This window comes from Spirosoma liriopis (assembly GCF_023196085.1).
Taxonomy (GTDB): Bacteria; Bacteroidota; Bacteroidia; order Cytophagales; family Spirosomataceae; genus Spirosoma; species Spirosoma oryzicola.
This window is the reverse complement of sequence record NZ_JALPRF010000003.1, coordinates 230687-288357: the sequence shown is the minus strand read 5'-3', so window position 1 is coordinate 288357 and position 57671 is coordinate 230687. Positions and strand designations below refer to the sequence as shown.

Genomic DNA, 57671 nt, shown 5'->3' with positions numbered 1-57671 from the left:
CAATGAAACAGGTAAGTAATCGGTGTGTGATCATAATGGGTTGTGTTTAAAGAGGACAGTTAGCACTACGTATTCGTACGCATCATCACCACCTACGCATGTGATGAACAGAAAACAGCCGAATAAACCAGTCCTCGAACCGGCTTACTGTCAACTATTTATTAAAATAATTATAAACAGGAATACCTGTATGCTAATTTTTTATTTTTCGGCTAATCCGGAAGAAGTACCCGGCAAACAACCGGCTTGCCTACGGGTTTCGATCAGATACCAAATGGCTTACTGCTTCTTATTTTACCTTATGGTTTTTCAGCAGACGATTCATCTACCCGCCTACCCGCGCGGTTTTCACCTGATCACCCGACTTGTTGAGCGTGAGTTTACGGATATGCAACAGATTCGGTTGGGTTTGTTGCAGGTGTTTATTCAACACACGTCGGCCAGCCTGACCATCAATGAGAACGCGGACCCAACGGTTCGTGGTGATTTCGAGCGATTTTTCAATAAGACGGTACCGGAAAACGCCCCCTATTACCAGTATAATTACGAAGGTTCCGATGACATGCCCGCTCATTTGAAAGCGGCTATGCTGGGTCATTCCGTTACCATTCCAATTACGAATGGTCAGCTTAATCTGGGCACCTGGCAGGGAATATATTTGGGTGAACACCGTGATAACGGGGGCCGCCGAACGCTTGTACTGACAGCCTGGGGCGAGTAGGCTCCTTCCCGAAATTGGGCGAATGATGCTGTTGCAGCGTCAGTATATAAAGGGGGAGGTGTCAGGTTTGAGAACCTGACACCTCCCCCTTTATATACTGAATTTACTTCCTAAACCGTCTTTTCAAAAAAGGGTGGTGTCAGTTTTGAGAAACCGACACCACCCTTTTTTGAAAAGATAAGCCTACCGAAGCAGCTTCCACACCTCCGCGACGCTCGTAACGGGTAATTGACAGGCGCGGTTGTAACAAACGTACAGGGCGGTTTTTCCGTCAATCGGTCCGCGATGCTGCAACAGGGGCAAATCACCTTTTCCAGTGGTACCACATAGCACTTTGTTCGGGTAAAACTCGGCATCCAGTTCCTGACGGAATAATTCGGCTTCGGGTCCGACGATGGCAATCTCCGCCGTTGGCCGGACACGCAGGGCAAACAAGGCCGCCCAATTGGTCAGGTAATCGGCATTTTGCTGAATCAACGACTGCACCCGCCCTACCATCCGGTCGGCTCGCTCGGCGTATTCGGGACGGTCCAGCAGCAAACTCAACGTGTATAGATTTTCGGCCATGATCGAATTCGACGACGGAATCACATTGTCGATCAGTTCTTTCCGCCGGGCAATCAGTTCTTCGCCATTTTTGTCCGTAAAGAAAAGGAGGTCGTCGGATGCCGGGTCCGGGTCGGTGAAATTGGTCAGCACGTATTTCGTTAGCTGGTCAGCCTCCGACAGCCAGTTTTCGGTAAACGTAGCCTGATAAAGCGCCACTAGTCCGTCGATCACGGCGGCATAATCTTCCAGGAAACCCGCCTGCCGGGCACGACCGTTCTTGTAGGTGTGCCACAAACGACCGTTGCGACTATCGCGCATGTTTTTCAGCAGGAAATACGCCAGCCGCAGGGCCAGCGTCAGGAACTCCAGTTCGCCAAACACGCGGTAAGCCGTTGCCAGCCCTTTGAGCATCAACCCGTTCCAGGAGCACAGAATCTTGTCGTCCAGGCCCGGTCGAATGCGTTGATCGCGCACGCGCAACAGCCGCGTATGGGTCGCATCCAGCCGTACGTTCAGATCGGCCAGTGTCCAGCCCATGCGTTCGATAAACGACTCGTCGGATTCGGTGCGGTGCAGGATGTTCGTGCTCGGTTGACCGTGTCCCGGATCCCAGTTGCCTTCTTCGGTCAGGTTGTACAGTTCCGCAAACCAGCCGTAGTCATCACCCAGAATGCTGCGCAGTTCCGGGGTGGTAAACGTGTAAAACTTACCTTCTACGCCTTCACTGTCGGCATCGAGCGCGGAATAAAAGCCACCCTCCGGACTGAGCAGTTCGCGTTGCGCAAAGCCAATCGTCTGGTAGACAACGTGTCGGTACAGCGGACTTTTGGTAAGGCTGTAAGCTTCGGCGTATAAGGTCAGCAGTTGCCCGTTGTCGTAAAGCATTTTTTCGAAGTGGGGCGCAAGCCAGTCCGCATCGGTCGAGTAGCGGGCAAAACCACCGCCGAGCTGATCGTAGATGCCGCCGAGGGCCATCCGGTCGAGGGTGATTCGGACCTGGTGCAAAGCCGCGTCGTTACCCGCGCCCGTGGCGACCGTAGTATCGTAGTAGCGCAGCAGAAACCGCCAGACACTCGGCATCGGAAACTTCGGTGCGCGACGCATCCCGCCTTTTTCGTCGTCGGCTTTTACGGCTACTTTTCGGTAAAAGACATCCAGGGTTTCGGGCGAAAACAGCGGATCACCCTGCGTCAGTCCGTAGCGGTCCACGTCGGTCAGATTCAGCTCCCGCGCAAAACCTTCCGCCGATTGTTCGAGGTCGCCCCGGTGCTCGGCGTACGCATCCCGGATGCTGACCAGCAGATTGATCCAGTTGCGTTGGGGCAGGTACGTAAGCCCGTAGAACGGTTTGGCATCCGGCATTAAGAAAACGTTCAGCGGCCAGCCGCCCTGAACGCCCATCGCCTGCACGGCATCCATGTAGATCGCATCTACATCCGGGCGCTCTTCCCGGTCCACTTTGATGCAGATAAAGTTGTCGTTCATCACCCGAGCCACCTCTTCCTTTTCGAAGGATTCCCGCTCCATGACGTGACACCAGTGGCAGGCGGAGTACCCAATACTCACCAGAATCGGTTTGTCTTCGTCAATGGCCCGGCGGAGCGCTTCCTCATTCCACGGGTACCAGTTGACCGGATTGTGGGCGTGCTGAAGCAGGTAAGGACTCGTTTCGTTGATAAGCTGATTGGGCATGATGGCAAGGTAGAAGTAAGCCTACCGGGTCAACAAAACCCGCTGGGTATAGCTTCCACGTTCGTTTTTAATGTTGAGTACGTACAGGCCAGCGGGCAGGTGAGCGGTTGCAATCACTTCCCGACTGGTGGCGACCGTCTTTTTCGCCACCGTCTGACCTTGTATCGTTAGTAACTCTAGTTCGGTCGGGGTGTTTGGTAGCTGCGGGAAAGTTACCGTCAGCTCTGTGCTGGCGGGGTTCGGCGAGACACTGACCGACGCGAAAATAGGCTCGTTAGCCGTTACCGCGCTCATGTCGAACTGACACAGGTACACTTCCCGGCCCGTCAGCTCAATGGTCCGCTGCCACGATTTGTACCGCACAACTAGACTCGTTTTCTGGTCGTCGCTGGTTGCGTACGAGTTATGAGCCGCAATCAGGATCTTGTTGTCTTTCACCACGCCCCGCCAAACGGGTAGTTGCTTGTCCATCAGATCGCGGGCGGGCGTTTCGATCACTAGTTCATAGGCTCCCTGAAACATATCGGCGAAGCGCGACAGCCGGTACAAACCATGCGTGAAGTGTTCGTAAGCCGCGTAGGTATCCGTGCGTGTTTGCTCGAACGACGGATTTTCCCACAGCCAAAGCCCCGATGCGCCCGAGAAGAACGGAAAAATCGCCGTTGCTTCGGCCATGAACGGCTGAATGAAATTCGGATAACTGCTCGAACTGTCGTGATACCGCAGCCACACCCAGGGCACCACGGGTTTGTTGCTCCAGGCTCGGTTTACTTCCACCTGAAACAACAGGTACGGCAAATAATCCCGCGCCAGTGGATTCGGGTAGTCGTAGTAGTAATAGGCCGATGGCGACAGGGCATCCAGCTGGTTGTAGTACGGCCCGCCGACTCCGCTGTTTTCCGACTCTTTCACGAGGTAATTTACCCGACTCAAATTCGTTATCCAGTCAGTCCAGGTGTTGCCGATAACATTGAGATACGTGTTCAGAATGGGCGTATCGGCGTAGCTGGTCACCGACGTATTTGTCAGATCCGTGTGTTGCCGGACGTAGGTGATGCCTTCCGCGTAGAGATTCCGCATGGCCGTTTTATAAGCCGTTACAAAAGCCGCGTCCGACAATTGCCGATAGGTGTCGGGAATGGCCGCGTTTTGCTTGAGCGCCAGAATCCGCGTGTCGCTGGGCAGGATGCGTTCAATATCAAGCGCAAACCGGCTGAACGGAATGGTGTATTGCCCTGCCGCGTTCTTCTGCCCACTCGCCAGACTGGACAGATAGCGGTCCCACTTGGACCGGTACGCGTTTAGGTCGTTGTTCCACGGACTAAACAATGTTTCCCACGGCTGGTTAATATCGGTTGCGAAACCATAGTATACGTTGGCACGTTGTCGGGCCGTAACCAGTGCCCCCACTTCGTTGTCCTTGGCCGTAACCAGGTGGCTGAAGCCGTGCCGCAACGGACTCGCCTGCGAATCGGCAAAACGCGGACCGCCGTATATAACCGGAAATGGTAGGGTAAAGTCGGGGAAGCTGCTCCAATTGATCTGATTGGGTACGTTGACGGGAGTAAACGTTAACCGGTCAGCACACACTTGCTGGGCCAGCGCATCCGCCGTCATCAGACTCAGCAAACCGAGCAGACACCGGACAAGAACGACAGGTTGAAGGCGCATAGGTGAATTTTTCACCAAAACTATCTAAAAACGGTGAAACGATGGCATTGATCAGAATGCGAACCCGTTGACGAAGAGTATACGGCACGGGTTTGTCGTTATACATCCGATCCGGGGTATGCAATCATAGACCAACCATTATAACAGTTAACTTCGTATCTTTGTAGCAGATGCTTACTAAAGGTTTTTGGCAACGGTTTATTCCTACTCGTGACGCCCACGCTCCCACAGCAGACGCTTGTTACTGGCGCGTTGACATGCACTCACACATGTTGCCCGGCATCGACGATGGCGTTGCTGATCTTAATGAAACGCTGACCTGCCTGAAACAGTTGGCCGACTGGGGTATTCAGAAGGTGATCACCACACCCCACATTAGCCGCGACTGGTACCCCAACAGCACCGCCGACATTCGGCAGGGGCTGGTAGCCGTACAGGAACTCATTGCTGAACACCAGTTGCCGCTGACCATCGACGTAGCCGCCGAGTATCTACTGGACGATTTTTTCCTGTCGTTTCTCGAACAGGATGATTTGCTGAGCTTCGGCGAAAAACGGTATCTGCTGGTTGAAACCGGCTGGGCGTCGGCCCCCCTCCGACTGCCCGACATTCTGTTTCGGATACAGACGCACGGTTACATTCCCGTGCTGGCGCACCCCGAACGCTACAAGTACTACCATGCCGACCGCAACGCCCTGGCGAAAATACGGGAAACCGGCTGCCTGTTTCAACTGAACTGGATGTCGCTGTGTGGGCGCTACGGCTCCCAGGTCGAAAAGCAAGCCAGGTTTTTACTGCAACAACACTGGGTTGACTTTATCGGCAGCGACATGCACCGCCCCAACGACCTGCCCGCCATGGAGCAGCTCTTTAAACCATCAACCATGAAATTGCTGGAAGAACAGACGTTATTGAACAGCACGTTGTTGTCCTAAATAGTACCAATGGCCTTTATCGGGTTGCTACCAGATGAACGTGTTTACGGATCTTCTTGGAGAAAGTAATCCGTTCGCCGGTTGGTGAGGTGATACCTACGTTTTCGGTATCGGCGTACCGATCATACACAATACTATCGTTTTCCACAGTCCCCTGACTGTTATTATCCAAATAGCCGAAATAGGTTGCGCTACCAACTCGGGTATAATCCTGAACCGACTCGATGCTAAAACGGGTGTTGGTATGCGTCGTCAAAAAACCGATTCTTCCCTTATTGGTACGCTCTAAAAAGTAATAATATTGGGGTGAGCTACCCGCAAAAATGGACAACGTTCCTGAAACAGGTTCTGACGAAATGGCTCCTTCTATTGTATAGGAAGCTGTCCCGGTAAGCCTGTAATCGCCCGTCAACCCTTGCATTGGTTGCATCATGACGGTCTCTTTGCAACTAGCGCAAAAAGATGCTACAAGGAGCATGGTGATTAATTTGTAAGTTGGCAAATAGTGCATTACCTAAGGGTATCTTTACACGTAGATGTATTTCAGATTATCGCTATGCAATGTCAGCGTATTGATAATCTGAAATGCACCGTACAGCCGGACATGGATTCCCAACATGCTCTTAAATTGATCGTGGAACAGCCTGCTTTCCTTTGGAAAAAACCTTCTTCATCACTTCATTAGTATAGTAACCCAATAAATACGTTAATAGTATTACGATGAATGCATCATGATAATTGTAATTTGGCATTTCTGAAATTAATTTCCGGTAAAGGTCAATAACAAAATAATGAGTTAGATATAGAGTATACGAAAACGCGTCTATGCTATCGAAAAATTTGATCATAAACCTAGATCGGTAAGCAACTACACAGACGCTAAAATAAGCCATAAAAGAAAAGTAGTCATTGTATATTTTTCCAATACTACCGAACTTCAGCACAAGTATACCCATAATACTATATCCGACTGCAATAACCATAAAATACTGCCAAATGGGTCGCTCTATCAATTTCTGTAGCATTTCAGTTTTATAGAGTAGCATTCCCAAAACAAACTCCCACAAATACTGAAAAAAGAAGCTATTATAGTGACGTTCCTCTTCTTGACCCATATAAGCAACCCAGCCTCCATAAGACAATGAAAGTCCAATTGCTATAAATAATGCAAATTTTGGTTTACTCGAATTGACTAAAAACAGAATTAGTGGAAAGCAAAGATAAAATTGAATCAACGTTGACATGTACCAGAACTGCCCCCCAAAACTGTTAATAGAGGTAGAGAACATCTTGAACAAAAAGATATGTCCTAGATACTCATAAAAACCATCTTTGTATACGTTTAAAGAAATATTGAGCAAAAAGATGGTCGTTATTATTAAGTAATAGGGCAGCAGAATTTTTTGGAATCGACGTACAATAAACTCCTTCGCTCCTGCATATCTGCTTGCAACGAGCCCGTAACCTGAGAAAAAGAAAAACAAGTGAACTCCTGCTCCACCCAATGCAATTGCTTTTCCTAAGAACCCAGGCAAAGGGGTATGTCTTAATACATGGTAGAGTACAATCGTCGTAATAGCGAACCCCCGGCTATAGGCTATGAAAGGTTGGTATGTTTTCATTTTAATCAATTTTACTTAGCCAAATATAACTAAACGACTACCTTACGAGCATGTTAGGAAATCTTAGAAAGCTGGTAGTTAGGTCAACATTGTACCAGCCAAGCAGCAAGAATATGATCTCTCAAGGGGCAACTACCAACCGCATACCAGTGGGTAGCAATTTCCTTTTTCAAAGGCATTGTTCAATCGGCTCTAACCAAAACGCAAGCACGCCTTACGATAGCTTATGGACGCTATAATTTATCTGCTTCGTACTGGTTATCAATGGCGAAACCTGGCGCCTTACGAGCAGCACTATCAAGTGATATACTACTACTTTTACTTTAGCCAGTGGAAAAAACTATTATATTCAATGGTATCAATACCATATACAACAAAGGGATGCGTATGCCACGGCCATGCGCTGGGGCTTATAAAACAATATTTGTGTTAAACCATCAAAATCTTTCTACGTGTAGGAACGAGCATTTTAGGCTTCAATACAAGCTATCATTAACATCAATACTGACAGAACACCTTAATAGATGGCAAAAGCCAAAATCAACAACAATATAAGTATGCGATCATACATCAAACTAACTATTCGTTTAAGTAAGGATCCTTGTAAAACCCTAGTTTTTGTTTTACTAGATAATAAAAGAAAGGCATATCGTCAACTATATAACGTTTAAGTAACCTTCTGGGATTAAGAATCATTCGATGAAACCATTCCAAATTCAAGGACTGAAATATTTGTGGAGCGCGTTTAGTTGTACCAGCTTCAAAATCAATAGTCGCTCCAAGTGCCATAAAAAGTTTTATCCGCGTAAATTCGTCTCTGTACTTGCTAATCCACTTTTCTTGTTTTGGAGCACCTACACCAACAACTAAAACAGTTGCATCAGTTTGATTTATTAGTCCTATTATTTGTTCGCATTCTACAGAGTTACTCTCGAAGCCAAAAGAAGGAGAATGAGTACCTACAATAATTTCTCTACCTATACGCTCGTTGATACGCTTCATAGCCAATGAAGCAACTCCTGGCGCAGCCCCTAGCAAAAAAATCTTCACTTCATCATTAAATCTGTTATACTTACAAAACTCAGGAAAAAATGAAGAGCCAGGTATGACTTCTTTAACAGGAGATCCAAGAAAATTTAATCCTAAACCAACGATCTTACTATCACAAATTACCCAATCTGCCTCCTTATAAACATCATAAAATTCTTTATCCTTCTGCAATCTTACCAAATGATCTACATTAGGTGTGATCAGCATACCGCTTCTCAAATTATCTAATAAATACGTTTTTGTAACATTGTGAATGTGTACATTAACAATTGCGACCTTATCCATTACACTACAATTAAATCATTAAACAAATGCCTCTTTACGTTATCATCAAGAGCATTAAAAGGTATATCGACATTAAATTTGGATAAAGTGTCGAAGTTAAACTCATTTAATATCTTTACACTATTACTCACGTCATCAAGAGGCAAATAAGTAGCAGAATCTCCCAATGTTTCTCTAAAAACGGGAATATCTGAAACAAAGACTTTACTACTACAAGCTAAAGCTTCAAGAGGTGTACGACCAAATCCTTCGTATATTGACAAAAGCATGAAAGCTTTAGAATAGTAATATAAGCTTGTTAACTCTTCATTACTGACATAATCCGTAAAAACAACAGATTCTTTCATGTCCTCCAGCAACATCTTTAACTCTTGTGAATCACCCCAACCTTTTCGCCCAACCAATACTAATCTGACATTTGAATAAAGCTTTCTGTACTCCTTAAAAATACGCAATAGATAGATAAAGTTTTTTCTTGGTTCAATTGTGGAAACTGACAAGAAATAGCTGTATGGATCCAGCGCCCATTTCGAAAGAACTTTTAAGTTTATCTTGTTACTTATTTCTATAAAATCTTTTGAAATATTCTCACCCCAGTTTAATACCTTAACAAAGGTATTTTTCTCGATGTCTAACTTGGTGTTATTCGAAATAGTTAATATTGTATCCGAGTAACGTAAAGCCATATGATACTTGGGCTTCATGTAATATCGTGCACTCTTAGACAAAGTTGATGGGTAAAGCTTAAATGCTAAATCATGAATAGTGGGAACAACTAAAAACTTTTTATTAAAGTATATATCTACTGGAGGTGGAAATATAGGGAATAGAGCTACATCTATATCTAAACTTCTTAACTTTTTTGAAAGTAACAAGTTTTCTACTAACAACCTGTTCTCTACATCTATAAGTTGAGTGTTAGGATGTGAATCTAAACTATTTTCTTTTCTAAAAATTGGATATAATTCAACTGGTAAGTCCTTAAGTGCTGAATATAACTCTACACCATATCGTTCAACGCCCGTATACTTTCTGTTATACAAAGGAGTGAGATCAATTGCAACTCGCATATAACTAACAACCTTGTTGTTTCTTCAACTTTCCTTTCCACAAATCTACAATAAAACTATCTAATAACCTTCTTTTTTTCTTGTGTGCAACAGAATAGGTTATGGCTGCATAAGCCCCCTCAGAGAATCGATTCAAATCCCATTGTGATATAATATCGTGTCCGATCTTTTTCTTATTTGCTTTTTCCTCGTTTGATAACTTATCAATCTTAAACATAGTTGAAGCTATTTCATCACAATCATGAGGATTAAACAGATAACCATTGTCTTTAACGAGTGTTTCATGACAACCACATTCGTTACTTACAGCGACAATAACTCCTGCGGCCATTGCCTCATTTACAATAAGGCCCCAAGTTTCTGTTTTTAAGCTAGGTAAAAATAGAGACTGTGCTTTAACAAAAACTTCTCGAATTTTCTCATAAGTTTGAAAGGGTAAGAATATAATATTCTCTATTAGTTTACTTCTTTCTAGTAATTCATCGTGAGATGGCCCTTCTCCCACCATTACAAGTGGAGTTTTCCCACCTTTATCTCTATATTTACTATAAGCGTCTATAAGATTATTTAAATTTTTAAAAGGTACCTGCCTACCTACAGTTAAAAAATATTGATTGGGTAAATAACTAAAGCTATCTCCAGAAACCTTTTCACTCCAAAACTCATTGTCTGTTACATTAAGCCCATAAAATATTTGTTTATTAGTGAAGCCCCAGTATTTCATGGTTTCGTCGTAAGATGGGGACGGGCACAAAAAAGCATCAACATTCCTATAAATACTCTTTTTTACCCATGTCGTGATGCGTCCGCGAGGAAATGTGTCTTTATGAGCGTTATCGAATATTACTACTGATTTTTTGTTTTTTTTCGCCCAACGTATAGAAGTTGCAGATGGAGGAAAAGCGATAGGACCTGCAATAATAACATCAGGATTGATATGATTTAATCTTGTCGTTAGTTGTTTATCTATTAAGCTAGCTGATACACTATTGTAGCTTTCGTTGGGCAAGAGACACTCGATGTTTAATCCGTCTTTTTTTACATTTGAGAAAGAATATAATACAGCTTTACCAAGTGTTTCAATAATATAAAGCTCATGACCTCTTTGCTCAAGATAATTCTGAAAATGATTAAGCCTAATAGGAAAATAAGCATTAAAGTCAATATGAGTAACTAAGACTTTCATATAGTAAATAGTTAATTAAATTTGATATTCTGCCAATAATATATTGTTTATCTGAGGATAATAAAGAAGTACGTTCATTAACTGACTATCATTTCTACCACCTTGTACATTGATTTCATGAAGTGTTTTAGAAAGTCCACCTAACTCTCTACCTACATTGGTATATCTGTGACTTGAAATATTATCTTTAATTACTTTTACCTTAACTTTATTCAATACCGCCATTGACCAGAACCATACATCATCTGCGTATGGAGATAGGCTAAGAAATATATCACTTCTAGTAGCATCTATATGTAATGATCTGGGAGGATATAGTACTCCGCTTACACCTTTCAGAAAATTTTTATATGAAACTGACCCTGGTAGAGCATCTTCCCAATTTGTATATCGGTCAAAAGAACTATTTTTTAAATGCCTGACTTTAGAAGCCTTATGAGTGTGTATATAGTGTGGAAACTCCACGTAGGAGTCGAATAATTTCTTAAGCCAATCTTTGGCGTAAAAAACATCATCATCAGCGGTTACTATTGTATATTCTGGAAATTCTAGTAAGGCTGGTATAAGTTTATTATATGACTTATAGTCATTGCACCATTTAACTTCTAAACCTAAATTTTTTAGACTTAATAGTGAATCTGGCAAATCGAGTTCCCTATTAGGATATTCGTTGGCAGTCAACCATAATAATATTCTATTAGGCTTATACGTTTGTACTAGCAATGAAAATATAGTTAAATGTATATCATTTATCCTATCTCCATAAGATGTCAATGAGACGATAACTTTATGCTGTGACTCCTCTACTCCCCTTTCGGTTAAAGATGAAAGTTTCTTCTCAACCGCTAATCTATTAATTCCATACCTTTGCGTAAGATACTCTCTGTGTATAGATGGCAAAGTTCTTTTTATAAAGTTTTTCATTTTTTATTATTAATAAAATTAATTTTTGATAATGTACTTCAATCTCACGTAATAATGTAATATACTGTAAATAATATGTGACATCTTTAAATAGTTCTTTGCATAATATAATCCGCTATCGCTGTAACATTTTTCTATAAATTTACTATTAGTTTTTCGAGTTGTATTTCCTCCAAGATGTATACAAGAGACAGTAGTGATTAGGTATGAGCTTAATCCTGCATTCTCAAATTTTGAACCAACTATATCTTCTTCGTGGTACAAAAAAGTATTTTGATCAAACCCTCCGACATTTTCAAAAACTTCTTTTTTAGCAAACATACATGAGCCAGAGGGTAAATCTATTTCTATATACTCTTTGTTTATAATACTAGGATCGCAGTATATCATTTTCGTATTTTCCATACGTCTTCTAAAAAAAGACATACGCCCTAAAATTGTAAGCTTACCAAACATCACAATTGAATTTGTTTTTGTACGAGCACATTCTAAATCAACTTCACCTTTCCCGTCGTATAGCAAGGGGGAGACAACTGCAACATTCATATGCGTATTAACAAAGTTCAATAATGTGGGAATAATAGTTTCAGTAAATAATATATCATTATTTAAAACCATTATATATTTAACACTACTATCTTTATAAAAGAAACTAAGTCCTATGTTATTTCCTGTAGCATAGCCTCCATTGACATCCAAGTTAACTATATTCAACTTCTTTAGGTCACAAGATTGCGCATTTACTTGTGTGTTTATAAAGTTTATGTTTTCGTTTAAGACAGTTAAAAGGTCAAATAATTGTTTCTGTAATTCAACTTCAGATCCGTTATCGACTACCAATATCTTTACAAGCGAATTTTCAGAATGTTTTATAACTGACTTTACGCAGTTTATTGTATCTATTGGATTATTATAATTTAAAATAAGAACCCCTGTATATTCCTCGTTGAAGTTAGATATTCTATATTGTGACATAACTAAATAAGAAAAGTTATCTTTTTATTTGACAAGATACATTAAACACTAAATTACTTTTGTTAAGAACATACATCTTCATTTCCTTACCTAAAAAAGAGATGAAAGTAAATAAAAACAAATTTATAGGTACATACACATTTGTATCAAAAGAAAAGTTTAGAAGAAACCATATTACGTATAGCATTATCATCAGGCTAAATAGGTTTTTACTATTTGTGTCCTTTACATAATATCTAAAATGAATTAAAGGGCATATATATAAGATAATAATTAAAAAAGAGAATATTCCATAATGACCAAGAGCTGATAAATACATATTGTCTATTACCATTAATTCTTTACTGAACAATTCAGAAAATCTGTAGTTACCACTTTCAATTTCCATTTTCAAGCCAGTTAAACCCACCCCTAACGGATTTTTAATGAATATTTGCCATATTACGTCATAGGCACCTATTCGTTGGTCTGCTCCAGCATTATAAATACGCTGAAAAGTATTATCTATATAAGTACTAAAAAAACAAATAATTATTATTATAGCACCAATAAGTGTAAAACCTATACTAATAACTTTACTATGACGATTGTTCTTTATCTCAACAATTATGTACACAATAAAAACTACTATGAAGAGGATTATTGTGGTTCTCGATGCTGTCATTAAACCAATTATAATTAACAATAAAAATGTTAGATATGGCTTTTGCTTAAATAGAATCATTTTACCATACAGGCACACTTGATAATAGCATAAGAATACACTTAGTATTAATGGATGTCCTAGCAGCCCTTTAGCTCTAATTTTCTCGATATATATATATTTATTATATATTACTTCATAAGGTGAACTATGAAATATAAATTCTTGGACTACGTAAAAAGCAGTACAGTAAAAGATTATATCTATAAAAAAGAAGAATTGTTTCAAAGATATCTTTTCTTCATGTGCTACATAATATGCTAAGTACGTATAAGTAAACCATGACAACACATCTGCTACTTCTTTTGATTCTTTGTTGTATATAAAATAAAAAACGGACAAGCCTAAAAATGACCCAAACGTTTTTATACTATATTTGGGAAATGTGTTATTATTTTGTCTTATAAATTTGCATATAAAGACGAATAATATAGATGCTCGTACAACATTAAATGGGAGCCACATTGCCTCAGATAACAAATGAGTATCTTCTTCGCTTAAGTAGCCGGAATATGGAAATGTAAACGATAAAGCTAGAATTAGTATGCTCCAGCCAGACTTGTTATATAGGGCTAAGCACACTATCAGAAAAAAGAAGGGTATAAGTAAAGTTACTGCTCCAACTAAAAAAAACTTTGGAATGAACACGAAAATAAACAATATTACAACTGCTATTATATATTTATGTCTTACGGACATCTCATACTTATTATTTGTTATTTTCTCCATTGATATAGGTTTCATTTGCATTATCAGGCAAAGGTTTTACTGGAAATGCTAGTTATTTGACTGATTATTATCTTGTTTTTAATGATATAGACCTGAATTAAAAGAAAATATATTAACGATAGAACAATCGAAATTATTAGTACGTATAAGGCATCTATAAATGCACTTTTTACTAAATAAGCGATCAAAAAATATGGAATGCTCAATATAATATTATATATTATTTGAACAAAAGGTAATTTTATCTTAGTATATTGATAGCACAAGTAATATAACATTACTGTTACACATATTTCGGAGACTACTACGACCAACGCTGTACCAATTTCTTTATATACTCGCACTAAAAGTATATTCAAAGTGACTCCAATAAAAGCTCCTATAAAAGATATATACGCTAACTGTTTATCCTTATTTATTGGTATCAAAATTTGATTAGATAAAATTTGAGCAATACCGACAATAAATATTAATGGTAAAATTACTTTAAAACATACGATAGATCTTTCAAATCCTGGCCCAGCTATTATATTTATAATTTGTGGTGCTAATGCTATCCCACAAAATATTATCGGAAAACTCATCGTTATTATAAAGTTCATAGATTTATTTATCAAATCTTTGAACAGACTATCTTCACGTTCGGTGATAAGATATGAAAGTTTAGGAATAAGTACTGAATTTAGGGCTGAGAATAAGCCAAGAATAATTGAATATAATTTTAAAGCTGTCGTATAGCTTCCAACAGAAGCTTCTGTTGACACAAACCCCAGAAAAGTCACATTGAATGTTGTGTACATGCTAGTGAGCACTATGTAAAGCCCTATTGTTGTGTATGATCTAAAATGTCGCTTTATATTGATATTATTCAATTGAAACAAAATATATTTTTTAGCATAGACAATATTAACAACAGAGTTTACAACGTATGTTAAGCAGGTTATAATATAATATACAGTGTAATCATTTTCATTTTTAACAAAAATTAAAATAAGAATCACGTAAATAAGTTTTATTGCTATTGATCTATTTGTTATGTATTTGAAATCTTCAAGTCCTTTAAAAAACCACTCAATTAGAAATATATTAAAAACTATTTTGGTTATACCTATAAAAAATATGTTTTTATTTTCAATAAATTTATCATTGTTTAACAGAACAATCATATATATTATAACTATCATCAAAGTGATTACAGTATGTAATATTATTAGCTCGGAAAATACTTTACTCAGCTCAACTTTGTCGTTTTTTACTTTAGACACCTCCCTTACACCTGTCAGCGTCAAGCCTAACGTGCTAATAATTATAAAATAATTTATAGTATTGTCTATCCAATTTAAAATTCCTATTTTTTCTATGCCTAAAACTCTAGACACATACGGAAAGACTATTAATGGAACTATGTATTGAGTAATCAATAGAATATTGTTATAAAAATAGTTTTTCTTAATACTCATTACACACTTTTTTATAGACTAATACTATAGTTACAAAGTTTTATTTGTAATTAATTACAAATAAATATGCAATTGCTCACCATACGCCCTTATTACCTTTCATCATTGACTTAACAGTCAACCAACAAATCCATAAGTCTAGAAATGGAGATTTTCTTCGATTATAAAAGCGATCATATTTTACACGATGCACCATTTTAATGAGTTCGCTTGTTTCCCCACGGCAACCTCGAACTTGTGCTAAGCCTGTTATTCCTGGCTTAACGCGGTATCGTTTTCTGTATTCTGGCATGGTGTTCCAGAACTGAGCGCTATGTTGCAATGCGTGCGGTCTAGGGCCTACAATGCTCATGTCGCCTTTCAGTACGTTCAAAAATTGAGGCATCTCGTCCAGATTGGTTTTTCGTAAGAATCGACCGATTGGTGTTACTCGGTTGTCGTTCTTGATTGCCTGCTTAAAGGACGCTACCGGGTTATGGGTCATGGTCCGAAACTTCAGGCAATTAAAGGCAATTCCTCGATACCCCGTTCGCTTCTGAATGTACAGGACCGGTCCTATTGATGTTAGCCGTATGACGATTCCCACGAGGGGAATCATCCAGGACAAAATCATGATGGTGACGAGCAGGGCAAAGCACACATCGAATATGCGCTTTCCCATCTGCTGGTATGTAAGGTCGCTGCGCCTGGAACCTAGCTCAGCGTATACATACAAGGGTTTGTAGTGTGAGTCAAGACTAAGCATTTTCGTTAAAGTAGTTGGTGTTGCACGTAAAAAAGTGAATCAGCAATCTGCGTGTCACGAACTCGGTTAGCACCTAAGCACCGCTCTCCAATTGACCTTTTTTGGAAGAGCCGCCGTAGTAATCGCCGTAGCTATAGTTGTAGTAATACGATTCGCCCTCGCCTACACCGTTCAGGATGATGCTTAGTTTCTGGAAGCGGTTTTCCTTGTACATCGTATCGACCATTTTCAGGTGGTTCTTCGGTGTATGATCATGGCGCACCAGGAACATCGTAGCATCGGCAAAGGGAGCAATCAGTTGTGAATCGGTTACCAGGCCTACTGGTGGCGAGTCAACAAGCACGTAGTCAAACCGCTCTTTCAATTCGCTGAACAGTTGAGCCAGTCGGGGTGAACTCAACAACTCAGCCGGGTTCGGGGGCAGCGGACCCGCCGTAATGATGTAGTAGTTCTCGTACCCCATGATGGGTTGTAACAGCTCATCAATGGTTGCTTCGCCAATCAGGTAGTTGCTCAGTCCGGCCCGGTTTTCGATGTGTAGGCTCTTGTGCAGCTTGGGCTTCCGCAAATCCATTTCTAGAATCACCGTCGGGCGGTCTACCAGCGCTAGACTAGCCCCCAGGTTCAACGAAATAAACGATTTTCCTTCTCCGCTAATGCTGGACGTAAAGAGCAGCACCTGACTGTCGTGCGGGTCAGACCGTAAAAACTGGAGGTTCGTCCGAATGGCCCGGATCTGTTCGCCAACGACCGACTGCATCCGTGGTCTGAATACCAGGTTGTCCGCCGTTAGCTGACGACTTTTTACGACTTCGCCCAAAATTGGAATCTGGGTTACGTCTTCTACGTCCGAACGACGCAATACGCGGTTGTTCAGGGCATCCTTGGCCGTAATGAACCCGATAGGAACCAGCATACCGAAGGCGGCAAACAAGGCAAAGATCATCAGCTTAACCGGCTTGATGGGTTTACTACTGGTCCGAGCCGCATCCACCGTCCGGCTGTCCGATACCGTCGAAGCCGCCGACAGGGCCGTTTCTTCCCGCTTTTGCAACAGGTACGTATACAGCCCGTTTTTGATTGCCTGTTGCCGGGTAATGTTCAGGAGTGCCCGCTCTTTGCCGGGAACCGTACGGATCATGCTTTCGATGCGCTTGTTGTTGGCAACTAACTGGTTCTGGTTGCTGGTCAGCTGCTGGCGAATCGTCTGAACGTTTTCCCCAATGCTGGCCTTCATCGTTTTCAGCTGGCTATCCAGCGATTGCAGCAACGGGTTATTCGGCGACATGGTGCGCGATACTTCTTCCCGCTTCAATTCCAGTTCGGCTACTTTCGTCAGCAGGCCCGTCAAAATCGGATCACTGAATCCTAGCGTGGCCGGGGCTAATCCTTTCTCATTCGATTGATGTTGAATATACCGCTCAATATCATTCAGGGCGTTGAGCCGCATGTTCGTCTCCGTCAGTTGCGTATCGTTTTCTTTGACCGTCGTCAGAAACGTTTGCGCCTGTACGCTCAGGTCTGTAATGCCCTGCGTTGATTTATACAGTTCAACCTCTTTCTCAACGGTTGACAATTCACCCGAAATGAGAGCCAGCCGGTCTTCAATAAAGTTGAGCGTGTTGTTGGCTTCTTTGTTCTTATCAACGATGGCTTCCCGGTTGTACTCGCTGATCAACTGGTTCAAAATGGCTTCGCCCTTGTCTGGTACGGTTTCTTCGAGCGTCATCACCAAAACCGTCGATTGTTTCGCCGTTGGCTCTACTTTCAATCCGGCCAAGTAGCCTTCTACCGCACCCGCATGATCGGCTACTGCGACAATAACGGGTTCCAGAACGCTCGTCAAGGGCTTACGGGCAAATACGCGTAGCTGGCCGTAGGGCGTCTTGATGCTTTGATTCACGGGGTAAGCCGTTCCGTTCAGCTTTACCGTCTTCCCATCCACAAAGGAGATTTCCAGTTCTTCGTTGTACAGCTCCGAAACCGGCTTCTCGACCAGCAACCGAATGGGTGATTCGTTGTAGATTTCTTTGTTGACGGTTTTTGTTGGATGGTAATACCGAACATCCAGCCCCAGGTTGTTCACAACCCGGTCCATCAGCGTGAAGGACTTTAGGATCTCCATTTCATTCTCCACGACCTTACTGCTGCTGAACAGGTCAAGCTCTTTCATCAGGCTCTCCTGCGACATGCCTTTCTTTTCGTCTTTGATCAACAGACTGGCCTGTACTTTATAGACCGGCGACTGGTACAGCGAATACACGTAGGCAGCCGCCAGCGCCAGGATCAACGAAGCCACGAACCAGGGCCAGTTGCGCACATACCGCATGAGCATGGCACGGAGGTTAACCTGTGGCTCGATCTCGTAAGCCTGGTAAGGAGTATATGGGTTTGGATTCGTAACCATGTCGGTTGGTGTTAAAAACGGCTAGCAATAATGGCTATAAAGGATAGAGCACTCAGAATAATCGGCAATGTCTGGTACGTCCGGTCGGCGTTGGCAACGCGTGCTTTGCCGGGTTCAACGTACACCACGTCGTTAGGACGCAGGTAATAGTAAGGCGACTTAAACATATCCCGTTTAGTCAGGTCAACGCGGTTGAACGTCCGCTGTCCGTTTTCTTCACGAATGATCAGCACGTTGTCCCGACGACCGTAGATGGTGATATCGCCAGCCAGACCCAGGGCAGCGGGCAACGAAATTTGCTCGTTCGGAATCGAAAAAAGCGACGGACGCGCCACCTCACCCGATATGGCAATCTGAAAATTCAGGTTACGCACGTTCACGGTCGGTTCTTTAAGGTATTCAAGCAGTTTCTGCCGAATCTGCGCTGCGGCCTGGGTGTTAGTCAACCCCAGAACGGTTTGCGGACCAATCAACGGCAGTTCGATCTTTCCTTCTTCGTTCACCAGATAGCCCGGCGTATACGGCAAGGGGGTCGTTGGCGTTGTCGTCTGTGGTCCACCAGCCCGCTCCGCCATCGTGATCGTTGCGTAGGGGTTAAAGAAGGCCGTCGCTTCGGGACTCAGGCTGCTTACCTGCACCGACAGCACATCACCGGCTTTAATGGTCGGTATGTAGCGGGGAGCCAACGCAATGGTATCTTTCCCAGCCGCATCCGACTGATACAACGCTAGTTCTTTACTGGAAATGCAACTGGATAAGCACGCGCACACGCCAATAACCAGATAAACCGCCTGTGCCCGTATTTTGCGCAAATTCATACTCTCACGTCAATTAACTACTGATACTGATTCTGTAAATAACGCTGATGGTACTGCCGAAGCAGCGCATCCAGCTGATAACCGAGCCGATACCTCGTCCCGATGTTATAGCCCCGACTGTAGGCATACTCCCAGCGAAACTCTTCGGTGGTCCGCAGTCGTAGCCGTTGTGTCTGTGCAATCCGTCCGGGCGGAATAGGAATCGCAAAATTGAATCCGCCCGTCCCTCCGTTTACCGTTTTCTGGGCGTAAAACCCAATTTCGACGCTGCCCATCTGCCGAATGACATCCAGCCGCGCGCCCCGGTCCTGGTACATGTACTGCCCACCCGATAGCTTGATGGTTATATCATGCGTTGGCATGCGGTAAGTTACATCTGCCAGGAGCATCAGGTGCTCCGGCGATCCGTAGTAGAAGCCATTCTGCGGGAAGTAATAAAAGCCCGTATAGCTGGCTTCCGCCCCAAACGACCAGTTTTTTGTCGGGTCCGCGTGACGGTACTGCACATTGGCACCGTACTGGTCATTGTAAAATAGCCCCGCCGACAGACTCATAAAATTCGTTCCGTCCAACGCCAGAAACTGGTTCAGATAAGTCGGAGCCGGTCGCACGTTCAACGTCTGGTTGTCCAGCTTATTCACGATTGGAAACAAAACGCCCCAGTTCAGCACCAGCCCACGACTCAGGTACAACTGGCTTTGCAACAGCAGATTGGTTTTACTTTCTACCGTCTGCTCCCGAAAGCCGAATTGAGCCACAAACTCAGGCTGCAACCGAAAGTCAAGCTTATACCGGCGGCTATCAAACCGGTGCGTTTTTGCCCACGCCTTCCGTTCCTCCTTCGAAAGAACGGTCGTGCCAATCGTCGAAGCCAGTTTATACCGAGCTATCGGGACACCCTGATAGAGCGGCACAAACTCGTTAATGCCTGTTGACGCCAGGGGCTTTGCCAGTTCCAGCATACCGATTAGCGGGTTGCGGTACAACCGCTGCTCGTAATACACCCGATGCGCCGTACTGTCAACCGACAGGTTTTCGTAATTCAGCAGTACATTACGCTGTTGCGCAACACCTTCCCAAGCGAATCCCAGACCGAGTAGTGCCACCAGCAACGCGTTCCGCAGCCCCCCACTCGCCATGCTCCGTGCATTTTCTCCCACGCGACTACGCCCCTTCATGTTTCCTGAGTCCTTTAGGTAACCGAAGAACGTTGAACGCGCAGGACGTTCCCAGCGTAAGCTGATCGCCATTTAGCAAACCCGCCTGCACGGTCCAATGCTTGAACAGCAAGGCATAAGCACCCACGTTTAGGTGTTGCGAGTCCCATTCAACCATGACTCCCCCCTTTTTGGCGAAGTCGAATTTTACGCCACCAATGGGTCCAGCCAGGTAGTAGTAAGGTTTATCCCGTTTATCGGTCAGCGTAAAGCCAGACAGAATATCCGAGTTCTGACTATTCTTTACCTCGGCCCGATAAATCGAATAGGGACTACCCACACCGACTGTTACCGCAGCCGTGATCGACTTAGTCAGAGTCAGGTGCTTGGTAGCAACGACTGCGTTCGTGATCAGCGAGTTGTCAATTCCGAAAGGCGCCGAAAGAATAACCGCAACCGATGGACGCTTCGCTTTTTCGGTCAGCACCACGTATTTCAGATCAATCTGACGATCTCCGATGCCTTTACCCATGAATGGTATAGGCCCGTTCGGATTCAACAGATTGATATTGACTTCAAACCGGGGCAGGAAAGCCAGATTGACGAACGCGATACTTTCCGAATTCTTTTTGTAGAAGCGGAAAGCATAGTTTTTCGGGTTATACGCATAGCCCGCTGAAAACGTCCCGTCCTCCTGTACTTCAGCCGTTGGAATGTAAATCAATCCTAATTTACCGGAAACGTTTACCTGCGCCCAGAGCCGCGTGGAATACATACCGCAAAGCAGCACCAGCCCAACCATAAAAACCTTTTTACTGGTCCTACGGCGCTGCACTTTTCTGAACGGATATGTATATACGGCAGGTATCACTACAGGTAATCGTTTACGCGTCAATCAGAATTATCGTACGTTTCGCTTAGTTGAACTTAAACCGTGCCGAGAGTCCGGCTTCGATGCCGTTCAGACTAACTTTCTCGGTCGTGCTGGTAGTCTCCGTCCGAACGGCCTGATTGTAGTTGCCCAGATGGTAGCGTACATCAAGCGCGAGGTACAGTTTCTTCACCAGTTTCCGCTCGGCACCGACGAATACCTGCGCACCGTAGCTGTTGCCCGCCTGCTTTTCGTTCACCGACCCCGTATTGCTCGTTACCTGCCGGGAGAAATCGTTATTGACAAAATACCGCGCGACGCTCACGCCAATGTACGGCGTCAGGAAAGGCTCTTTCGTTGTTTCCGATGATCCGTCCGTCTGTGGCTTGGCGAAGGTGTATTTCAGATCCAGCGAAACGGGAATGATCGATAGTTTCAACTCCTCGGTCCGGTTGATACCGCCACTGCTCAGCGCGCTAGACACTGATTTCGACCAGTAGCCAACCCGTCCGCCAATCGAAAGTCCTTTGACAAGACCGATTTCAAGCGCGGCAGTCGGCATAATGGCTCCCGACAGTTTAGCGCCTTGACCACCATTGTATTCCACCAGAAACGAACGCTTATTCCAGTAGTCCAGCGACGGATTCCAATAGCTGGCCCCAACGCTGATGGATTTTAAATTAACCTGTGCCTGGCTAGTCAACGGCTGAATGAACAGGCCCAGCGCCAGGGTAGCGAATGATAAAGGGAAGTATCTTTTTTTCATGAGATCGTTTTATGACTACGTGATGGTGCGACTATGTTTATTCCTTACTCTTATTCGTCGGCACCTTTCCGACCTCCATTACCCTGGTTATGGCAACTGGCGATAGCCTGACTGCGAGCGGTTGCAAGCGAGGTAACGGCTGCATTATAATTGCTATTGATTTTGCTTAGATCGGCATCCCGGGCGGCCTGCGCATTGGCAAGCTTGGCACTGGCCACAACATCACAGGTGCTGGTATCAGCCGATTGTAAAGTATTGATGCCGGTTATAGCCTGGCTGTAAGCCACATAATACAGCACGGTCAGCAGGTTGAATGTCGCATCGCCCAGTATGGTTTTAACGCCATTCAGATTCGACAACCCCTGATTGAGTTGTTGCAGAGCAGCGGCTCTATACCCATCGTACGTAGCGGGTTTGCTGCCTTTACAAGCGGTAGCATCTGCCTGAATGGTTGTCTGAGCCGATGTATACTGCGCGTTAATAGGAGCCGATTGCGTTTGCTTGGCAGCATCGAGTCTGGCAACGGCTGATGCGTAAGCCGCGTTGGCTGCCGTTGCGCAGGCATCGTCCGTGGTAGCGTTCGCAACAGCGACGGGTGCATTAATGCCTTCCGCGCCCAAGCGCCCGCCAACCGTTTTACCATTGACCTGTGGCATCGTAAACGTAGGCAAGTACGCTTGAAGAGCGGGGTTGCTCGCGATGGCCGCTACTTCCGTTTTCAGGCTCGCGGGCATTGTTCCGGTTGATGCGAGGTTGCTAACTACGGCTGGCGTGAATTCAGCCGAGATGGCAGCCGCTTTTTCCGCCGAAACGGCTTTGCTAACATTGGTAGCCGCTTGTTGCACAGACGCGGGTACTTGTCCCGTCGCCGTCATACTAGACAGGCCGCTGGTAACAGCCGCAGCTACGGTTGACGAATTGACCGATGCCGCTGTCACCGAAACGGCAGCCGGGGCTGTTGGCGTAACATCGGGCAGTTTCACATTGTCGAGGCCCTTGAACGTGTAGGTAAACGGCGTGACCGATTCTACTTCTTTTGTCTTACAGTTATACAGGGCAGCCGCCAGACATAATCCGTAAGCAAATAACCTAGTGCGTGAATGTACAGTTCTCATGTAAAGGTTTGTGTGAGGTAGTCTTATTAAAGGTGATTGATTACAAAAATTTAAGGTAATTATGGAGCGGAACAGTTGACGTGCAACCGGCATACAGCATGCATCCGATGAGCGCAACATGACCCGTTATAGCAATAAGATGATGTATGAATTTGAATTAGACATAGTATTCCCTACCCCACGCCTGTGGGTCGTTTTTAAGAATTAGCCTTTTTGTGAAAAGCATCGCGCCCGCTATTGATTGATAAGGCGCTGATTATTTATTTTGGCTGGTCGTGTGACCAGTTACGTTACTGGTACCTGACAAATCGCAGGATCGGGTATGCGCGTTTCGTCTGCAACCGTATTTCCTTCGTTCTGTCTGCTACTGGCTTTTATCTATTCTGTTGGGTAAACGAAGTAAACCTTACGAGAAGAAGTAAAGAAGAGTTCATGAGCGTGGATAGTTTATCAGGATTGCACTTATTATAGTTTTTGACTAGAACAAACCTAGTAATAAATTGAGTAATTAATGTTTTTTTAACAGACCTAATCACTCGAGAATTTATTATTCGATATACATGAATATATTCATATAAATCCATGTAAAAAATTATACTAACTACTAATTTATTACTTACACAAAACGGTATATTATACTCATCTTAACGTACCGACATGATTAGTAAAACCTTATTTTGTGGTATTGCTTATGTCATGCGAAGTCCGTTCCACTTTCCGTTGATTATCTTGAGCAATTAAGTACACTACAAGCCATAACGTGTATATTTATTTTTATAGATTTTGGTGCTTACGTTATAGATAGCAGCACTGGATGACGAGTCCTTGCTTAGCTTCCTTCATTTCTACGTAGCAGGAAAACATACACTCAGAGCATTTATTTAGTGTTTGGTATAAATATCTACGAATCAACATATTGCATTATAAATTTTGGTGCGATCTTTATGGTGCGATTAAAAACGAAACTTTGTTCATCAAAATGATGTATTTACTTTGCGCTATCCTCACCAATATTATCCACTTATGAAAGCTCGTCCAGGAGCAGGTGTACGTCATAAATTCGACATTGACCAGGTAGTAGCCATTACCGCCGACGTCAACTATAGTTACGTTTATTTTTTGAATGGCGATTGTTTGCACCGTAGCCGTACCCTCAAATGGTACCTGGAACGATGGCCTGATCTGCTCCGCATTCACAAAAACGCACTTATCAACGTCGATAAAATTTCCGAATATAGTCTCATAAGTGGCAGACAACCATCCGGTTACGTAATTATGATAAACAATTTACGTTTAGAAGTTTCTCGTCGGAATATCAAACAAGTTGCCGATTATCTTGCGCAGCGCAAACAAGTGCAATAGCAAACAGATTACGGGTTCTGCTATGACATCAACGGCTAGCGAATTGTACAGAAAAATAAGTCTTAGCTTTTCTAAGTCATCAAAAAATTAATTTGGCTGCGTATCTTTGGTAGGCAGCCAAACTAATTTTATACCCGTACTAATTCTTACTTACTCGTAGTATCGGTTAGCGTACTAGGTAGAATTACAAACTAGTTTTCGTTTGCTGTATACTCTAGTGAGCCAGTTCGAATGCCAACCGTATCTATCTCCCGTAGCTCAATCGTTCTTCAAGCGCTTCTTCGTTTCCTGGTTAGTCGCTTTCTTTTTCAGTATCAGCACGATAAATCAGAAGTCGTTTTCTCTGCTCGACACACTAGATCAACAACCGCGTATCGTCAATTCTTCTTTTGTACTTATCTAATAATCACTATCACTGGACATGCTGGTTTGTCGCCTGTTGTTGCGCAGTCAACCACGGTTCGATTCAACCACCTCTCCAACAAAGATGGTCTCTCGCATAACTCCGTCAACTGCATCCTTCAGGACCGCGACGGCTTTATGTGGTTTGGTACCAACGAGGGCCTGAATAAGTACGATGGGTACGCGTTTACGGTCGTTCAACCGGATTCAGCTGCGCAGTTGACCAGCCTGCACAGCAGTCGGATAGCCGGGCTTTGCGAAGATCGGCACGGTCGGCTTTGGGCAGCTACCGAAGGCGGGGGACTGTACGAGGTTGACAAAAAAAGAGGACGGATGACCCAGCATCCGATCCGTACGCAGAACGCGCACCGGTGGAACAACCAGCTGTCGGTGTATGAAGACAGTCAGGGTTTTCTTTGGCTAAGTACCTATAACGGACTGGTTCGCTACGATCCGTCGGCCCAGCGCTTCCGCCTTTATCCGACGCCCCAGCGCGATATGCCCATCAAAAGCGTATTTGAAGATCCGCAACACCGATTGTGGGTCGGTACGTTAAAAGGACTGTATCAATTCGATCGGGCAACGGGTCGGTATACGCTACTGAGCTACATGACCAAAACAGGTAACGAGCCTGTTTTCAACTCGTTCCATCTGGACAAAAATCAAACGCTCTGGCTTGGCACGGCTGGCGACGGCATTTTTCAACTCGACCTTCGTCGTCCTTCGCTGCAATTAGTACCGTACAACCCAGGTGGCAATCTCAACCGGTATGTTTGTTTGAACACTGTACAAGCTGATGCGCAGGGTCTTATCTGGATCGGCACGACAAACGGTTTGCAGCGTATTCATCCCACTCTTCACCAGATCACCACACTCCGACCGCAGGGTGATCAGCCCAACGGACTAAGCAGCGCGAATGTTCAGGCGGTATACATCGACCGAAGCGGTACAATCTGGGTGGGTACGGACAATGGAATCGATGAACAGGCTTCGAACCGAAAAGCGTTTACTACTTATCAGGTAAAACCCAGTCTTGGCACGGCCAATCTGCTGGACAACAAAGTAAATACCCTGCTGATCGATCCCAAAAATCAATTATGGCTCAGCAATCAGTTTTCGGTATACCGTATCGACGCATCCCGCAAGCACGCATCTGTAGTTCCGCCCCAGACGTTGGGCAGCACGGCTCAGCATACGAATTATTATTTCTCGCTGCTGCCCGATGGCGCAACGGGTATGTGGCTCGGCACCTGGGATGGTCTTTATCACTACAGTCAGGCAACCGGACGATTTACAGCGTATCCATCCGAGGTTCCCGGTCAATTACTCAGTCGCGCTCCCGACGGTAAGATCTGGCTCGGCGGTGAAGGCGGCATCGCTTCCTTTGACCCCGGTACGCGTCAGTATACGTACTATAAGTATGACCCGGCCAATCCAACCGGGCTATCCGATAAGTTCGTCTATGCGCTGCTGGCCAGCCGAACCGGTGCTATCTGGGTTGGTATTAATGGAAAAGGCATAAGTCGGTTAGACCCAACGACGTCTCGCTTCACGCACTTCTCAGCCGGAACGAAACCGAACCAACTAAACAGCAACGAAATCCTTACGTTCTACGAAGATAGACAGGGTATTATCTGGTCGGGGACCAACCAGAGCGGGCTGAATCGCTTTGACCCGCAAACAGGCCACTTCTCCTCGATTACAACCGAGAATGGTTTACCTAGCAACCGGGTCGTTGCTATTACCGGCGACAAAGCGGGCTTTTTATGGCTGAGTACCAACAAAGGGCTGTGCCGCTATGAGCCCCGCACGAAAACCGTTCGAACGTACGATAGCAACGCGGGGCTTCCGAGCAATGAGTTTCTGGAAAACGCGGTTTTCAACGAAGGCAATCGTGTTTATTTCGGTAGTTTGAACGGCCTTGTTTCGTTCAACCCCGACAGTATTCAGGCTAATGATAAATCCTTTCCCGTAACGATCACCGACTTTAAAGTCAAAAATCAAAGCCGGCCTTTGCTGGATACGCTTATCCAATTAGACCACGACGAAAACTTTCTGTCGTTTGAGTTTGCCGCCTTGACCTACACCCTTCCCCAGCAAAGTCAGTATGCCTATCAGCTCGTTGGCATCGATAAAACGTGGATTCCAAGCGGCACCCGTCATTTTGCTAATTACACGAACCTGTCTCCCGGCGATTATACATTTCGCGTAAAGGCAGCCAGTAATGACGGACTCTGGAGTGCGAACAATGCCGTTGTGCATCTGAGAATTCAATCCCCCTGGTGGGCTACCTACTGGGCTTATGGTTTCTACCTGCTGGCATTCGGCGGAATGATCTGGGCCTACCTCCGTTTTCAGACCGACCGCATTCGTCAACGGCAGGAAATAGCGCTCAGACGATCCGAAGCCGAACAACTTCAAGCAGTTAATGAAATAAAGAATCGATTTTTTGCCAACATCACGCATGAGTTCCGGACGCCCCTGTCGCTTATCATTTCGCCCGTTGAAAAGCTTATACAGGAATCCGCTGTTAATCCATCCACTCGGCAAACCTTGTCGCTGGTGAATCGGAATGCCCAGCATTTGCTACGGCTCATCAATCAGCTGATGGATTTGGCGAAACTCGAAGCGGCAAGTATGCCCGTGACGCTGATGCACGGCGAACTCGACGACTTCGTTCAGCAACTTGTCGATTCATTCGGGCCAGCGGCTGAGCACAAAGCGATTGCCTTGACGTACACGAGCGAACTAAGTTCGTCGCGCCAACAATTTGATGCAGATAAGTGGGAGAAGATAATCGTGAATCTGCTATCAAACGCGGTAAAGTTCACCCCCTCGGGCGGACGCATCACCATCTCGCTAAAGCCCCTTGATGGGGTGATCACCGACGAAAAAACGACGCTACAGCTTGTCGTTTCCGATACGGGTTCGGGTATTCCCGCCGAATCGCTCCCTCACGTGTTCGACCGTTTTTACCAAGTCGATTCGTCGCATACCCGCGCTTACGAAGGCACTGGTATTGGGCTGGCGCTGGTTAAAGAACTCATCGAGTTGATGGGCGGTACCATTGCCGTTGACAGCCAGGTGGGCGTGGGAACAACCTTTACTATTCTCCTTCCTGTCGAGTTGGCAACCACGGAGGAGGGTATCGTTTCGCCAAGGCCATCGACACCGATCCATTCGGTCAGCGATCTTCTTCCTGACCTTATCCCAGGACCGTCCGGGGTCATGCCCGATACGACTCCTGTTGATGTTTCGTCCGCGCCCCTGCTGCTGCTGGTAGAAGACAACCACGACCTGCGCGAGTTTATGGCTGCGGAACTAGCTACTGCCTACCGGGTAATGAGCGCCCCCAACGGTCAGGAAGGCTGGCAGTTGGTGCAGGCTGAACTTCCCGATGTGGTCATTTCGGACGTAATGATGCCGCTTATGGACGGTTACGAACTTACTCGAAACATCAAAAGTCATCCCGAAACCGACCACATTGCGGTTTTGCTGCTCACCGCTAAATCGTCGCACCCGAGCCGTCTGGAAGGATTGCAGGAAGGAGCCGACGATTATTTAAACAAACCGTTCAATCTGGACGAACTTCGGCTTCGGTTACGAAATCTCATTAGTCGGCAGCAAAAATTAAGTGAACAATACCGGCAGCAGCTGGCGCAACCTGATGCACCGACATTACCCGAAGACACAAAAAACCCGTTTCTCGATCAGATTTACGCCTTACTGGAAGAACATCTTGGCCTTAGTGACAGCACACTGACCGTCGACTGGCTGGCCGAGAATATGGCGATGAGCCGCAAAACCTTGTACCGCAAGCTGGGTAGTCTGACTGACCTTGCCCCCAACGAACTCATTCGCAATTACCGGCTGCGGAAGGCCGTCGATTTATTACGAGCCGGTCATAGTGCCAGCGAAACGGCTTATCTGGTAGGCTTCAAAACACCCTCCCATTTCACGACAGTCTTCAAGGAATATTACAAAAAAACGCCCAGCGATTTCTTATCGAACTAGTTCGCTGGTTACTTACCTCGTCTGTGCCAGCTTAGCTTCATTTTGAGCAATCGCGTCCGAAAAGTGTCAAAAAAGTGCATGATTTAAGCATAATTAACTGGATATGTCCCAGATCTGTAAGAAACTGTCCCAAATCGGAAAGTGGCTTTATGGAGGTTTTGATACCTTTGGGTCATCAAAGAGAGGTAGTCCACAGTCTTTTAAAGACCTGTTCAGCTGATAAAGCCAGATTTTCACTGTCAAACTTTCTGTTTTTATCCACGCACCATAACGATAGGCTTTGTCATAGCTGAACAGGTTCTTTGTACTACTAACACATGCAGTTGAGTCACGATCTCCGGTAAGTGCAATTTGCACCTTCACGATTCCACTTACATCTCCGCCTGCTTTCCTTTCCGTTATCCTTGCAATCCATAGGGTCATCCGGTTCTGTTCCCCTGCTGGGAGTGGCTCTTACAAGGAGCTTGCCTTAGCCAACGCTCCCCGATACGATCGTATCCATTCGAGCAGTTTAGCCTTCTTTCTTTGGTGAGTAACTATGTTTTTTCACGGAAACTAGTGAATTTTAAGCCATCAGATCGACTGGTCAGGAAACGCATGTTGGGAAACCACGCGTTTCTTCCATCCATAAAACAAGCCTTTTGCTCTATTATGAAGCACGTTCGCATATTTGTTCTTTTACTGCCTTTGTTGGCCTTCCTTTTTAATTGCAAAAAAGATAACAGCAGCCCGGAGCCGACAGCTGCTTCGCAAACGGAATTGCTGGTAGCGAACAAATGGCTTCTCGACCGCGTGTCGAACACCAACGACCAAACGATTAGCGTGGGACAGATGGGTACCAATACACTTGTTCTGTTCGAGCTTGATATGCAGTTTCGATCGGACGGTACCGTTCGGGCAATCAATCGCTTGACTAGTCAGATTCCTAACGGGGGAACCTGGAAGCTGGCACCCGACTTCAAATCGATGGACGTAGATGTGAACGGGTTTAAAGGAAACTTCCCGATTGTCGAACTGACGCGTACAAAATTGACGCTTCGTCAACGGGCGCCGGTCAGCGGTGTGGAATCAGATATCAATCTGGAATTTAAACCATCGCTCTAACAGGCTGACAGAAGAAGCGGGCCACCTTCCGTACCGTTTATTCGACACTGTATGCCACTTCTCAGATTCGAAACCAAGTCCGGCTTGGAAGAGCCGGGCTTGAAGAAGCGCGGCTTTTTCGTAACAGCTGAAGCAGTCGGAAACCCTGCGAACCAGCCGGTGTTACTGTTACACGGTGGTGGGCAAACACGTCATTCATGGGGCGATTCTGCACACGTTTTGGCCGACGCGGGCTGGTACGCCATCGCCCTCGACGCTCGCGGGCATGGCGACAGCGATTGGTCTCCCAAAGCGCATTACACCCTTGATGATCTGGCTCATGATTTGCGAGCGGTGATTGCTCAGCTTGATCGGAAGCCCGCTCTTGTCGGCGCATCCATGGGCGGCATGACCGCACTGATTGCCGAAGGAGAGCGGCCCGCCGGAAGTGATTCCTTGTGCACGGCCATTGTGCTTGTCGATATCGCTCCCCGTGCCGAGCAAAAAGGAATTGAGCGCATTTTTTCGTTCATGAGCCGCAATCTGGATGGATTTGCCAGTCTGGACGAAGCCGCCGACGCTGTCGCTTCGTATCTACCCAACCGAGCCCGACCGTCGGATCACAGCCGATTGGAGAAAAATCTCCGTTTTCGGCAGGGACGCTATTACTGGCATTGGGACCCGAAGATGCTGGCGTTATGGCAACGCAATTCGGCTCCTGACCAACAGTTACAACACGAAGAACGGCTTTATCGGGCAGCCCGCTCGCTAACTGTACCGACGCTGATCGTGCGCGGAGGCATCAGCGATGTGGTGAGCGAAAACGTGATGGCCGAATTTCTGGACGCAGTTCCTCACGCACAGAGCATCAGCGTCGCTCAGGCAGGCCACATGGTTGCCGGTGACTCCAACCATGCCTTTACGCGAGCCGTAATCGACTTTTTAACGAATAACGTACCACCCGGCCAAGCGAAGTAGACAGTCCTTGAACCGATAATTTTCCCCAGTGCTGCGTTCCCTCCCATTCATTTGCTAATTTGCCCGATCACTCGTTGAGAAATGAAGAACGTTCCCCGTATTCTGACCGCCTGGACCCTTTACGACTGGGCGAACTCGGTGCATTCGCTGGTCATCGTGTCCAGCATATTTCCGGTGTATTTTTCAGCCACCGCCTTAAATGAAACCGGTGGGCCGGTTATTAATTTCCTCGGCTTATCCATCAAAAACTCGGTCCTGTTTTCCTACACCATCTCAGCGGCTTTCCTGTTCACGGCGCTGCTGTCGCCGGTCTGCTCCGCCATTGCGGATTACAGCGGTCGTAAGAAAACATTCATGAAGGTGTTTTGCTATACGGGAGCCATCAGTTGCAGTTTGTTGTATTTCTTTACCAAGGAAACGACCACCTTCGCCGTGATCTGTTTCTGGCTAAGTTTGATCGGTTGGAGCGGTAGCATTGTGTTTTACAATTCCTATCTGCCCGACATTGCCACCGAAGATCAGTTTGACCGGGTGAGCGCGCGGGGCTTTTCGATGGGTTACATCGGCAGCGTAATCCTGATGGTCATCAACCTGGTTGTCATTCTCAAACGTGACTGGTTCGGTAACATCTCCGAAGGACTGGCCTCCCGTATCGCTTTTCTGACGGTGGGTCTATGGTGGATTGGCTTTGCTCAGATCCCGTTCAGCCGCCTGCCCGACGGAACGAAGAAAGTGAAACAGGCTGGCAATTACCTGCTGAATGGCTTTAAAGAACTGCGACACGTCTGGACGGAATTACAGGAACAGCCGCTAGCCAAACGGTTTTTGGTCGCCTTTTTTATCTATAGCATGGGCGTCCAGACGGTGATGTACGTGGCGACGATCTTCGGCAGCGACGAACTCAAACTCCCCGGTCAGAGCCTGATTGTTACAATTCTTTTGATTCAGTTAGTCGCTATTCCCGGCGCTTACGGCTTTTCGTGGCTCTCCGGACGGCTGGGCAACACCTATGCGCTTATGATTGCCGTTACCATATGGATTGTTGTCTGCGCCTGCGCCTATTTTGTGCAGACCGAATCGCAGTTTTTTGGTTTAGCCGCCGTTGTGGGTCTGGTGATGGGTGGTATTCAGTCGCTGTCGCGTTCGACCTATTCCAAGCTGATTCCGGCGAGTACCGATACGGCTTCGTACTTTAGTTTTTACGACGTAACGGAAAAAGCATCGATCGTGCTTGGTACGCTTTTATACGGCCTGATCGAGCAATTAACGGGCAACATGCGTAACAGCATTTTAGCCTTGCTGGTCTTATTTATTATCGGTTTTATGCTGCTGTGGCGTATTCCTTCACAAAAAATTTACGGTCTGCGTGTGGAGAATGCAGAACTTTCGTAAGTTTGCACCACGATCAAGGAGGCAGCAACGCTTTCGTTCAGCAAAGGAGGTTAGCTCAGTTGGTTCAGAGCGCTGCTTTGACAGAGCAGAGGTCAGCGGTTCGAGCCCGCTACTTCCTACCAAAAGCCCTAAATCCACTGAATTTGGGGCTTTTTTATTTTCCTTTGTGTTCTTTCTAGAAAAAAGCTCGACTGGATAATTCTACGTATAGAGCAATCACCCGTGAGCGAATAGAAATTACGAAAGCCCATTGAATACGTGAATTGAGCGGGCGAAAGTGTTCATTCGCTCATTGATCAAGCGTCTTCTACGGAAGCGGTTAATACATCGATCGTCCTAAGATACAGGTTCGCTTATACTAGAATAGCTTACATTTGGCTAATGGGCTGCGGTTGGGGTGTTGTCCAGACCAGATAAGCCAGTAAACTCCAGCAGATGGAAGCATATGCCCCAGAAATTAATAGGATGTATAACGTACCGTTATCAGCAACAGCATCCATGTGAACCAAGGCCGATCCCATCAGTTTGCCTACCAATGCCGTCAGGGGAAGCCACATCCCCACAGCCAGCGGCACATAGCGTCGCCATCCGCGCAAGGTCCCTGCTCGAACTACTATAATTCCTACCAGGAGCATGACGACCATGCAAATAGGCCAGAACGCATCCAGAATCCTGTATAAAACGGTATTGGCATTAGGATCAAGAGCCTGGTAAATGTTCCAGATGTTGGCAATGGCCAGTGTTAGCAAGTTGAGCCGAATCATGAAGTAACCGAAGGAAGAGTTGCCCGTTGCATTCAAACGTATCAGGCCAACTAAGCTGCCCATCCAGGTAAGCATAAAAAATAAACCGACCAGGCCGTCAAAAGCAGATTGCGCTAGAGCAGGATAGCGCATCGGGAGCAGTGGAGCAATCAACATGTAGTGAGCCCCCAGAAGACCAATAGCACCAAGTGTACGATTGGTTAAGGTAAACTGGTTCATAAGCCGTGTATCTGTCGGGTTTTGAGCTGACTTGATCAGCAATCATTGACAGATCAAAATTGGCGCTGAACGGGGAGCGGTTCAACCGACTTTTGTGCCAACTAGCTTAAGAACGTTGTGAATTGACACCCTTCTACTACGAATTGTAAAAGCCCATAATAGGATGTCGTCAAAAAATAGCCTGACGTATTAATGAAGATTAGACGCTACTAATCAATTGATTACCGATTCACTTCGTTGACATAGTGACCAACACGAAGCAGACAGAATACAAAAAGCCTTGATGATGTGTCAATTGATCCGCTACTTATAGTACGTCAACCTCTTGTGCTTAATTCGTCCAGGTTATTTTTCTCGGATTACAACCCGCTCGGCTTTTCCAACCAAAAATATGTACGAGCAAGCGCCAACGAATCCTAACGTACCGATAAAAACGAGCGCCGGGTTAAAATTTCCCTCCTTCGCCAGGTAGCCGATTACGATAGGTACGACAATAGACGCCAGGTTACCCATAAAATTAAACACGCCACCGGTTAAGCCAATCAGGTGTTTCGGTGACAGAATCGATACAAACACCCATGAGATTAGGGCCATGCCCGAACCAAAAAAAGCCAGCGCCATAAAGAAAATGATCATGGTCGTATCGTTCGTATAATTAGCACCAATGATGCTGACAGATAGCAAAAGCCCGGCAATAATGGGTGTCTTACGCGCCACGCTCACCGACGTCCCGGTCTTCACCAGATAGTCGGACACAAAGCCCGACAGCAGCAAACCGGCGCAAGCCGCCAGAAACGGTACAGAAGCCAGATAACCCGATTTGATAAAATCAAGACCACGATATTGCACCAGATAGGTTGGAAACCAGGTCAGAAAAAACCAGAGCGTAGCATTGACGGCAAACTGCCCGATGTACACGCCCCACAAGGTTCGGCTCGAAAAGACCTGTTTGACATTGTGCCAGCTCCAGGCGGATGCTTGCGCTGGTCCTGCCTGTTTCCTACTGATTAACCCTCCTCCCTCTTCGATGTAGTCCAGCTCAGCCTGATTGACGGTCTTGTGATCCAGCGGATCACGGTAGAACAGGTACCAGACCAGCCCCCAAACGATACCGACCAGCCCCGTACCGATAAACAAGCCTTTCCAGCCCGCATAGTACTGAACCGTCACCAAAACGGGGGTCAGAAAGGCCAGGCCAATGAATTGCCCGGAAACGTACAGCGAAATAGCCGACGCCCGTTCATGATCAGGAAACCAGCTGGTCACTACCCGGTTGTTGATCGGATACGAAGGTGCTTCGAACGCACCCGTCGCCAACCGAAGCGAAAACAAACTGGCAAATCCCCGAACAAATGCCTGACAAAGCGTTGCTAAAGACCAGGTAATAAGACAAAACGCGTATAGAACACGCGGAGCAACCCGGTCGGCGATCAGTCCGCCCGGAATTTGCAACAAGGCATAGGACCATCCAAACGCTGAAAAGATATACCCTAATTCCTGTGGCCCTAGCTGTAATTCTTTGCTCAGCGCCGAAGCCGCTACCGCCAGATTGGTGCGATCCAAGTAATTGATCACCACGTTGACGAAAACGAGCGCCAGCATTCCGTACCGAGCCCGCGTTTTCAGGCCGCTTCGTGCTGGCAGCGTTCCTCCGGAGAAATTGCCACTTGGTGAGTTACCACTCGGCGAGGCTTCGTTTAGCGGTTCCATTCAGTAAAGGATTGGTTTAGGAAACTGAGTGTTCAGGATTATATACTGCGCTTTAATCCTGAACATACACTACTTTGCGGTCCAGCCGCCATCGACAGTCAGCATCGAGCCAACCATGTAGCTGGCGGCATCGCTGGCCAGGAAGATAGCCGCTCCCTGAATCTCACGCAGTTCACCCCAGCGGCCCAGGACGGTAGCACCTACCACAAAATTTTTCGCTTCGTCGGTATGGGCAATGGGGATGTTCATCTCCGTTAAAAATGGTCCCGGACAGATGGCGTTGACGTTGATAGCAAACGGCGCCAATTCAATAGCCAGCGCGCGGGTCATCTGCACCACGGCTCCTTTGCTGGCCGTATAGGGTGTCCGGTTTGCCAGTCCGACCAGGCCGAGTGTACTGGCCAGATTGATGATGCTGCCCCGTTTTTGCTCTTTCATGTACGGCGTAACCGCTCTGCAACACAGCCAGGTACCATTGACATTGATCTGCATGACTTTATTGAAATCGTCGGGCGATACGTCGTCGATGGCTCCCCGGATGTTGATACCCGCACTGTTGATGAGTATGTCGATCCGTCCGAACGCGTCGTAGGCAGCTTTCGCCATCGCTTCCGTTTGCCCGATGTCTGTGATGTCGGCACTGTAGGAAAGGGCCCTGGCTCCAAAATGACGAGCGATTTGGTCGGCGGCTGCGGCTCCTTCTTCCGCATTGCGATTGACCAGCATTACGCTGGCTCCCGCCGAGGCTAATCCGGCGGCCATTGCCAGCCCAAGTCCTTTTGACCCACCCGTAATGATGGCGGATTTACCCGTTAAGTCAAACTGTTTAATTCCGGGTAGTGCTTCGTTACTCATCTAAAAAGTTTAGTTGTTTCGGAGATAGATGCTGTCACCAGCTCATCAGTCAAGCCAGTAAAATCGTTTATTTAAGCTCGATCTGGTTTTTGCTGTACGACAGGCAAGCCAGGATGTTTTCTTCTTCGGCAGCCAGCCGGTTATCGGCGGATAGTTGTGATATTCTTGGCAACGCAGCTTTGGCTTTATACTGACGAACCATGCGAAGCGTTCGGGCCAGATCAGCGCCCGGTACATCGGCAAAGGTGGCCCAGTAACCGTCGGTCAGACAGGGGATTTCGAGCGGATCGCGCGTGATCATTTCCAGGTTGAACGTAACGGCTGGATTGTGTTTTTTGCACAGGGCAATGATAGCCGGTATGTCTAAAATACCCGTTCCCAACGGCACTTCGGAAAGCAGAAAGCCATCGGCGTATTCCTCAACGGCCATGTCTTTAACGTGCGTTGTGAATACGAACGGAACAAGTGTCTTGATCACGTCCATCGGATCTTCCAGCAAGGCAATGCTATTGCCAAAATCAAGCGTCACCCCTACCCATTCACTGCCGATTTGTTGAAGAATAGCTGCTAGCTCAGGCGCTCGCCAGTCTTTGTGATTCTCGACGCCCAGCTTGACCTTATGCTTTTGAAGCACAGGTTCGGCCAGTCGTAATGAAGCGAGGGCATTCTTTTTTAACTCCTGAAAAGCCTCCCCAGAATGGTACGTTTCATAACGTCGGCCCGACGAGCAGACGGTACGTAACACCTGAGCCCCAGCGTCTTTGGCATTGACAACCTCGCGCTCAAATTTAGGAACATCCTCTGCTTTTTTGGGTAAACCAATGGAGCCTTCCAGGTACAGACCGAGTTTATCACGCTTAGCCCGAACCTGTTTGGCAAAGTCGGCGGTCCAGTCACTCACGACAACCTGCGCCCCCCCCGCCCCGATCTGGTGGCAGTGATCTAGCAAGTCGAGCGCGTTAGTAAAGCCGGGGTAAGCACTACTCGGCGTTTTTGAGTTCCACCGCATGCCGTACGAATGCACCACAATGCCCATTCCCGTCGTTTTGGCACCATCGGGTAATTGCGGCAACGAAAGAGCCATCGCTCCCATACCTGCTTTTTGCAGAAACACGCGTCTGTCCATCGGCATACAACTGAGCTAGTAGTCTGGTTATTTGGCACTCGCGGCATTTGCTTCGAGCATGTATTTATTCAGCTCGTTAGCCGTCCAAGGAACAACCCGTCCCTGCGACGTAACGCGGGTCATGCCCACCACGCGTTTACCCACTGCCCCGGCCTGATTTCCCCACTCGTTGCGGATGTAGGTCAGGATCGCCGTGATCGCGCCATCGTCCATTGTCGAATGAGCGGGCATCACCGGCAGTATAGCCGGAGCGTCGTACGTTTTCCCGGCTACTTTTACCGGCCCTTCCATACCATGCAGAATAATCAGAGCCAGCCGTTTTTCGTCGCCCAGCACCCAGTCGGAGCCGATGAGCGGGGGAGCAAACCGGTTTAGACCGGCCCCGTCGGTTCCGTGACAACCCGCGCAGGTGCTGAGGTAGTGCTGGCGTCCAAGCGCGAATTGTTTTTGGTCATCCTCGCTGAGCAGGCTCTTTTTTACGGCGACGGCCTTAGCCGCGACATGACCGGGCCATTCAAACATCGACGATAGAGCAGCCAGCCTTGCCGGGTCAACAGGGCTGTTCGATGTCGTTAAAATTCCGGGTGCTGCGGCTAGTTTCACCGGTTTCATTTTCTTTGCCGTACCCGCTATCGACATACCGGTCAGGATGGTTTTGTCCTGCCACCCAAGCGCGGCTTTGTTTGTACTGAGTCGGGTAAGCAGCGCCGTTAGTTCTGCGGTATTCCGCTTCCGAACAATGGCGGTAGTCAGCATTTCCAGAAAGATTTCCTTTGACGGGGTTTGGCCCTGCCACTGGGGTGATTTGAGTAAACTTTGCAGGAACGCATATTCTTTATTTTGCAGACTGCTCATTACGGCATCACGGATTAGGGCCGTTTCTCCGTGTCGTTCTACAATACCCGCCAGCAATGACTGAGCATCTTTCTGATCGAGAACGCTGGCCGACAACGCCATCTGCAAGACCTGCTCGACGGACGCTTTCTGCCACTGGCCCAACAGCTGCTTCCCAAGTTTTTGCCCAATTGCTTTATCGTTTTTTGCGAAGGGTTCCATCAGGCGCAGTGCCGCAGTGCTAACGAGCGGGTCGTGATCGGCAACCAGTTGAAAGAGCACATCCGGCTTGCTCAACGACAAACCATCCAGCGTCCACAGGGCATGAAAACGCCCAAACTTGTTCTCTCCTTTCAAAGCAACAGCAGTAAGCGCTTTCTCGATGCTTTTGTCGTTACGTTCGACCAACAGCCGTTGCGCCATATCCCGGTACCAACCGTCGGGGTTCGACAGTTGCGCTACTAATTCGTCCGGGGAAGCTTTTGTTAATTTCGTTGGCTTGGAAGCGGTCCAGTTTTCGGGGACAATGCGCCAGATACGTCCGGCGGAGAGCGGTTGAAGCAGATGCCGCTCTAACGTCTGCTCTTTCAGATAGGGCGTTATGTAGGCTGAATGCTGAATCAGGCCCCGGTACATATCGGCTATATACAAGGCACCATCGGGTCCGCTAGCCAGATGAACGGGACGAAACCGCTCGTCCGTCGACGCCAGAAACTCGGTGCCCGGATGCGGGTCGTGCGCGTTGATCAACAGCCCTTTTTCTTCCACACTGTTGCGTTTGACCAGATTTCCGGCCGGTTCGCAAACGAATACATTGCCGTAATAAGCGGTTGGCAGAGCTTTACCCCGGTAGAAAAGTGGGGAGCAGGCTGCCGTGAACTCCTGCAATCGCCCTTCTTTGTTTAGTGTTCCGGGTATATACCCACGATTGACGGCGGGGGTAGCCCGGATCGGATAAACCCGACGATCAAGCGTCAGTCCGTAATCGATACCCGTCGTTGGCGTATGGTTTTTGTTGCGCGACAAGTAGTTGGGCGGGACCAGATCGGCGTGTAGCTGCGACCAGTTGTAGTTGTAATATAGGCGACCTTTGTCGTCGTGACTGATCCCCCACTGCCCCCGAAACTCCGTCGAATCGCGTTGCCATTTGCCGTCCGTCAGTCGATACCGGAAGCGGGATTTGGCGTTATAATACCAGTTGTCCATGCTCCGCCAGAGTCCGTTTGGTGCATGTTCCGGCAAACCGTTGCCAGCATATTCTTTATCAATCAGTGTTTTGGTATCTGCTTTGAGGTCACCGTTTGCGTCGCTGGTCATCCACAGCGCCTGATTTTCAACGACCAGCACACCACCCGGCACCAAGGCCATCGCTCTGGGCATGATCAGGCTATCGAGGTAAACCGTGCTGACATCCATCTGGCCATCGCCATTGGTATCTTCCAGCACCGATATACGGCCAACCGGCTTTTCCTCACCTTCACCGTCGATGGTGGGCATAAAACCGCGCATCTCCACGACCCATAGTCGTCCGTCTTCATCGAACGTCATTACAACGGGCGACTGCACCATTGGTTCGGCGGCCACAAGCTGAATTTTCAGGCCCGGCTCCAGCTTAAACGTAGCCAGTTCCTCCGTCGGCGTGCGCACGGGCGATGGCTCATCACCTAGCAGCTGTCCGAATTTAGACCGAAAGCTTAACAAACAGACCAGGCCGGCACCGAGCAGTAACGTATAGTAAGCAGGCTTAACCATGCAATCAATTGACTTTTCCAGTTCAAAAACACTTGTCTTCGATACTAACAAATGTCATATATATAAAGTCCATTGTTGCCAAGAAATACTTCCATTGTTGCCACAAACTTTACCACGACCTTCTTACGACCGGATGTTATGACCGCACTCAAGCAGTAGACGCAGCGCCAACTCGCTTTTGGTCATAGCGAATCTACGTGTATGTTATGTCTAATCGGTTTACGAATCAACTGGCCCTGATTACGGGTGGTGCTGAAGGCATTGGAAAAGGAATTGCCGAACGACTGGCTTCGGAAGGAGCCACTGTCGTTCTGTTCGATAAAAATAAAGACCTGCTGGAACGCACTGTGGCCCAATTCGTCGGCCAGGGCTATAAGGTAAGCGGTCAGGTTGTTGACATTACCCAGGAAGATGCCGTGGCCCAAGCCATTCAAACCGTCCACGGTACGTTTGGACAACTCCACATCATGATTAACTCGGCGGGCATCGTCGGGCCAACGAATACAAAAATCGCCGAGTACACCGTGACGGATTATGACGCCATTTACAACGTCAATCTGCGGGGTGCTTTCCTGATGACAAAGTATGTCATTAAGGCGATGGAGCCGTATAACTACGGGCGTATTCTTCACATGGTGTCTATTGCCGGGAAAGAAGGGAATCCGCTGATGGTTGGTTATTCATCGATGAAAGCCGGACTGATCGGGCTGGTCAAAGGTGTCGGGAAAGAATACGCCGAAACAGGCATCACCGTAAACGGGCTGGCTCCGGCGGTTATTCAAACGGCGATGAACGCGAATACCGCCCCCGAACAACTGGCGTATATGACCGCTAAGATTCCCATGAAACGATTGGGCACGGTCGAAGAAGTAGCGTCCCTGGCGGCCTGGGTTGTTTCCGAAGAAGCCAGTTTTAGCACGGGATTTATCTTCGATCTTTCCGGTGGCCGGGCCACTTATTGAAACAGCACGGGAACAACAGGCTACTTTTTCGCTACTCGTTTACAACCGATTTGGCTTTTGTACACTCCTTAGTAGGGTAACCATAGTAATTCACTAAACCGAAACGACTATGACTCTACTAAAAGCAACACGACGGTTGTCACTGGCAGCACTCGTCGGACTGGGTTTGTCAAATTGCAACACAACCCGTGATGTTGACCCCGTTGACGCAGCGTCATCCTCCACAGTACAGGCTATGCGGGCAAGCTTTGGCTCACTGGCGGGCGAGTGGGTACTGACTAATTACAAGAATCAACCGCTACCGCCTACGCTGCAAAGCCGAACAACGCTAGTGTTAAAAAAAGAGTCCGACGACAATCTGACGGTAGGTGGCCGGAGCTTCGTCAATTACTACGGCGGCTCTTTTCTACTCGATGAAACAAAGGGCCTGATCGTTTCCGCCCAAGGCATCTATTCGACCAAGATCGGTGGATCACCAGAGACTATGCAGGCGGAGAATGACTATTACGCTAATCTGGGCAAAGCAACCTACTTCGAGTTTGATCAGAATGGGCAGCTCCGGCTTTATACGGGTCCCAAAGAAGACGCCAGCACCGAAGTACTTTACTTCACGAAAAAGTAAGTAAGGCAGTTATTTACTGTGGTGTCAGGTTTAAGAACCTGACACCACAGCATCATCGTTTTAGCTCATTTGGGCAGAAAGACGTTTACAGCCGGATGCATGGTGTAGAGTCGGTAACGTCGCCCGTCGTTGACCAGAATACCACTCGATTTGTTGCCGCCAACAATAGGGTTTCCTGCGTATTTTTTCCAGTTGATCAGGTCTTTCGACACCGCTACATTAGTCGTCCATTCACGCCAATCCGCAAACGCCGATGCGTGGTAATACGCGTAATAAAGCCCTTTATAGTGAATGATTTGATTCATCGCAATGGCGTGTTGGTCGTAGTCGTCCGGACCTTTCGTGAGTACGGGCTCGTCCTGTACGTTCGTCCACAGCTTCAGATCGTCCGACGTAGCCAGCCATACCGCCTGGTCTTTGCGCTCGTAAAAAAGGTACCACATATGCGGTCCTTTCCAGACCGTCGGCGTTCCGTAAGGACCTTTGCTGATCGGCTGACCGTTCGTTAAGCGAATGTCGAGCGGTCCCTTCTCCTGCCAGTTGATGCGGTCGGTTGACGTTAGTAGATGCGCAATGTCGTCCTTACCCTCGGCGAACATATAATACGTTCCCTCGTGTTTTACCACCGTCAAATCCTCAACCCAACTGGTCTTTAAGACAGGATTGTTTTTGTAGCGCGTCCAGTTCAGCCCATCCGATGAGGTTGCGTACCCCAGATACCTGGTTTTATCGTCGCCCTCTTCGTAGCCCGTATACCACAGATGATAGCCATCGGCTTCGTGCAGAATGTACCCCCGCTCGCGAATTTTTTGATCCCACGTGTTCGTCCCCGTGCCCGAAAAAACCGGGTTGCCCTTGTAAGGGGTAAACGAGACAAGCTCCGGTGGAAAGTCTGGGTCCTGTTTCGAGGACTGACTTCTGCCCGGAGTTAAACCGGTCAGCAATAGTCCAAAAAAAAGTACGTACCGCTTCATATACCTTCTTTTTTGCATTCGTCTGACTGTACTATCGTCTCATGTTCAGGTAAAGATCTTCAACTTTCTGCCTGGCCCAATGCGTTTTGCGCAGAAACGTAAGGCTTGATTTAATGCTTGGGTTGTCGGTAAAACAGCGAATAGGAACCTGGTCACCCAGACGCTTCCAACCATAGAAAGCTACCAATTCGTTGAGAATGGCTTCGAGCGTTTTGCCGTGTAACGGGTTATTGGGTTGTGTTTCGGGCATAGTCGTTTGTGCGGTTTGATCCGCCCGCTGGCTAATTAAGTACTAAAGCAGTAATAGTTTAGAGCATTTTATGACTGCGTTTTTGTCCTGCTGACCGGTCCGCTGGTGCGGCAGGACAAAATAACCTAGCGTATTTTCGATGATGTATTTACCTGTTTTACCTTAGCATAAAAGGTTGTGCAAATTAGGACACAAGATCTGGATAAAAAACGTTGCACTGAGAATGCAGCCATACATCCGTCTTGAATGGTCTAGCCAATTATCTTTGGCGCGTACGCGCATTAATCAACGTCAATTATGGAATACAGGCAGTTAGGCGCTTCGGGATTGCGCGTCCCTGTTTTAAGTTTTGGCACGGGCACCTTCGGGGGCGGAAACCCATTTTTCAAAGCCTGGGGCAGCACGCAGGTTGACGAGGCCCGTCGCATGATAGGCCTTTGTCTTGACGCCGGGGTCAATCTGTTCGATACGTCGAACGTTTATTCGAACGGGATGTCGGAAGAGATTCTGGGAAAAGCTTTGGAAGGAAAGCGCGATCAGGTCATTATTTCGACCAAAGCGACCTTTCCGATGAGCGCCGACACGAACGATATGGGCTCGTCGCGCTATCACCTGACCAAAGCCTGCGAAGATAGTCTCCGACGGTTGAATACGGATCACATCGACATTTACCACATGCACGGCTTTGATGCGCTTACGCCGGTTGACGAAACGCTGCGTACGCTCGACGGTCTGGTGCAAAGTGGCAAAGTGCGCTATATCGCCTGTTCGAATTTTTCGGGCTGGCACCTGATGAAGTCACTGGCAGTTTCAGAAAAGTACGGCTGGGCGCGCTACGTAGGCCATCAGGCGTATTATTCACTCGTCAGCCGGGAATTTGAGTGGGAACTGATGCCGCTGGGTATCGATCAGAACGTAGGCACGCTAGTCTGGAGTCCACTATCGGCGGGGCGACTGAGTGGTAAGTATCGCCGGGATCAACCCATGCCGGAAGACGCCCGGATTGCGCAGGGCGGTGGCGAAGGCCCACCCATTCCCGACGATCTGTTTTATGGCATTATCGATACGCTGAACGAAATTGCGGCCGAAACGGGCAAAACCGTTCCGCAGGTAGCCCTGAACTGGGTTTTGCAGCGCCCTACCGTTTCAACGCTCGTTATCGGTGCGCGAACGGAAGAACAGCTCAAACAAAATCTGGGCGCAGTAGGCTGGCAGTTGACCAAAGAGCAGGTAGCCAGGCTCGACGCAGCCAGCCATCGCGATCCCATTTATCCGTATTGGCACCAACGCTCGGTTTCGTCGCAAATCAACCCGCCACCCGTTGGCTGATCAAAAGTCGTTTGTGCTACCAGACACAGAAACGTCAGCTCATCTGGCCCGCATGGGCACCTGTCCCGGCGTTTCTGTGTTTGCTGGACAGAGACAGCTATTCATCACTAATCCTTCTAAAACCAATGCCAGCCGTTTACAGCAAACGCTTTGGTTTATTCCGTAATCCAGCCGTTGGGTGTGAGCTCCAAACGCTCGATCCTGTCCGGGATCATCAGCGCATGGTTCATCTGCTGACGGCCTATGAATTTCCGTTTGACATCACCCGCGCGCTCGAACTGGCCTTGTTTCACACCTACGCCAGTCCGCGGGTGTCGGGCTTGCTGGCTCGCACGGGTGAGTTTGAGCGGCACGGGCAGAAACGGTACGACGACACGAGTCGCCTGATTGGGCAGTTTATGGAGTCAGGGTACGACAGCGATAAAGGACAGCGGGCCATTGCGCACATGAACCTGATTCACAGCCATTACCGAATCGATAACGCCGATTACCTGTTCGTGCTGGCTACGTTTGTCTTTTACCCGATTGACTGGCTGAATCAGTACGGTTGGCGAAAGCTAACCAATTCGGAAGAGCTCGCATTTTTCTATTTCTTTCGGGAAGTAGGTCGTCGGATGAACCTGAGCGAGCTACCCGATACGATAGCGGACTTGCAAGCCTTTGTTGATGCCTACGAAGCGAAGTATTTCCGGTATACCGAAAGCAACCAACGCATCGCCGACGCTACCGTCAAAATCGTACAGGGCTGGTTTCCGCGCTTTCTGCACCCACTGGTACAGCCTACCTTTTCGGCCCTGATTCCGGAAAAGCTACGGCTTGCCTTTGGGTACCAGCGGCCACCCGACTGGTTTACCGGTTTGGCCCAGGGGGCGCTGTGGCTCCGCAAGTGGCCCCTGCGCTGGATTACGTTTAAACCGTATCCGTACCTGATCGAAAAAAGCTCGTTCCGGTATTACCCCGCCGGACCACCCGATATTGAAGCCGTTGGGCCGGATAAAATCATCAACAGTCAACCCCGATAGGTTGTCACAGTAGGAACTGTAGGCTTGCCTTGTTTTTAACCCGTACAGCGTTGTTTTTTGCGGTAAGCTTTGTCCGCTATGCTCTCGTTACAACACGAAATTTTTCTGGAAGTCGCCCGGCTGCTCAGCTTTACCAAAGCGGGCCAGATTTTGTTTCTGAGCCAGTCGGCCATCAGCAAGCACATTAAGGCGCTAGAAGCTTTCTACAAAACCGCTTTGTTCGAGCGGCACGGCAACACCATCAGCCTGACCCAGGCTGGGGAGCTATTGTACCAGAAAGGGCTCGAAGCGATTCAGCTAAAAACGGAGCTACACGAGCAATTACACCACCTCAACGCCAGCTTTCTGCCCACGACCCGATTGGCGGTAGGTTCGAGCACGACCATTACGCTTTACGTGTTGCCAACGGTTCTTTCGTCCTACCTGCGGCAACATGCCAACATGCAGATTCAGGTCCTGAACCGCAATTCGAGTAATATCCAGAAAGCCCTGCTCGACCACGAAATTGACGTTGGCATTGTCGAAAGCTTAACGCAGGTTAACACATTGACGTACACGCCCTTCATCACCGATCAGGTGTTGGCGGTATGCTCCCGCAATAGTCCTCTCCGCGACAAGACATTGTCCGTGACCGATATTCCGCACGTACCTTTAGCCGTTCGCGAGCAAGGGTCCGGCACCCTGGCCGTGGTAGAAGATACGCTGCAAAAAAACGGCATCCGCCCCGCTGATCTACGGATTCTTATTCGGCTTGGCGGTACGGAAGCGCTGAAAAACTTTGTCCTGGCGGATACCTGTCTGGCTTTTTTGCCGAAGCGGGCCATCCTGAAAGAACTGGCTGCGGGCGAACTGGTGGAAGTGCCCATCGAAAACCTGACCATCGAACGGACGTTCTACTTTATTCAACGCAAAGGCACCGAAAATAATCCGCTGGTCAACGCCTTTATCCGCTTCGTCCGGCGTTATTATTCACTACTGGAATAACCCATTCCAAAACATCGTTTGCGCCGGGTTCTCTAGACTGTCAACTTGCTTCAAAGTTGACAACCATGACTACAACCGCCACTTCATCATTAATTCAGTCCTTACAGTGCTCAAACTGCGGGCAAGCCTATTCGCCGTTTGTTCGGCAAACGCTGTCGGTCTGCTGCCACGCCCCGCTATTGAGTCGGTATGATCTCGAAGCGGGCTTCGCCAAATCAGCATTGATCCATCGTGACAAATCGCTCTGGCGCTACGCCGAGATACTACCGGTCATAGAGCCTGAAAACCGGGTTACCTTAGGTGAAGGCTTCACTCCTCTTTTTTCGCTGCCCCGATTGGCCGAGCGGTATTCACTGCAACAGCTTACGTTGAAAGACGAAGGACTTAACCCAACCGGATCGTTCAAAGCCCGTGGATTAAGTCTGGCGGTATCGAAGGCAAAGGAAAATGGCGAGAAAGCCTGTATTGTCCCAACGGCGGGTAATGCGGGTGTCGCGATGGCGGCCTACTGCGCGCGGGCGGGTCTGGAAGCCGTAGTTGTTATGCCTCGCCACACGCCGGAAGCCTTCCGGGAAGAATGTATGGCGTACGGCGCTACCGTTGTGCTGATCGACGGATTAATCAACGATTGTGCGGCTAAGGTCCAGGAGATGAACCGCAACGGTGACTACTTCGACGTTTCGACGCTAAAAGAACCGTACCGGCTGGAAGGCAAAAAAACGATGGGCTACGAAATTGCGGAGCAACTAGACTGGCAATTACCCGACGTGATCATGTATCCTACCGGCGGGGGAACCGGTTTGATCGGTATCTGGAAAGCGTTTACCGAAATGAAACAACTCGGCTGGCTCACGCCCGACCAGCCACTCCCCCGGCTCGTGGCGGTACAGGCGGAAAACTGCCGTCCCGTTGTCGATACGTTTTGGGGTCGGCAGGCGAACAGTAAACAGTACGTCGGTCAACCTACGCTGGCGAACGGACTGGCTGTTCCCCGCCCCATCGGTGAGCCGCTGATGCTACAGGTGTTGCAGGAGTCCGGCGGTACAGCCCTAGCGGTCTCGGAAGAACAGATGCTGGAAGGCGTTCGGGAGTTGGGTCGTTACGAAGGAATCTTTGTTGCTCCCGAAGGGGGGGCCATCTGGGCTGCGGCAAAGCAACTGATTCAGCAGGGTTGGCTCCATCCGGAAGAACACATTGTATTGCTCAATACCGGCTCTGGTCAAAAATACCTCGACAACGTAAAAGGAATTTGGTAGCCTTAAGTCGCATGTTAGCCGATCATGCTAGGAGAGAAAGCGTTAGAAACCGCATTCCGGCCGCTTTGGGTAGCTAAAGCGGCCTTGTTGTTTATCCGCTTTTCATTCCTGGCCATCCATGACAAGACTACGCACACTTTCTACTGCCTGGTTACTGTTGCTGACAACGAAAATCCTGGCGCAGACGAGCGGCACATTTCAATTACATCCTCAAAACCCGCACTATTTCGCCTATCAAAACAAACCCATGATCCTGGTCGGGTCGGGCGAGCATTATGGTTCCGTAATCAATCTCGATTTCGACTATAAAGCGTACCTGCGTGCTACGGCTGGTGACGGCATGAACACGACCCGTTTGTTTACGGGAGCTTACGTCGAAAAGTTGGGCGATTTTGGCATTATGAAAAATACCCTGGCCCCCGCCGAAGGTCGGCTCCTGTTGCCCTGGCAGAGAAGCCCTAACACGACCGGCTACGCGCTCGGCGGCAACCGATTCGACCTGACGCAGTGGGATGATGCGTATTTTGCCCGTCTGGCCGACTTTGTGGCCGAAGCCCAAAAGCACGGTGTTATCGTGGAGGTGAATCTATTCTCCGCTCATTACGCCGATGGGTGGAATTACAGCGCGTTCAATCCGAAAAACAACGTCAACCAGACCGACAGTGTAGCCGCTTCGCTGGTCAATACACTGCAAAACGGTAGTATTCTGGGGTATCAGGAGCGCTACGTTCGACGGATTGTCCGCACCCTGAATCGCTTTCCGAACATCTACTTTGAAATCCAGAACGAACCCTGGGCCAATCAGACCGATATTGTGCTGCGCAGCAACGAGTACGGACCGGATAACGACTGGCGATCAACGCTTCAGGTTGTTTCCCAACGATCTAACGACTGGCAGCGACAGGTAGCTCGCTGGATTAAAGACGAAGAACGGCAACTAACCAACAAGCACCTGATCTCGCAGGATATCAGCAACTTTCATTACCCCGTTGCCGACGCCGACCCGAACGTATCTATTTTTACGTTTCACTACGCGCTGCCCATTGCGGTTACTGAAAATTACCACTTAGGTAAAGTCATTGGCTTCAACGAAACGGGTTTTGCCGGACGCGCCGACTCCACCTTTCGGCGGCAAGCGTGGCGATTCCTGATGGCAGGCGGAGGTTTGTTCAACCAGCTCGACTACTCTTATTCGGTAGGCTCCGAAATGGGTCAGGATACCACCTATAAAGCACCGGGTGGCGGAAGTCCTGCGTTACGCGCTCAGTTCAAGGTACTGAAAGATTTTTTCGACAAGCTGCCGTTTGTCCAGCTCCGTCCCGATCATGCACTCGTCACCGCTTCGCCGGGAGCTATGACGCAGACGTTGAGCGACGGACGCACCCAATGGATACTTTATTACGAATCAATGTCCGCAAAGCCGTATGATCTAACGCTTAATTTGCCGAAAGGATCGTATCAGGTTGCCTGGATGGATGCGCTAACGGGAAAATCAATCGGGCAGACCACCCTGGCGAATGGACAGTTGACTGTACCTGCCGGACGTACCGATAAAGTGGCGATCATCAAAGTGGCAGACCGGAACTAAGCAGAAACAAATTTGTACCCCTGCGGTTGGTACAGCAAACCAGCCGCTACCATTCCCGCTAAGACGAGTTTTGGTAAGCGTCATCAAAACCAATTCATGCCCATTACCCCCGATTCAGCAGCGGCTCTCGACCACCTGGCGCAAGACCCGGTTATAGCCCGGCTGATGGCCGAAACGCCCGATCCCAAAGTTTTTAATGATTACGCCGATGACGTTTATCTGGCCCTGCTCGAAAGCATTGTTTCGCAACAAATCTCGGTGAAAGCGGCTGACGCTATTTTTACCCGCTTTCGGCTTTTGTTCTCGGATGGTTACCCACACGCCCGTGATTTGCTTTTGAAAACAACCGAGGAATTACGCAGCGCGGGTCTGTCCGGTCAAAAGATCAAGTACCTGCAAAGTGTCGCGGAGTTTTCGCTGGTTAACCCCATCGACCGGGCGCACCTTGATCCGATGACTGACGAAGCGATTGTGCAGTACCTCATTCCCATCAAGGGGGTGGGCCGGTGGACCGTCGAAATGCTCCTGATGTTTGTGCTGGATCGGCCCGACGTTTTCCCGATTGATGATCTGGTTATTCGCCAGCGGATGATCCTGGCCTACCCGGAGCAAACGAACGGACTTACCGGAAAAACGTTATATAACGCACTGCACCAGATTGCCGATGCCTGGCGGCCCTACCGAACTACCGCCTGCCGGTATCTGTGGCGCTGGAAACCTTGACCAATCCGTTATATTTTCTTTACGCTGACGGCTACCTTCGACTCCACCTTGATTAACACCTGAACCCCGTCGGGCCGGACAACTACCCGCTCGGGCACCAGCCGGAATGCGTCGATGTCGAGGGCCGTTTTTTTTCCGGCTCCCCCACGGGCAAAGGCCGTTTCAATCTTTTCGGGAATACCCGCAATCTGGTGGCGCAGGGGTATGACCATCACCGACTGGAGGGTATCGCGGAGGTGATCATGGAGTAGCCAGTCAGCCGTAGCGAACAGCCGTTCTTTCGTATCTACATCAAAATCAAGATCTTTGATCTGCAAGGTATTGCTCAACGTATCGTAACTCGGCTGACCATGAAAATACAACGTTCCGTTGACAGCTCCGGTGACTTCGGTTTTTAGAATCAACGAATGGCCTCCACCATAAACAGTTGCGTTTTTTATCTTGACCTTTCCACCCGCTAGGCCCAGCTTTTGCTCCGTCAGCGCGCGGGCTACGACTCGGTTAACATCGTTAAACGGAATAAACGCCCTCACCTTCAACCGCGACGATTCCGGCGTTTTAGCCCGTCTCAGCAGGCGGGGCAGCCGCTCCAATTCGGTAGCAACGGGCATCGCTCCTACCTTCGTTTCAACCCGAAAGGCGATTTGAAGCGGTACAGTTATGCGCTTTTTGTCCCCAAAGACGGGAGCCGCTGCGATGCTGAAGGGCTTGGGAACAATCCAGATTTCTTCGGGCTTTTTAGCGATTCGCAATGGTTTTTGCATATCCCGCCAGACCTTACGGATGTGTCGATCCAGCCGTAATTCATTGTGAACCGCCTGATCAATAGCGCCTTCGATTTCTGCTTTCCGTTTGTCGAGCATACTTTCGGCTAGCTTGGTCACGCCAATTTTCACGCCCAGCAAACGCACGGTGGGCTGTTCAATCCACTGGTAATTTTCAAAACGGGAATGGGTATTCAAGCGCCAGTTTGACGCAATGTCGAGCGGACTCACGAAGTTGACGGAAAGCGCACAGAGCGAGCGTCTTTTGCGTTTCTTACTGATGCCAATTGGATTGGTGTACCACACCCGCAACGGCGCAGAAAACGACACCTTCCGATTCGCATACTGGATACGAACGGGACCCGTGCGTTCGACCCGAAGGTGCCAGGCTTCCCCCTTTTTGCCTTCGAACGTTTCTTCGGGAACGAGCACAACACCAAGCGATTGGTTGATCTTCTGCTCCAGATCCCTGATTTTGAAGGTAACCTCACCCGCCACGTATGAAATGGGCTCCGGGATAGGAGGCTCGAAATCCTGGGTTACGGGTGGTTTTGGGCGGACACGATGGCAACTCACGGAACCGATCAAGGCCGCTGCTATAAAAAATAGTCCGATGATTCGTTGTGCTTTCACTGCAACAACAAACCATTAGCTAACAAAAATGTTAAAGCCGAAAACACTTATTCATTTGACGGCACTTACGCGAGATGATTTCGCGTCCGTAGCGCAGCCACAGCCCTTACCACAGCCCGCCTTTTTTTTGGAAAAGCTTTGGTAAGCCCGGCTTCCTAAATACCCTAAGGCAAGCACAAAAACCAGCACAATAATCAACTCCTGCATGGCTCGCTAGATTACTTGATGGCCAGTCAGACCCGAAATACATTCGTTTGTCATTCACTGTCTGACTGGCTGTATATATTAGTCAACGTTGTTTTGAAGCCAACCGTTCCGGGCGGCCAGCCGATAGATGTGCTGATAATGATGCTCACCATGCCAGGCATATATCCCGATCACTTCCGACACAGGAAACGACCGCTGACTGGCAGGGTGAAAATAGGTACGGTTTAGCTGGTCCTCACTGAGCGATTCGAGAACAGTTGTCCAACGCTGGTGCAGATTTCTCAGAATAACCAGCGACGAAGCGATTTCAAGCGAGTAATCGGGTAGTTTGGCCCATTCGCCTTCTTCGTAGGGAGAAATGGTTGGATTGTCCTCCGTAAGTGCCAGCTTCGTTCGGACGTAGGCGTTGATATGGCTGTCGGCAACGTGATGCACCACCTGCCGAACGGTCCAGCCTTCGGGTCGGTAGGGCGTGTCCAACCGGTCGTCGCCCCACTTCCCGACTAGTTCCGTTAGTCGGATGGGCATTTCGGCAATGGACCTAATTTGTCCTTTTAATTCTTCAGGTGAAAATACGCTCCCGTGCGCAAAGTGGCCGATGGGGTAGCGGAGACTATCGATATCCTGCATTTGCTAAGCTGATTTGACGATTTTTAGAAACAACTCGTTTTACCGCCAATAGTCCTGAATGACGCGCAATAGCTCCGAATGCATACCGGAACCCGCTATAACATCCCCTCGAAACAGAAACGCATCGCCCCCCTCAAAGTCCGTAACCACACCACCCGCTTCCTGCACGAGCAATACCCCCGCAGCCATATCCCACGAGTTGAGATTGTATTCGTAAAAAGCTTCAAACCGTCCGCAGGCTACGTAAGCCAGGTCGATAGCCGCCGATCCCATCCGGCGCAGGCCGTGCGTTTGCTGCATTAGCGTCTCCAGAATTTGCAGGTACTTTTGCATCTGATCGAAGCTGTAGTACGGAAAACCCGTCGCGATCAGGCTTTCCCCCAGTTGCGTAGCGGGCGAAACGGAAATCTTGCTGCCGTTGCAATACGCGCCCCCACCCTGCCAGGCCGAAAAACACTCCGCTCTGTTTGGGTCGTAGATCACGCCAGCAATGGGCGTGCTACCCAGCGCCAGACCGATGCTGACCGAAAACACCGGTAGATTATGGATAAAATTGGCGGTACCATCGAGCGGATCGATGATCCAGTTGAGCGCGGTCGGGTCGGCTTCCTGCCCCGTGGTTCCTTCCTCCGTGATGAAACCAGCCTGGGGTAGCAACTGGTTGAGCCGGGCAACGAGTTGCTTCTCGGTTTCTTTATCGACGTAAGAAACGAGGTTGTTGAGTCCTTTGTACTCAATGTCATCCCGCTGAAATCGGCTGCGCTCCTGAAGCAGAAACGCCCCAGCATCGGTGGCAATGGCGCAGATGTCGCTCGTAAGCGCAGCTAAATCGAGAGAAGAAAAATCTGATTCGTTTGAAGTCATTCGAAGATAAGCCATTTTGGCTCTTAAGATATAAAAAAGCCGAAACAGGAGCCGTTTGTTTGCCCGCAATTCCATTCTGCGCGACCTTTGTTTACATGATTATTGACCTACGAAGCGACACGATTACGCAACCGACGCCCGCCATGCGCGAGGCTATGTTTACGGCTCAACTAGGCGACGATGTGCTGGGTGACGACCCGACCGTCAATGCCCTCGAAGCGAAAGCAGCCGCCTTGTTCGGTATGGAAGCCGCGCTTTTCTGCGCGTCGGGCACGATGACCAACCAATTGGCGATTCGTACGCACACCCGCCCCGGCGACGACGTGATCTGTGATTACCTGTCCCATGTGTACCAGTACGAAGGCGGTGGTATTTCGGTCAATGCGCTGGCGTCGGCCAGTCTGCCGCAGGGCGAACGCGGTAAACTTACCCCCGATCTGATCCGCGAATACATTTACAACCCCGCCGATTCGCACAAACCGTTATCCCGGCTGGTGGTGCTGGAAAACACGGTCAACAAAGGAGGAGGCTGCTACTATACCGTTCCCGAAATTGCGGCCATCCGGCAAGTCTGCGACGAGCATGGTTTGATCCTGCATCTCGACGGTGCTCGCCTGTTCAACGCGCTCGTCGAAACAGGTGATCCCACGGAAGCGTACGGCCAACTTTTTGATTCGATCAGCATTTGTCTATCGAAAGGATTAGGCTGTCCGGTCGGTTCGCTGTTGATCGGAAAGGCCGACATGATCCGTCAGGCCCGGCGGTATCGTAAGCTCATGGGTGGTGGCTGGCGGCAAGCCGGATTTCTGGCGGCAGCGGGTATCTACGCGCTCGATCACCACATCGACCGACTAAAAATCGACCATGCCCGCGCCCGTAAAATCGGCATCATGCTCGAACAAGTCCCTGAAGTAGAGAGCATTTTACCGATTGACACCAATATCGTAATTTTTAAGCTGTCGGCAAACCTCTTAGCGACCGATTATGTTGCACAATTAGAAGCGAAGGGGATTCGTAGTGTAGCATTCGGCAAGCATTTGGTCCGTTTTGTAACCCACCTCGACTTAACGGACGAGATGATGACGAATCTGGAATTACGCTTACGTTGATTTCAGGTCTGGTATACAGTCCGCTACCGAGTGCCGAGCACAAGCATTATTTTGTCCATCAAAGACGGTCTAAAATTTCGTTTCTATACCTTTTTGTCATCCCTCCTGCCGCACCGGCGGACCGGTCGGGATGACAAAAATTATCCGCTTTAGTTTATCAAGGAAAAACCTAGGCAGTCTATTAAAAAATCAGGTTAATTCCGCCGGAACAGTCAACACCTATGCATATACAAGTTAGAACCTTACAGAAAGAAGATTACCATGACCTCAAAGAGGCCATGATCGAAGTGTACAGTGGTATCGGTGGCGATTACTGGTCGAAAAGTTCGATCAACAAGCTGCTGAATATTTTTCCGGAAGGTCAGTTCTGCGTAGAAGTAGACGGTAAAGTCGTTGCCAGCGCGCTGGCTATCCGGGTCAAGTACGACCAGTTCGGCGACAACCACACCTATTACGAAATCACAGGCGGCTACTCGTTTAAAACGCACAACGACGGCGGAGATTACCTCTACGGGATTGAAGTCTTCGTGCATCCCGACTACCGCGATTTGCGGCTGGGTCGGCGGCTGTACGATGCCCGCAAGGAATTGTGCGAGCAGCTGAACTTAAAAGGGATTCTGGCGGGTGGTCGCATTCCAAACTACAGCAAATACGCCGATGAACTGTCACCCCGCGAGTACATCGCCAAGGTAAAGCAAAAAGAAATTTACGACCCAACGCTTACGTTCCAGCTCTCGAACGATTTTCACGTTCGGAAGGTGCTGCGCGGCTACCTACCCGGCGATTCGGAATCGAAGGAATACGCAACGCTGCTGGAATGGATCAATATCTACTACGTTGTTGAGAAAGACAAAAAGCCGCATACCGACTCAATTATCCGGCTTGGCGTCATTCAGTGGCAGATGCGTCTGTTCAAAAACCTGGCGTCATTTCTCGACCAGATCGAGTTCTTCGTGAATGCGGTGAGTGATTACCGGGCCGATTTCATGGTGTTGCCGGAGTTTTTCAATACACCGCTGATGGCCGATTTCAACGATCTGCCAGAGCCGGTAGCGATTCGGAAACTCGCCGACTTTACCGAACCGGTGCGCGAAAAACTTTGCGAACTGGCGATTTCCTACAACGTCAATATTGTGGGCGGCAGTATGCCGCTCGTTGACGACGATGGTAAGCTCTACAACGTCGCTTACCTCTGCCGCCGGGATGGCTCCTGGGAAGAGTACCGGAAGATTCACATTACGCCGAATGAAGTGAAGCACTACGGTATGGTGGGCGGCTACGAAATCCGGGCGTTTGATACGGATTGTGGGAAGATCGGAATGCTGATCTGCTACGATGTTGAGTTCCCTGAACTGGGTCGGATTCTGGCGCAGCAGGGCATGCAGATTCTGTTCGTCCCTTTCCTGACCGATACGCAGAATGGTTACTCACGCGTACGCCACTGCGCGCAGGCACGGGCTATCGAAAACGAATGCTACGTCGCCATTTCGGGCTGCGTCGGCAATCTCCCGAAGGTGCATAACATGGACATCAACTACGCCCAATCGGCGGTGTTTACTCCCTCGGATTTTCAGTTCCCGACTAATGCGGTCAAAGCCGAAGCAACCGCCAACACGGAAATGGTGCTTATTGCCGACGTTGATTTGAGTCTGCTCAAGGAGCTTCACGAACACGGCTCGGTGCAGGTGCTTAAAGACCGCCGGACGGATCTATACGACGTTACGTTGAAGAAAGCAGCCAAGAAAGCGTTGAAACAGAAGAAAGCATCGGCAGACAACGACCCGGAAGTAGTAGCTCCCGTCATCGTCGTGGCCGAGTAATCGATCGCATAATACACTAAAGAAGAGGACCCGAAGCACTCACTAGTAAGTGCTTCGGGTCCTCTCTTTATTTAACTAACGTGAATAATGACCTTTATTTATTGATAGTCAACGAATTGATGATCAATTTTTGTTCTATTTTTTGTCATCCCGACGGCGACACGCTACGAGCCGTTCTTTATTCCCCCGCCATGGGATCGGGCTTACCGTCGGGATCACCTTGTACAGTGCCGTGCGTAGGCAGCTTGTTTCCACGGATAAACAACAACCCGGCTACGTGGGGTGCGGCCATTGAGGTTCCGCTCAGAATAGCGTATTTACCGCCTTTGTACGTCGACGTGATCCGAACGCCGTACGCACAGACATCCACGCTGCTACCGAAATTAGAAAACGAAGCAAAGTTGTTATTTTTGTCCATCGCCGATACGGTAAAAACGTTGGCGTGGTTCACCCGTGCGGGCGAGTAGCTATCGCTGTTTTTGCCGTCGTTGCCAGCCGCAATCGCGAACAGAATACCCGCATTGGCCGCCTGGAGAATAGACCGCTCCAGCGAGTTGGATATTCCTTCTCCGCCGAGGCTCATGTTCACCACATCACCCTCTTTACCATTCTGCACCACATAGTTGACCGCCTGGATAATGCCCGACAAGCGCCCTTCACCTTCGTCGTCCAACACCCGTAATGCGACCAGCTTCGCCCCCGAAGCGATACCCGTTACCCCAACGTTGTTGTTTTTAGCCCCAATAATTCCGGCCACGTGCGTACCGTGACCGTTCTCGTCGTCCGCTGAAGTTTGGCCGCTCACAAATGATCGGCTCCGGGTTAGATCGACATTCAGGTCTGGGTGGTCTAGATCGATACCCGTATCAATGATCCAGACGGTTTTATCGGTTTGGACATCCCCCCGCCCATAGCCGGTTTGCTGAATGTTCCAGAGCAGCGTTGACGACGTTTGCACATCCACGCAATTGCAGATCGACATGATCCGGTCGGGTTCGACCGAGGCCACCGCCGGGTCTTGCCGGACTCGGTTTAATTCGTCGGCGGATAAATGCGCCAAAAAGCTGGTTTGCTCACCCGCACCGAGCACATCGACCTGCGGATCGGCCACCTGATAGCTCGTCAGCAGTTGTTCGGCAGTCGTTTCGACGGCGGCCATCCGGGCACCCGATGCCGTCGGCAGGGTTTGCGTTGGCTGATAGGTAACAATGTATGAACCGGCAATCGTCTGACCGTTGGTCGTTGACGCTTTGACCAGACAGTCGGCCGAAAAAGTTGGCTCTACGTCGCGGTCGCTCTGACAACCCAGCAAACCAAAGCCAATGAAAACGACGTTGGTGATCGTCGCCAGCGAAAGAAATCGTCGCATGAATACGTACGGATTCAAAGAAATGAAACGAGAATAAAAGGCGTATACGTTCAGATCATGCGGTTCTTTTCCAAGGACTTGCTTATACTACGCAAATCAGGACCAAAACGTGTCATTTCAAGGCGTATTTTTTGCCTGATTTCGTAGCGGAATAAATACGACCCGCCCCGCTGCCGGAAAGCGTGTTTCGGCGATTGGGCGCCCGTAACGCCGGTAGAATTCGCCCACCTGATCCGATGTCAACAGACCGGGATAGAGGTTGATGCCGGCGAAGTGATTAGTTCGCAGAAACGCATCCAGAAACTGCCAGTCCTGTCCGGTAAATACATAGCCGGGCCGTAACAACCGGGGCCATTCGTCGCGCAGAAACGGCTGGATGTGAGTCGGATGCAGACGACCGAAATATTGCCCGACAACATTTTTGTCGTAAAAACGGCGGAACGTAAAAACGGCATTCTGCTGGTCATAATACGGGCAAAGACCTTCTTTTGCCCCCACCCCGTCGGCCCCCACGGCGCAGAAGGGCCAATCGAGTACCGCTACGCCGGGTTGCTGCTTCACGACGGCACAGTAGCGGATCAAACTTTCCGAGGCTACGTTGATGGGCATCCGTAACCGTTGAC

Annotated in this window: 49 protein-coding genes and 1 tRNA gene (2 of these 50 running past the window's edge); 18 read left to right on the top strand and 32 right to left on the bottom strand. The window is 48.4% G+C overall.

Going from position 1 to position 57671, the window contains the following annotated elements:
* Window positions 1-34: the 5' end (the start) of a hypothetical protein gene (locus tag M0L20_RS18030; protein WP_248478387.1), read on the bottom strand. Its footprint begins 887 nt before the window's first position; the window shows 34 of its 921 coding nt (coding positions 1-34); it begins with the start codon at window positions 32-34; the stop codon falls past the left edge of the window.
* A 267-nt stretch (window positions 35-301) separates the two neighbouring features.
* Between M0L20_RS18030 and M0L20_RS18025 the strand changes: the two genes are divergently transcribed.
* Window positions 302-721: a secondary thiamine-phosphate synthase enzyme YjbQ gene (locus M0L20_RS18025; RefSeq protein WP_248479139.1), complete on the top strand. Its 420-nt coding sequence runs from the start codon at window positions 302-304 to the stop codon at window positions 719-721.
* A gap of 183 nt (window positions 722-904) precedes the next feature.
* Here M0L20_RS18025 and M0L20_RS18020 read toward each other — a convergent pair whose 3' ends face one another.
* Both M0L20_RS18020 and M0L20_RS18015 read right to left on the bottom strand, forming a co-directional pair.
* Complete coding sequence (locus tag M0L20_RS18020; RefSeq protein WP_248478386.1) at window positions 905-2962, bottom strand: thioredoxin domain-containing protein; 2058 nt, start codon at window positions 2960-2962, stop codon at window positions 905-907.
* 21 nt (window positions 2963-2983) lie between these two features.
* Window positions 2984-4633 carry a T9SS type A sorting domain-containing protein gene (locus M0L20_RS18015; RefSeq protein ID WP_248478385.1) on the bottom strand — a complete coding sequence of 550 codons (1650 nt, stop codon included), beginning with the start codon at window positions 4631-4633 and terminating at the stop codon, window positions 2984-2986.
* 170 nt (window positions 4634-4803) lie between these two features.
* Between M0L20_RS18015 and M0L20_RS18010 the strand changes: the two genes are divergently transcribed.
* Window positions 4804-5568 carry a tyrosine-protein phosphatase gene (locus M0L20_RS18010; RefSeq protein WP_248478384.1) on the top strand — a complete coding sequence of 255 codons (765 nt, stop codon included), beginning with the start codon at window positions 4804-4806 and terminating at the stop codon, window positions 5566-5568.
* Between the two features lie 16 nt (window positions 5569-5584).
* On the opposite strand, the gene M0L20_RS18005 is transcribed toward M0L20_RS18010, so the two are convergent.
* The 16 genes from M0L20_RS18005 to M0L20_RS17930 form a co-directional block, all read right to left on the bottom strand.
* Window positions 5585-6001 (bottom strand): hypothetical protein, encoded by a 417-nt coding sequence (locus tag M0L20_RS18005; RefSeq protein WP_248478383.1) that lies wholly within the window; start codon window positions 5999-6001, stop codon window positions 5585-5587.
* Window positions 6002-6191: 190 nt separating this feature from the next.
* The gene (locus M0L20_RS18000) at window positions 6192-7190 is read right to left on the bottom strand and encodes an acyltransferase family protein (RefSeq protein ID WP_248478382.1); all 999 of its coding nucleotides are present in this window, start codon (window positions 7188-7190) and stop codon (window positions 6192-6194) included.
* Window positions 7191-7769: 579 nt separating this feature from the next.
* Window positions 7770-8525: a WecB/TagA/CpsF family glycosyltransferase gene (locus tag M0L20_RS17995; protein ID WP_248478381.1), complete on the bottom strand. Its 756-nt coding sequence runs from the start codon at window positions 8523-8525 to the stop codon at window positions 7770-7772.
* On the bottom strand, window positions 8525-9595 hold the full coding sequence (locus M0L20_RS17990) for a glycosyltransferase family 4 protein (RefSeq protein WP_248478379.1): 1071 nt from the start codon (window positions 9593-9595) through the stop codon (window positions 8525-8527). The genes M0L20_RS17995 and M0L20_RS17990 overlap by 1 nt, the downstream gene beginning before the upstream one ends.
* A 4-nt stretch (window positions 9596-9599) precedes the next feature.
* Window positions 9600-10781, bottom strand: coding sequence for a glycosyltransferase family 4 protein (locus tag M0L20_RS17985; RefSeq protein ID WP_248478377.1), 1182 nt, complete (start codon window positions 10779-10781; stop codon window positions 9600-9602).
* Between the two features lie 15 nt (window positions 10782-10796).
* The gene (locus M0L20_RS17980; RefSeq protein ID WP_248478375.1) at window positions 10797-11705 is read right to left on the bottom strand and encodes a hypothetical protein; all 909 of its coding nucleotides are present in this window, start codon (window positions 11703-11705) and stop codon (window positions 10797-10799) included.
* An 18-nt stretch (window positions 11706-11723) separates the two neighbouring features.
* A complete protein-coding gene (locus tag M0L20_RS17975) occupies window positions 11724-12680 on the bottom strand; it encodes a glycosyltransferase (RefSeq protein WP_248478373.1) in 957 nt (318 codons plus the stop codon).
* 16 nt (window positions 12681-12696) lie between these two features.
* Window positions 12697-14112 carry an O-antigen ligase family protein gene (locus M0L20_RS17970; protein WP_248478372.1) on the bottom strand — a complete coding sequence of 472 codons (1416 nt, stop codon included), beginning with the start codon at window positions 14110-14112 and terminating at the stop codon, window positions 12697-12699.
* A gap of 23 nt (window positions 14113-14135) precedes the next feature.
* A complete protein-coding gene (locus tag M0L20_RS17965) occupies window positions 14136-15572 on the bottom strand; it encodes an oligosaccharide flippase family protein (RefSeq protein WP_248478371.1) in 1437 nt (478 codons plus the stop codon).
* Window positions 15573-15648: 76 nt separating this feature from the next.
* Window positions 15649-16233, bottom strand: a complete 585-nt coding sequence (locus M0L20_RS17960; RefSeq protein ID WP_248478370.1) for a sugar transferase — start codon at window positions 16231-16233, stop codon at window positions 15649-15651.
* A gap of 157 nt (window positions 16234-16390) precedes the next feature.
* Window positions 16391-18724, bottom strand: a complete 2334-nt coding sequence (locus M0L20_RS17955) for a GumC family protein (protein ID WP_248478369.1) — start codon at window positions 18722-18724, stop codon at window positions 16391-16393.
* An 11-nt stretch (window positions 18725-18735) separates the two neighbouring features.
* Entirely contained in the window at window positions 18736-19542 is an 807-nt protein-coding gene (locus M0L20_RS17950; RefSeq protein WP_248478368.1) for a polysaccharide biosynthesis/export family protein, read from the bottom strand.
* Between the two features lie 17 nt (window positions 19543-19559).
* Window positions 19560-20720: a YjbH domain-containing protein gene (locus tag M0L20_RS17945; protein WP_248478367.1), complete on the bottom strand. Its 1161-nt coding sequence runs from the start codon at window positions 20718-20720 to the stop codon at window positions 19560-19562.
* Complete coding sequence (locus M0L20_RS17940; RefSeq protein ID WP_248478366.1) at window positions 20707-21534, bottom strand: YjbH domain-containing protein; 828 nt, start codon at window positions 21532-21534, stop codon at window positions 20707-20709. The genes M0L20_RS17945 and M0L20_RS17940 overlap by 14 nt, the downstream gene beginning before the upstream one ends.
* 82 nt (window positions 21535-21616) lie before the next feature.
* The gene (locus tag M0L20_RS17935; protein ID WP_248478364.1) at window positions 21617-22336 is read right to left on the bottom strand and encodes a hypothetical protein; all 720 of its coding nucleotides are present in this window, start codon (window positions 22334-22336) and stop codon (window positions 21617-21619) included.
* A 50-nt stretch (window positions 22337-22386) separates the two neighbouring features.
* Window positions 22387-23451: a hypothetical protein gene (locus tag M0L20_RS17930; protein ID WP_248478362.1), complete on the bottom strand. Its 1065-nt coding sequence runs from the start codon at window positions 23449-23451 to the stop codon at window positions 22387-22389.
* 1023 nt (window positions 23452-24474) lie between these two features.
* On the opposite strand from M0L20_RS17930, the gene M0L20_RS17925 reads away from it, so the two are divergent.
* The 6 genes from M0L20_RS17925 (at window position 24475) to M0L20_RS17900 (ending at window position 32804) form a co-directional block, all read left to right on the top strand.
* Window positions 24475-24813 (top strand): LytTR family DNA-binding domain-containing protein, encoded by a 339-nt coding sequence (locus M0L20_RS17925; RefSeq protein WP_248478360.1) that lies wholly within the window; start codon window positions 24475-24477, stop codon window positions 24811-24813.
* 429 nt (window positions 24814-25242) lie between these two features.
* Window positions 25243-29229, top strand: a complete 3987-nt coding sequence (locus tag M0L20_RS17920) for a hybrid sensor histidine kinase/response regulator transcription factor (RefSeq protein WP_248478358.1) — start codon at window positions 25243-25245, stop codon at window positions 29227-29229.
* Between the two features lie 651 nt (window positions 29230-29880).
* Window positions 29881-30333 (top strand): hypothetical protein, encoded by a 453-nt coding sequence (locus tag M0L20_RS17915; RefSeq protein ID WP_232562311.1) that lies wholly within the window; start codon window positions 29881-29883, stop codon window positions 30331-30333.
* A 51-nt stretch (window positions 30334-30384) separates the two neighbouring features.
* On the top strand, window positions 30385-31290 hold the full coding sequence (locus M0L20_RS17910; RefSeq protein WP_248478356.1) for an alpha/beta fold hydrolase: 906 nt from the start codon (window positions 30385-30387) through the stop codon (window positions 31288-31290).
* An 81-nt stretch (window positions 31291-31371) separates the two neighbouring features.
* The gene (locus tag M0L20_RS17905) at window positions 31372-32682 is read left to right on the top strand and encodes an MFS transporter (protein ID WP_248478355.1); all 1311 of its coding nucleotides are present in this window, start codon (window positions 31372-31374) and stop codon (window positions 32680-32682) included.
* A gap of 44 nt (window positions 32683-32726) precedes the next feature.
* Window positions 32727-32804 (top strand) — tRNA-Val (locus M0L20_RS17900).
* 246 nt (window positions 32805-33050) lie between these two features.
* Here M0L20_RS17900 and M0L20_RS17895 read toward each other — a convergent pair.
* From M0L20_RS17895 to M0L20_RS17875, 5 genes are all read right to left on the bottom strand, one after another.
* Window positions 33051-33665 carry a hypothetical protein gene (locus M0L20_RS17895; RefSeq protein ID WP_248478354.1) on the bottom strand — a complete coding sequence of 205 codons (615 nt, stop codon included), beginning with the start codon at window positions 33663-33665 and terminating at the stop codon, window positions 33051-33053.
* 345 nt (window positions 33666-34010) lie between these two features.
* A complete protein-coding gene (locus M0L20_RS17890; protein WP_248479138.1) occupies window positions 34011-35267 on the bottom strand; it encodes an MFS transporter in 1257 nt (418 codons plus the stop codon).
* Window positions 35268-35444: 177 nt separating this feature from the next.
* The gene (locus M0L20_RS17885; RefSeq protein ID WP_232562307.1) at window positions 35445-36230 is read right to left on the bottom strand and encodes an SDR family NAD(P)-dependent oxidoreductase; all 786 of its coding nucleotides are present in this window, start codon (window positions 36228-36230) and stop codon (window positions 35445-35447) included.
* Between the two features lie 67 nt (window positions 36231-36297).
* On the bottom strand, window positions 36298-37356 hold the full coding sequence (locus M0L20_RS17880) for a sugar phosphate isomerase/epimerase family protein (RefSeq protein ID WP_248478353.1): 1059 nt from the start codon (window positions 37354-37356) through the stop codon (window positions 36298-36300).
* A gap of 27 nt (window positions 37357-37383) precedes the next feature.
* Window positions 37384-39942 carry a DUF7133 domain-containing protein gene (locus M0L20_RS17875; RefSeq protein ID WP_248478352.1) on the bottom strand — a complete coding sequence of 853 codons (2559 nt, stop codon included), beginning with the start codon at window positions 39940-39942 and terminating at the stop codon, window positions 37384-37386.
* Between the two features lie 206 nt (window positions 39943-40148).
* Between M0L20_RS17875 and M0L20_RS17870 the strand changes: the two genes are divergently transcribed.
* Together M0L20_RS17870 and M0L20_RS17865 are read left to right on the top strand one after the other, a co-directional pair.
* Window positions 40149-40904: an SDR family NAD(P)-dependent oxidoreductase gene (locus tag M0L20_RS17870; RefSeq protein ID WP_248478351.1), complete on the top strand. Its 756-nt coding sequence runs from the start codon at window positions 40149-40151 to the stop codon at window positions 40902-40904.
* A 109-nt stretch (window positions 40905-41013) separates the two neighbouring features.
* A complete protein-coding gene (locus tag M0L20_RS17865) occupies window positions 41014-41526 on the top strand; it encodes an META domain-containing protein (protein WP_248478350.1) in 513 nt (170 codons plus the stop codon).
* Window positions 41527-41591: 65 nt separating this feature from the next.
* On the opposite strand, the gene M0L20_RS17860 is transcribed toward M0L20_RS17865, so the two are convergent.
* Window positions 41592-42500: a glycoside hydrolase family protein gene (locus M0L20_RS17860; RefSeq protein ID WP_248478348.1), complete on the bottom strand. Its 909-nt coding sequence runs from the start codon at window positions 42498-42500 to the stop codon at window positions 41592-41594.
* 31 nt (window positions 42501-42531) lie between these two features.
* A complete protein-coding gene (locus M0L20_RS17855) occupies window positions 42532-42750 on the bottom strand; it encodes a VF530 family protein (RefSeq protein WP_248478346.1) in 219 nt (72 codons plus the stop codon).
* Between the two features lie 297 nt (window positions 42751-43047).
* On the opposite strand from M0L20_RS17855, the gene M0L20_RS17850 reads away from it, so the two are divergent.
* From M0L20_RS17850 to M0L20_RS17825, 6 genes are all read left to right on the top strand, one after another.
* Window positions 43048-44079 carry an aldo/keto reductase gene (locus M0L20_RS17850; protein WP_248478344.1) on the top strand — a complete coding sequence of 344 codons (1032 nt, stop codon included), beginning with the start codon at window positions 43048-43050 and terminating at the stop codon, window positions 44077-44079.
* Between the two features lie 125 nt (window positions 44080-44204).
* A complete protein-coding gene (locus M0L20_RS17845) occupies window positions 44205-45101 on the top strand; it encodes an oxygenase MpaB family protein (RefSeq protein ID WP_248478343.1) in 897 nt (298 codons plus the stop codon).
* Between the two features lie 78 nt (window positions 45102-45179).
* Window positions 45180-46085, top strand: a complete 906-nt coding sequence (locus tag M0L20_RS17840) for a LysR family transcriptional regulator (protein WP_248478342.1) — start codon at window positions 45180-45182, stop codon at window positions 46083-46085.
* Between the two features lie 65 nt (window positions 46086-46150).
* Window positions 46151-47341, top strand: a complete 1191-nt coding sequence (locus tag M0L20_RS17835; protein WP_248478341.1) for a threonine synthase — start codon at window positions 46151-46153, stop codon at window positions 47339-47341.
* A gap of 118 nt (window positions 47342-47459) precedes the next feature.
* On the top strand, window positions 47460-48929 hold the full coding sequence (locus tag M0L20_RS17830) for a cellulase family glycosylhydrolase (RefSeq protein ID WP_248478340.1): 1470 nt from the start codon (window positions 47460-47462) through the stop codon (window positions 48927-48929).
* Window positions 48930-49025: 96 nt separating this feature from the next.
* Window positions 49026-49652 (top strand): DNA-3-methyladenine glycosylase family protein, encoded by a 627-nt coding sequence (locus M0L20_RS17825; RefSeq protein ID WP_262923958.1) that lies wholly within the window; start codon window positions 49026-49028, stop codon window positions 49650-49652.
* A gap of 8 nt (window positions 49653-49660) precedes the next feature.
* Here M0L20_RS17825 and M0L20_RS17820 read toward each other — a convergent pair whose 3' ends face one another.
* The 4 genes from M0L20_RS17820 to M0L20_RS17805 form a co-directional block, all read right to left on the bottom strand.
* Window positions 49661-51049: a DUF4403 family protein gene (locus tag M0L20_RS17820; protein WP_232562295.1), complete on the bottom strand. Its 1389-nt coding sequence runs from the start codon at window positions 51047-51049 to the stop codon at window positions 49661-49663.
* A gap of 51 nt (window positions 51050-51100) precedes the next feature.
* Window positions 51101-51256, bottom strand: a complete 156-nt coding sequence (locus M0L20_RS17815; protein ID WP_232562294.1) for a FeoB-associated Cys-rich membrane protein — start codon at window positions 51254-51256, stop codon at window positions 51101-51103.
* A 78-nt stretch (window positions 51257-51334) separates the two neighbouring features.
* Window positions 51335-51886, bottom strand: coding sequence for a YfiT family bacillithiol transferase (locus M0L20_RS17810; protein ID WP_248478339.1), 552 nt, complete (start codon window positions 51884-51886; stop codon window positions 51335-51337).
* Window positions 51887-51925: 39 nt separating this feature from the next.
* Window positions 51926-52750 carry an inositol monophosphatase family protein gene (locus tag M0L20_RS17805; protein ID WP_248478338.1) on the bottom strand — a complete coding sequence of 275 codons (825 nt, stop codon included), beginning with the start codon at window positions 52748-52750 and terminating at the stop codon, window positions 51926-51928.
* A gap of 95 nt (window positions 52751-52845) precedes the next feature.
* On the opposite strand from M0L20_RS17805, the gene M0L20_RS17800 reads away from it, so the two are divergent.
* Together M0L20_RS17800 and M0L20_RS17795 are read left to right on the top strand one after the other, a co-directional pair.
* Window positions 52846-53859, top strand: a complete 1014-nt coding sequence (locus M0L20_RS17800; RefSeq protein ID WP_248478337.1) for a threonine aldolase family protein — start codon at window positions 52846-52848, stop codon at window positions 53857-53859.
* A 221-nt stretch (window positions 53860-54080) separates the two neighbouring features.
* Complete coding sequence (locus M0L20_RS17795; RefSeq protein WP_248478335.1) at window positions 54081-55679, top strand: carbon-nitrogen hydrolase family protein; 1599 nt, start codon at window positions 54081-54083, stop codon at window positions 55677-55679.
* A 178-nt stretch (window positions 55680-55857) separates the two neighbouring features.
* On the opposite strand, the gene M0L20_RS17790 is transcribed toward M0L20_RS17795, so the two are convergent.
* Window positions 55858-57048 (bottom strand): S8 family peptidase, encoded by a 1191-nt coding sequence (locus M0L20_RS17790; RefSeq protein ID WP_248478334.1) that lies wholly within the window; start codon window positions 57046-57048, stop codon window positions 55858-55860.
* A gap of 117 nt (window positions 57049-57165) precedes the next feature.
* Window positions 57166-57671: the 3' end of a hypothetical protein gene (locus M0L20_RS17785; RefSeq protein WP_248478333.1), read on the bottom strand. It continues 1276 nt past the right edge of the window; only the last 506 of its 1782 coding nucleotides appear in the window; its start codon lies off the right edge, out of view; it ends in the stop codon at window positions 57166-57168.

Bases quoted from the DNA above. Each gene is read 5' to 3' on its own strand.
- M0L20_RS17905 (WP_248478355.1), top strand. From the start codon at position 31,372: ATGAAGAACGTTCCCCGTATTCTGACCGCCTGGACCCTTTACGACTGG.
- M0L20_RS17810 (WP_248478339.1), bottom strand. From the start codon at position 51,886: ATGCAGGATATCGATAGTCTCCGCTACCCCATCGGCCACTTTGCGCAC.
- M0L20_RS17825 (WP_262923958.1), top strand. From the start codon at position 49,026: ATGCCCATTACCCCCGATTCAGCAGCGGCTCTCGACCACCTGGCGCAA.
- M0L20_RS17870 (WP_248478351.1), top strand. From the start codon at position 40,149: ATGTCTAATCGGTTTACGAATCAACTGGCCCTGATTACGGGTGGTGCT.
- M0L20_RS17990 (WP_248478379.1), bottom strand. From the start codon at position 9,595: ATGCGAGTTGCAATTGATCTCACTCCTTTGTATAACAGAAAGTATACG.
- M0L20_RS17800 (WP_248478337.1), top strand. From the start codon at position 52,846: ATGATTATTGACCTACGAAGCGACACGATTACGCAACCGACGCCCGCC.
- M0L20_RS17975 (WP_248478373.1), bottom strand. From the start codon at position 12,680: ATGTCACAATATAGAATATCTAACTTCAACGAGGAATATACAGGGGTT.
- M0L20_RS17985 (WP_248478377.1), bottom strand. From the start codon at position 10,781: ATGAAAGTCTTAGTTACTCATATTGACTTTAATGCTTATTTTCCTATT.
- M0L20_RS17965 (WP_248478371.1), bottom strand. From the start codon at position 15,572: ATGAGTATTAAGAAAAACTATTTTTATAACAATATTCTATTGATTACT.
- M0L20_RS17805 (WP_248478338.1), bottom strand. From the start codon at position 52,750: ATGACTTCAAACGAATCAGATTTTTCTTCTCTCGATTTAGCTGCGCTT.
- M0L20_RS18010 (WP_248478384.1), top strand. From the start codon at position 4,804: ATGCTTACTAAAGGTTTTTGGCAACGGTTTATTCCTACTCGTGACGCC.
- M0L20_RS17850 (WP_248478344.1), top strand. From the start codon at position 43,048: ATGGAATACAGGCAGTTAGGCGCTTCGGGATTGCGCGTCCCTGTTTTA.
- M0L20_RS17980 (WP_248478375.1), bottom strand. From the start codon at position 11,705: ATGAAAAACTTTATAAAAAGAACTTTGCCATCTATACACAGAGAGTAT.
- M0L20_RS17895 (WP_248478354.1), bottom strand. From the start codon at position 33,665: ATGAACCAGTTTACCTTAACCAATCGTACACTTGGTGCTATTGGTCTT.
- M0L20_RS17930 (WP_248478362.1), bottom strand. From the start codon at position 23,451: ATGAGAACTGTACATTCACGCACTAGGTTATTTGCTTACGGATTATGT.
- M0L20_RS17910 (WP_248478356.1), top strand. From the start codon at position 30,385: ATGCCACTTCTCAGATTCGAAACCAAGTCCGGCTTGGAAGAGCCGGGC.
- M0L20_RS17835 (WP_248478341.1), top strand. From the start codon at position 46,151: ATGACTACAACCGCCACTTCATCATTAATTCAGTCCTTACAGTGCTCA.
- M0L20_RS17830 (WP_248478340.1), top strand. From the start codon at position 47,460: ATGACAAGACTACGCACACTTTCTACTGCCTGGTTACTGTTGCTGACA.
- M0L20_RS17995 (WP_248478381.1), bottom strand. From the start codon at position 8,525: ATGGATAAGGTCGCAATTGTTAATGTACACATTCACAATGTTACAAAA.
- M0L20_RS18005 (WP_248478383.1), bottom strand. From the start codon at position 6,001: ATGATGCAACCAATGCAAGGGTTGACGGGCGATTACAGGCTTACCGGG.
- M0L20_RS17840 (WP_248478342.1), top strand. From the start codon at position 45,180: ATGCTCTCGTTACAACACGAAATTTTTCTGGAAGTCGCCCGGCTGCTC.
- M0L20_RS17865 (WP_248478350.1), top strand. From the start codon at position 41,014: ATGACTCTACTAAAAGCAACACGACGGTTGTCACTGGCAGCACTCGTC.
- M0L20_RS17880 (WP_248478353.1), bottom strand. From the start codon at position 37,356: ATGGACAGACGCGTGTTTCTGCAAAAAGCAGGTATGGGAGCGATGGCT.
- M0L20_RS17795 (WP_248478335.1), top strand. From the start codon at position 54,081: ATGCATATACAAGTTAGAACCTTACAGAAAGAAGATTACCATGACCTC.
- M0L20_RS18000 (WP_248478382.1), bottom strand. From the start codon at position 7,190: ATGAAAACATACCAACCTTTCATAGCCTATAGCCGGGGGTTCGCTATT.
- M0L20_RS17790 (WP_248478334.1), bottom strand. From the start codon at position 57,048: ATGCGACGATTTCTTTCGCTGGCGACGATCACCAACGTCGTTTTCATT.
- M0L20_RS17885 (WP_232562307.1), bottom strand. From the start codon at position 36,230: ATGAGTAACGAAGCACTACCCGGAATTAAACAGTTTGACTTAACGGGT.
- M0L20_RS17915 (WP_232562311.1), top strand. From the start codon at position 29,881: ATGAAGCACGTTCGCATATTTGTTCTTTTACTGCCTTTGTTGGCCTTC.
- M0L20_RS17955 (WP_248478369.1), bottom strand. From the start codon at position 18,724: ATGGTTACGAATCCAAACCCATATACTCCTTACCAGGCTTACGAGATC.
- M0L20_RS17860 (WP_248478348.1), bottom strand. From the start codon at position 42,500: ATGAAGCGGTACGTACTTTTTTTTGGACTATTGCTGACCGGTTTAACT.
- M0L20_RS17875 (WP_248478352.1), bottom strand. From the start codon at position 39,942: ATGGTTAAGCCTGCTTACTATACGTTACTGCTCGGTGCCGGCCTGGTC.
- M0L20_RS17855 (WP_248478346.1), bottom strand. From the start codon at position 42,750: ATGCCCGAAACACAACCCAATAACCCGTTACACGGCAAAACGCTCGAA.
- M0L20_RS17935 (WP_248478364.1), bottom strand. From the start codon at position 22,336: ATGAAAAAAAGATACTTCCCTTTATCATTCGCTACCCTGGCGCTGGGC.
- M0L20_RS17815 (WP_232562294.1), bottom strand. From the start codon at position 51,256: ATGCAGGAGTTGATTATTGTGCTGGTTTTTGTGCTTGCCTTAGGGTAT.
- M0L20_RS18025 (WP_248479139.1), top strand. From the start codon at position 302: ATGGTTTTTCAGCAGACGATTCATCTACCCGCCTACCCGCGCGGTTTT.
- M0L20_RS17945 (WP_248478367.1), bottom strand. From the start codon at position 20,720: ATGAAGGGGCGTAGTCGCGTGGGAGAAAATGCACGGAGCATGGCGAGT.
- M0L20_RS17845 (WP_248478343.1), top strand. From the start codon at position 44,205: ATGCCAGCCGTTTACAGCAAACGCTTTGGTTTATTCCGTAATCCAGCC.
- M0L20_RS18020 (WP_248478386.1), bottom strand. From the start codon at position 2,962: ATGCCCAATCAGCTTATCAACGAAACGAGTCCTTACCTGCTTCAGCAC.
- M0L20_RS17950 (WP_248478368.1), bottom strand. From the start codon at position 19,542: ATGAATTTGCGCAAAATACGGGCACAGGCGGTTTATCTGGTTATTGGC.
- M0L20_RS17925 (WP_248478360.1), top strand. From the start codon at position 24,475: ATGAAAGCTCGTCCAGGAGCAGGTGTACGTCATAAATTCGACATTGAC.
- M0L20_RS17890 (WP_248479138.1), bottom strand. From the start codon at position 35,267: ATGCTGGCGCTCGTTTTCGTCAACGTGGTGATCAATTACTTGGATCGC.
- M0L20_RS18015 (WP_248478385.1), bottom strand. From the start codon at position 4,633: ATGCGCCTTCAACCTGTCGTTCTTGTCCGGTGTCTGCTCGGTTTGCTG.
- M0L20_RS17960 (WP_248478370.1), bottom strand. From the start codon at position 16,233: ATGGGAAAGCGCATATTCGATGTGTGCTTTGCCCTGCTCGTCACCATC.
- M0L20_RS17970 (WP_248478372.1), bottom strand. From the start codon at position 14,112: ATGGAGAAAATAACAAATAATAAGTATGAGATGTCCGTAAGACATAAA.